At 49.6% G+C, this 56883-nt stretch carries 57 protein-coding genes, 3 pseudogenes and 2 riboswitches (2 of these 62 cut by a window edge); of the genes and pseudogenes, 47 read left to right on the top strand and 13 right to left on the bottom strand.

Annotated features, from left to right (window positions below; translation table 11 throughout):
• The 15 genes and pseudogenes from KXU80_RS15920 to KXU80_RS15855 all read left to right on the top strand — a co-directional run.
• A protein-coding gene (locus tag KXU80_RS15920) for a TnsB C-terminal domain-containing protein (protein ID WP_219834242.1) crosses the window boundary here: on the top strand, window positions 1–497 show its final stretch. 1705 nt of this gene lie to the left of the window's left edge; only the last 497 of its 2202 coding nucleotides appear in the window; its start codon lies off the left edge, out of view; it ends in the stop codon at window positions 495–497.
• Entirely contained in the window at window positions 484–2154 is a 1671-nt protein-coding gene (locus KXU80_RS15915) for an ATP-binding protein (protein WP_219834241.1), read from the top strand. The genes KXU80_RS15920 and KXU80_RS15915 overlap by 14 nt, the downstream gene beginning before the upstream one ends.
• A gap of 460 nt (window positions 2155–2614) precedes the next feature.
• Window positions 2615–3019 (top strand): AAA family ATPase, encoded by a 405-nt coding sequence (locus KXU80_RS15910; protein ID WP_258171031.1) that lies wholly within the window; start codon window positions 2615–2617, stop codon window positions 3017–3019.
• A gap of 417 nt (window positions 3020–3436) precedes the next feature.
• On the top strand, window positions 3437–3571 hold the full coding sequence (locus KXU80_RS15905; protein ID WP_219834240.1) for a helix-turn-helix domain-containing protein: 135 nt from the start codon (window positions 3437–3439) through the stop codon (window positions 3569–3571).
• 466 nt (window positions 3572–4037) lie between these two features.
• Complete coding sequence (locus KXU80_RS15900; protein ID WP_219834239.1) at window positions 4038–4976, top strand: phosphotransferase family protein; 939 nt, start codon at window positions 4038–4040, stop codon at window positions 4974–4976.
• A gap of 938 nt (window positions 4977–5914) precedes the next feature.
• Window positions 5915–6094: a hypothetical protein gene (locus KXU80_RS15895; RefSeq protein WP_219834238.1), complete on the top strand. Its 180-nt coding sequence runs from the start codon at window positions 5915–5917 to the stop codon at window positions 6092–6094.
• 208 nt (window positions 6095–6302) lie between these two features.
• Window positions 6303–6797: an epoxide hydrolase N-terminal domain-containing protein gene (locus KXU80_RS15890; RefSeq protein WP_219834237.1), complete on the top strand. Its 495-nt coding sequence runs from the start codon at window positions 6303–6305 to the stop codon at window positions 6795–6797.
• Complete coding sequence (locus KXU80_RS15885; RefSeq protein ID WP_219834235.1) at window positions 6716–7453, top strand: alpha/beta hydrolase family protein; 738 nt, start codon at window positions 6716–6718, stop codon at window positions 7451–7453. Before KXU80_RS15890 ends, KXU80_RS15885 begins: the two co-directional genes overlap by 82 nt.
• Before the next feature lie 117 nt (window positions 7454–7570).
• Window positions 7571–8170, top strand: a pseudogene (gene msrA, locus KXU80_RS28110) (peptide-methionine (S)-S-oxide reductase MsrA); the annotation flags it as partial.
• A 204-nt stretch (window positions 8171–8374) separates the two neighbouring features.
• Complete coding sequence (locus tag KXU80_RS28310; protein ID WP_374987791.1) at window positions 8375–8503, top strand: peptide-methionine (R)-S-oxide reductase; 129 nt, start codon at window positions 8375–8377, stop codon at window positions 8501–8503.
• A gap of 68 nt (window positions 8504–8571) precedes the next feature.
• Entirely contained in the window at window positions 8572–8787 is a 216-nt protein-coding gene (locus KXU80_RS28305) for a peptide-methionine (S)-S-oxide reductase (protein WP_308858093.1), read from the top strand.
• Window positions 8690–8902 (top strand): peptide-methionine (S)-S-oxide reductase, encoded by a 213-nt coding sequence (locus KXU80_RS28485; RefSeq protein WP_374987707.1) that lies wholly within the window; start codon window positions 8690–8692, stop codon window positions 8900–8902. The genes KXU80_RS28305 and KXU80_RS28485 overlap by 98 nt, the downstream gene beginning before the upstream one ends.
• A gap of 3 nt (window positions 8903–8905) precedes the next feature.
• Complete coding sequence (msrB, locus tag KXU80_RS28300; RefSeq protein WP_219834233.1) at window positions 8906–9361, top strand: peptide-methionine (R)-S-oxide reductase MsrB; 456 nt, start codon at window positions 8906–8908, stop codon at window positions 9359–9361.
• A gap of 291 nt (window positions 9362–9652) precedes the next feature.
• On the top strand, window positions 9653–9904 hold the full coding sequence (locus KXU80_RS15860; RefSeq protein ID WP_258171030.1) for a hypothetical protein: 252 nt from the start codon (window positions 9653–9655) through the stop codon (window positions 9902–9904).
• Window positions 9905–10054: 150 nt separating this feature from the next.
• On the top strand, window positions 10055–10603 hold the full coding sequence (locus tag KXU80_RS15855; protein WP_219834231.1) for a pyridoxamine 5'-phosphate oxidase family protein: 549 nt from the start codon (window positions 10055–10057) through the stop codon (window positions 10601–10603).
• 104 nt (window positions 10604–10707) lie between these two features.
• On the opposite strand, the gene KXU80_RS15850 is transcribed toward KXU80_RS15855, so the two are convergent.
• Genes KXU80_RS15850 through KXU80_RS15840 form a run of 3 tightly spaced genes read right to left on the bottom strand, consistent with a single transcriptional unit; the run spans window position 10708 to window position 14449 of the window.
• Window positions 10708–11817, bottom strand: a complete 1110-nt coding sequence (locus KXU80_RS15850) for a GerAB/ArcD/ProY family transporter (protein ID WP_219834230.1) — start codon at window positions 11815–11817, stop codon at window positions 10708–10710.
• Window positions 11814–12992 carry a Ger(x)C family spore germination protein gene (locus KXU80_RS15845; protein ID WP_219834229.1) on the bottom strand — a complete coding sequence of 393 codons (1179 nt, stop codon included), beginning with the start codon at window positions 12990–12992 and terminating at the stop codon, window positions 11814–11816. The genes KXU80_RS15850 and KXU80_RS15845 overlap by 4 nt, the downstream gene beginning before the upstream one ends.
• On the bottom strand, window positions 12992–14449 hold the full coding sequence (locus KXU80_RS15840; protein ID WP_219834228.1) for a spore germination protein: 1458 nt from the start codon (window positions 14447–14449) through the stop codon (window positions 12992–12994). Before KXU80_RS15840 ends, KXU80_RS15845 begins: the two co-directional genes overlap by 1 nt.
• Window positions 14450–14750: 301 nt before the next feature.
• Between KXU80_RS15840 and KXU80_RS15835 the strand changes: the two genes are divergently transcribed.
• Entirely contained in the window at window positions 14751–15194 is a 444-nt protein-coding gene (locus tag KXU80_RS15835) for a DUF2663 family protein (RefSeq protein WP_219834227.1), read from the top strand.
• Window positions 15195–15308: 114 nt separating this feature from the next.
• Here KXU80_RS15835 and KXU80_RS15830 read toward each other — a convergent pair whose 3' ends face one another.
• Entirely contained in the window at window positions 15309–16019 is a 711-nt protein-coding gene (locus KXU80_RS15830) for an SDR family NAD(P)-dependent oxidoreductase (RefSeq protein WP_219834226.1), read from the bottom strand.
• Between the two features lie 103 nt (window positions 16020–16122).
• Between KXU80_RS15830 and KXU80_RS15825 the strand changes: the two genes are divergently transcribed.
• The 5 genes from KXU80_RS15825 to KXU80_RS15805 all read left to right on the top strand — a co-directional run bounded on the left by KXU80_RS15825 (window position 16123) and on the right by KXU80_RS15805 (window position 18579).
• Window positions 16123–16482: a MerR family transcriptional regulator gene (locus KXU80_RS15825; protein WP_219834225.1), complete on the top strand. Its 360-nt coding sequence runs from the start codon at window positions 16123–16125 to the stop codon at window positions 16480–16482.
• A gap of 184 nt (window positions 16483–16666) precedes the next feature.
• Entirely contained in the window at window positions 16667–17110 is a 444-nt protein-coding gene (locus tag KXU80_RS15820) for a MarR family winged helix-turn-helix transcriptional regulator (protein ID WP_219834224.1), read from the top strand.
• An 83-nt stretch (window positions 17111–17193) separates the two neighbouring features.
• Complete coding sequence (locus KXU80_RS15815) at window positions 17194–17493, top strand: winged helix-turn-helix transcriptional regulator (protein ID WP_219834223.1); 300 nt, start codon at window positions 17194–17196, stop codon at window positions 17491–17493.
• A 44-nt stretch (window positions 17494–17537) separates the two neighbouring features.
• The gene (locus KXU80_RS15810) at window positions 17538–17840 is read left to right on the top strand and encodes a VOC family protein (protein WP_258171029.1); all 303 of its coding nucleotides are present in this window, start codon (window positions 17538–17540) and stop codon (window positions 17838–17840) included.
• Between the two features lie 142 nt (window positions 17841–17982).
• Window positions 17983–18579: a nitroreductase family protein gene (locus KXU80_RS15805; protein WP_219834221.1), complete on the top strand. Its 597-nt coding sequence runs from the start codon at window positions 17983–17985 to the stop codon at window positions 18577–18579.
• A 136-nt stretch (window positions 18580–18715) separates the two neighbouring features.
• Here the strand turns inward: KXU80_RS15805 and KXU80_RS15800 are convergent, their stop codons facing one another.
• Both KXU80_RS15800 and KXU80_RS15795 read right to left on the bottom strand, forming a co-directional pair.
• Window positions 18716–19303: a DJ-1/PfpI family protein gene (locus KXU80_RS15800; protein ID WP_219834220.1), complete on the bottom strand. Its 588-nt coding sequence runs from the start codon at window positions 19301–19303 to the stop codon at window positions 18716–18718.
• A 736-nt stretch (window positions 19304–20039) separates the two neighbouring features.
• Window positions 20040–20909, bottom strand: coding sequence for a LysR family transcriptional regulator (locus KXU80_RS15795; protein ID WP_219834219.1), 870 nt, complete (start codon window positions 20907–20909; stop codon window positions 20040–20042).
• Between the two features lie 202 nt (window positions 20910–21111).
• Here KXU80_RS15795 and KXU80_RS15790 point away from each other — a divergent pair, with 202 nt between their 5' ends.
• The 13 genes from KXU80_RS15790 (at window position 21112) to KXU80_RS28100 (ending at window position 37961) form a co-directional block, all read left to right on the top strand.
• Window positions 21112–22125, top strand: coding sequence for an alcohol dehydrogenase (locus tag KXU80_RS15790; protein ID WP_219834218.1), 1014 nt, complete (start codon window positions 21112–21114; stop codon window positions 22123–22125).
• Window positions 22126–22332: 207 nt separating this feature from the next.
• Complete coding sequence (locus KXU80_RS15785; RefSeq protein ID WP_219834216.1) at window positions 22333–23781, top strand: ABC transporter substrate-binding protein; 1449 nt, start codon at window positions 22333–22335, stop codon at window positions 23779–23781.
• Between the two features lie 62 nt (window positions 23782–23843).
• The gene (locus tag KXU80_RS15780; protein WP_219834215.1) at window positions 23844–24821 is read left to right on the top strand and encodes a carbohydrate ABC transporter permease; all 978 of its coding nucleotides are present in this window, start codon (window positions 23844–23846) and stop codon (window positions 24819–24821) included.
• Between the two features lie 3 nt (window positions 24822–24824).
• Window positions 24825–25679, top strand: a complete 855-nt coding sequence (locus KXU80_RS15775; protein WP_219834214.1) for a carbohydrate ABC transporter permease — start codon at window positions 24825–24827, stop codon at window positions 25677–25679.
• Window positions 25680–26098: 419 nt separating this feature from the next.
• The gene (locus tag KXU80_RS15770) at window positions 26099–26671 is read left to right on the top strand and encodes a TetR/AcrR family transcriptional regulator (protein WP_219834213.1); all 573 of its coding nucleotides are present in this window, start codon (window positions 26099–26101) and stop codon (window positions 26669–26671) included.
• Between the two features lie 65 nt (window positions 26672–26736).
• Complete coding sequence (locus KXU80_RS15765; protein WP_219834212.1) at window positions 26737–27480, top strand: SDR family NAD(P)-dependent oxidoreductase; 744 nt, start codon at window positions 26737–26739, stop codon at window positions 27478–27480.
• Window positions 27481–27552: 72 nt separating this feature from the next.
• Window positions 27553–27873, top strand: a complete 321-nt coding sequence (locus KXU80_RS15760) for an NIPSNAP family protein (RefSeq protein ID WP_219834211.1) — start codon at window positions 27553–27555, stop codon at window positions 27871–27873.
• Window positions 27874–27899: 26 nt separating this feature from the next.
• Window positions 27900–28226 (top strand): NIPSNAP family protein, encoded by a 327-nt coding sequence (locus tag KXU80_RS15755; protein WP_219834210.1) that lies wholly within the window; start codon window positions 27900–27902, stop codon window positions 28224–28226.
• 25 nt (window positions 28227–28251) lie between these two features.
• On the top strand, window positions 28252–28788 hold the full coding sequence (locus tag KXU80_RS15750) for an NAD(P)H-dependent oxidoreductase (protein ID WP_219834209.1): 537 nt from the start codon (window positions 28252–28254) through the stop codon (window positions 28786–28788).
• Between the two features lie 83 nt (window positions 28789–28871).
• A complete protein-coding gene (locus KXU80_RS15745; RefSeq protein ID WP_219834208.1) occupies window positions 28872–29408 on the top strand; it encodes an NAD(P)H-dependent oxidoreductase in 537 nt (178 codons plus the stop codon).
• Entirely contained in the window at window positions 29405–30037 is a 633-nt protein-coding gene (locus tag KXU80_RS15740; RefSeq protein ID WP_219834207.1) for a DsbA family oxidoreductase, read from the top strand. Before KXU80_RS15745 ends, KXU80_RS15740 begins: the two co-directional genes overlap by 4 nt.
• Window positions 30038–30281: 244 nt before the next feature.
• Entirely contained in the window at window positions 30282–31448 is a 1167-nt protein-coding gene (locus tag KXU80_RS15735) for a YbfB/YjiJ family MFS transporter (protein ID WP_219834205.1), read from the top strand.
• Window positions 31449–31994: 546 nt separating this feature from the next.
• Entirely contained in the window at window positions 31995–37961 is a 5967-nt protein-coding gene (locus KXU80_RS28100) for a galactose-binding domain-containing protein (RefSeq protein ID WP_258171028.1), read from the top strand.
• A 109-nt stretch (window positions 37962–38070) separates the two neighbouring features.
• On the opposite strand, the gene gcvPB is transcribed toward KXU80_RS28100, so the two are convergent.
• Genes gcvPB through gcvT form a run of 3 tightly spaced genes read right to left on the bottom strand, consistent with a single transcriptional unit; the run spans window position 38071 to window position 42046 of the window.
• Window positions 38071–39552, bottom strand: a complete 1482-nt coding sequence (gcvPB, locus tag KXU80_RS15705) for an aminomethyl-transferring glycine dehydrogenase subunit GcvPB (protein WP_374987790.1) — start codon at window positions 39550–39552, stop codon at window positions 38071–38073.
• 17 nt (window positions 39553–39569) lie between these two features.
• Window positions 39570–40901, bottom strand: a complete 1332-nt coding sequence (gene gcvPA, locus KXU80_RS15700) for an aminomethyl-transferring glycine dehydrogenase subunit GcvPA (RefSeq protein ID WP_219839067.1) — start codon at window positions 40899–40901, stop codon at window positions 39570–39572.
• 32 nt (window positions 40902–40933) lie between these two features.
• Window positions 40934–42046, bottom strand: a complete 1113-nt coding sequence (gene gcvT, locus KXU80_RS15695) for a glycine cleavage system aminomethyltransferase GcvT (protein WP_258171027.1) — start codon at window positions 42044–42046, stop codon at window positions 40934–40936.
• A 214-nt stretch (window positions 42047–42260) separates the two neighbouring features.
• A riboswitch (glycine riboswitch) is annotated at window positions 42261–42363 on the bottom strand.
• A 149-nt stretch (window positions 42364–42512) separates the two neighbouring features.
• A riboswitch (glycine riboswitch) is annotated at window positions 42513–42631 on the top strand.
• A gap of 257 nt (window positions 42632–42888) precedes the next feature.
• Here gcvT and gcvH point away from each other — a divergent pair.
• From gcvH to sigJ (KXU80_RS15650), 10 genes and pseudogenes are all read left to right on the top strand, one after another.
• Window positions 42889–43284 carry a glycine cleavage system protein GcvH gene (gcvH, locus tag KXU80_RS15690; RefSeq protein ID WP_219834200.1) on the top strand — a complete coding sequence of 132 codons (396 nt, stop codon included), beginning with the start codon at window positions 42889–42891 and terminating at the stop codon, window positions 43282–43284.
• Window positions 43285–43289: 5 nt separating this feature from the next.
• Window positions 43290–43430 (top strand): annotated as a pseudogene (locus tag KXU80_RS28480) (lipoyl synthase); the annotation flags it as partial.
• Window positions 43418–43564, top strand: a complete 147-nt coding sequence (locus KXU80_RS15685; protein WP_374987811.1) for a hypothetical protein — start codon at window positions 43418–43420, stop codon at window positions 43562–43564. The pseudogene KXU80_RS28480 and the gene KXU80_RS15685, both read left to right, overlap by 13 nt.
• A 10-nt stretch (window positions 43565–43574) precedes the next feature.
• On the top strand, window positions 43575–44240 hold the full coding sequence (sdaAB, locus tag KXU80_RS15680; protein ID WP_219834199.1) for an L-serine ammonia-lyase, iron-sulfur-dependent subunit beta: 666 nt from the start codon (window positions 43575–43577) through the stop codon (window positions 44238–44240).
• 13 nt (window positions 44241–44253) lie between these two features.
• The gene (gene sdaAA / locus KXU80_RS15675) at window positions 44254–45144 is read left to right on the top strand and encodes an L-serine ammonia-lyase, iron-sulfur-dependent, subunit alpha (RefSeq protein WP_219834198.1); all 891 of its coding nucleotides are present in this window, start codon (window positions 44254–44256) and stop codon (window positions 45142–45144) included.
• 26 nt (window positions 45145–45170) lie between these two features.
• Window positions 45171–45341: pseudogene (locus KXU80_RS15670) on the top strand (FAD-dependent oxidoreductase); the annotation flags it as partial.
• Window positions 45342–45367: 26 nt separating this feature from the next.
• Window positions 45368–46216, top strand: a complete 849-nt coding sequence (locus tag KXU80_RS15665; RefSeq protein WP_219834197.1) for a lipoate--protein ligase family protein — start codon at window positions 45368–45370, stop codon at window positions 46214–46216.
• A 189-nt stretch (window positions 46217–46405) separates the two neighbouring features.
• Entirely contained in the window at window positions 46406–47269 is an 864-nt protein-coding gene (gene sigJ, locus KXU80_RS15660; protein WP_219834196.1) for an RNA polymerase sigma factor SigJ, read from the top strand.
• A 189-nt stretch (window positions 47270–47458) separates the two neighbouring features.
• Entirely contained in the window at window positions 47459–47899 is a 441-nt protein-coding gene (locus KXU80_RS15655; protein ID WP_219834195.1) for a MarR family winged helix-turn-helix transcriptional regulator, read from the top strand.
• A gap of 362 nt (window positions 47900–48261) precedes the next feature.
• The gene (gene sigJ, locus KXU80_RS15650; protein WP_219834194.1) at window positions 48262–49125 is read left to right on the top strand and encodes an RNA polymerase sigma factor SigJ; all 864 of its coding nucleotides are present in this window, start codon (window positions 48262–48264) and stop codon (window positions 49123–49125) included.
• A gap of 75 nt (window positions 49126–49200) precedes the next feature.
• On the opposite strand, the gene KXU80_RS15645 is transcribed toward sigJ (KXU80_RS15650), so the two are convergent.
• From KXU80_RS15645 to KXU80_RS15630, 4 genes are all read right to left on the bottom strand, one after another.
• Window positions 49201–49815: a sigma-70 family RNA polymerase sigma factor family protein gene (locus tag KXU80_RS15645; RefSeq protein WP_219834193.1), complete on the bottom strand. Its 615-nt coding sequence runs from the start codon at window positions 49813–49815 to the stop codon at window positions 49201–49203.
• A gap of 188 nt (window positions 49816–50003) precedes the next feature.
• Window positions 50004–51443 carry a spore germination protein gene (locus KXU80_RS15640; protein ID WP_258171465.1) on the bottom strand — a complete coding sequence of 480 codons (1440 nt, stop codon included), beginning with the start codon at window positions 51441–51443 and terminating at the stop codon, window positions 50004–50006.
• A 61-nt stretch (window positions 51444–51504) separates the two neighbouring features.
• On the bottom strand, window positions 51505–52587 hold the full coding sequence (locus KXU80_RS15635) for a GerAB/ArcD/ProY family transporter (RefSeq protein WP_219834191.1): 1083 nt from the start codon (window positions 52585–52587) through the stop codon (window positions 51505–51507).
• A gap of 107 nt (window positions 52588–52694) precedes the next feature.
• Complete coding sequence (locus KXU80_RS15630) at window positions 52695–53759, bottom strand: Ger(x)C family spore germination protein (protein ID WP_219834190.1); 1065 nt, start codon at window positions 53757–53759, stop codon at window positions 52695–52697.
• 503 nt (window positions 53760–54262) lie between these two features.
• On the opposite strand from KXU80_RS15630, the gene KXU80_RS15625 reads away from it, so the two are divergent.
• The 3 genes from KXU80_RS15625 to KXU80_RS15615 all read left to right on the top strand — a co-directional run.
• Complete coding sequence (locus KXU80_RS15625; protein WP_219834189.1) at window positions 54263–55540, top strand: ABC transporter substrate-binding protein; 1278 nt, start codon at window positions 54263–54265, stop codon at window positions 55538–55540.
• A gap of 87 nt (window positions 55541–55627) precedes the next feature.
• Window positions 55628–56512 (top strand): carbohydrate ABC transporter permease, encoded by an 885-nt coding sequence (locus KXU80_RS15620; protein ID WP_219834188.1) that lies wholly within the window; start codon window positions 55628–55630, stop codon window positions 56510–56512.
• A 14-nt stretch (window positions 56513–56526) separates the two neighbouring features.
• Window positions 56527–56883 carry the start of a carbohydrate ABC transporter permease gene (locus KXU80_RS15615; protein ID WP_219834187.1) on the top strand. It continues 459 nt past the right edge of the window, so only the first 357 of its 816 coding nucleotides appear in the window; it begins with the start codon at window positions 56527–56529; the stop codon falls past the right edge of the window.

The following is a 56883-nucleotide window of genomic DNA, read 5'->3' as shown; positions in this document are numbered from 1 at the left end:
GGCTTAAAATAACTTACGATCCGAGAAACGATAATCACATTTATATACCGGATAAAGACGGATTAGGGTTCATTAAATGTAATCTATTGCCACAATATGCTAAGCACTTCGGCGGACTGAGTGAAAGAGAAGTTGAGATCCTTCATATCGCAGAACGAGCAAATATTCAGGAAAGCATGACTGTGCAGAAGGACCTGAAAGCAAACACAATTGCAGAGGTTAGCAAAATTATCGAAAATGAAACAAAAATAACAGATGCATTACGTGATCCTGATCTATCCAAAGCAGAGCTCATACGTCAAACGGATGAAAACAGACTAGATCAAAAGGCTAGATCCCAAGTTGTGTGGGAGCTTGGTGAAGTTGGAGCAGAACCAAAAGGAGTAGTAATCCCGTTTAGAGGTATGAATCAGGTCGAGAGAAAAGACGACGATGATGAAATCTATAATATCCTTATGTCGGAAATCAACCGGAGGAATACGAATGAAACAAGTTGATGGAAGATCTATTTTAAAGGGAACTCAGGTTGAAGCAAAATATGCAGAGCAACAGGTTCCAGCATATAGAGGAAATCCTCTTATAGAGTCACAACCACATATTAAATCAATCTTGGAAGTAGCAAATTCTTTTGCTCAATATCCAGATTTCGATCATTCGCAGCGCGAATGGCCGGCTAATATCCGGATGCACTGCGTATACCAACTCCAGAACTTTTTGCAACCACTCCCCCTTCATTTCGATATGGAAACCAGGTTCTCAGTAATGATTAGACAAGGTTACGTATCGAGAAATCCGACATTACCCATTTTTCAAAGACAGTTCTCAACAGGAATTCAAAATCTTCTTGAGCAAGGCATAGATGAAAATGGTTACAACACTATTGGTAATAGAGCATCAGCTAACGGTTTTTGCATTCTGGGACCTAGTGGAATAGGAAAATCAACTTCAGTCGAGAAAATTTTACTTACATATCCTCAGGTTATTCTTCACAAGAGCATCAAGGGAATGGGAATGCTCAAGCAACTCAACTGGCTGAAGCTTGAATGCCCTTCTGATGGCTCACTTAAAAGTTTATGTGTGGATTTTTTTCACATAGTTGATGAAATATTGAAGGAGAATTACTCAAATATTCACGTTAAGGAACGCTCGACAGCTGAAACGCTGACAGTGCCAATGGCTCAGATCGCCTCATTGCACTGTTTAGGTGTTCTTGTAATTGATGAAATTCAAAATTTGAACTTATCTAAGACTGGTGGTGAAGAGAGGACTCTAAATTTCTTCACTAAGTTGGTTAACGTCTTAGGCATTCCTATTGTGCTTGTTGGGACAGGAAGAGCCACCTATTTATTTGAGAGTGTCTTTGCACAGGCAAGAAGGGCATCAGGAATGGGGGATATGGTTCTAGATCGTCTAACGAAAGGTAAAGACTGGGAGGTCTTGCTGAATTCAATCTGGAGTTATCAATGGACAAAAAACTACACAGAAAGAACCGAGGAATTGAGCGAGGTTTTGTATTCTGAATCACAAGGAATTGTAGATATTGCAGTTAAACTGTTTATGCATTCACAGTGGAAGGCCATCTCAACAAAGAAAGAAACAATTAGTGTTGAGATGGTAAAAAAGGCCGCAAGTGAAAACTTAAAACTTATTCAACCAATGATTAGGGCCCTGAGGAGCGGTGACAGGGAGAAGTTAGCTAAAATAAAGGATTTGAAGCCGGAATGGCTTTCTATCAATCAATATGTACTTGAGTCAGAAGTACCTGTTGAGTTATACGGGAAGGCTGCCATAGATCATAGGCGTGCTCAAGAACAACGTGGGGATATGGACTTGTTGGTTGAACTAATGAAATTGGGGGAGATTCTTGGCTTAGGGGCTACTGCTGCAGAGGAACTGGGGAAAAGATTACTAAAAACTGATATGACTGATATCACGGCAATAAAGAAGTCATATGCAGAAGAGGCAGTTAAGCTCATTAGTGTTCAACCTAAAAGGGCGGGGAGAAGGATTAGAAGGGGGGCCTCAGTCAAAAATAATAAATTGAGAGTAACAGATGCACTTTCAATTGTTAAAAAAGGGCTGGAAAAAGGAAGTGCAGCAGTACAGTCCTTGAAGGATGCAGGATTAACGGCAGGATTTGATGAGTTTGTATAAGCCTTAAGCCGATTTGGCCTAAGGCTTTTTTTGTTGTTAAGTAGTAGTTTAGAACCATTATACTATGGTACCATTTTGTTAATACATAATTATCCAACATTTGGGGGAGTAATTTAGGTGATGGTTGATACAAAGATACATTTTTAATCAAGTCAGCAAAATTGGTTATATTGATTTTTTAACGCTTTTATTCAATGACCAACACAGTTTGCTTGAAAGGACAGAGAGTTTGAAGGGATACTCTAATAATATTGATAGTATTCTGCACATCGAAAGAGATGTAAAGAAAATAGAAAGACAGAGTGATATAATAACTATTTTAAAATGAGTTAAGAATAAGCTCTTAGAGAATAGAACAAATCTAGAAATTAGCCTTGCTAAATATTTTGAAGTAATCGACGATTTCTCGATTTAATTTAATACGAACTCAAGAGAGACAGTAACTACAATTGGAGTGAATATGAGGGATATTAGCCAATTGTCATTAGGGCAAAAAGTTGTTGCAATTTTAACGTTTCTATTTGAGTACGGTAGGTTTACTAATGACACTACTCCTCTAATAATCGACCAACCAGAGGATAATTTAGATAATCAGTATATATATAAAAATCTAGTTCAAAGTCTTCGTCAAATAAAGAATAACCGTCAGGTAGTTGTTGTCACTCATAGTTCAACGATAGTAACCAATGCAGATGCAGAACAGGTAATTGTCTTAGAGTCAGATAGCTCGCGTGGATGGATTGAAAAAACCGGCTATCCAAGTAATAAAACGATTATGAAGCATATCATTAATTACCTTGAAGGAGGGGAACCGTCTTTTATTCATAAAGTAAAGATGTATGATACCATTCTCCAAAGTAAGTAGAAGCAACTTTGCTGTTGCGTAGGAGCATATGTAAGGGGAATTGTCTAAAAATTTAATTATAGATGGTTGGAATGCAAATGGTGAGTCTTAGTTACATGCTTTATTTTCTTGAAAGAAAAAAGCAGTTACAAACATTAAGTTATTCGTATGAGCAAATATTCAAGCCTTTGTATGATAGGTCAGTTACACAGAATATTTAACACATTCAGTTACTGTAATGTTTCTAACTTGACGTTAATGTAGTTGGTTTTACACAATTGTTAGTACCTTTAAATAATGATGGTTCTTGTGAAGTTGGAACCAGTTTTGCAGGCAACCAGATTTCATACTGGTTGCCTTCTTTTAAGGAGATAAGTGTATAACGGACACTATTGGTCAGAAGATAAAAAATCAGAAAAGCTAGAGAGATGAGCCAAGTTGAATTCTTCAGGTTTAGGTATTTCTCAAGGTAGACTAAGTGAGATTGAAAAAGACATTACTAAACCATCCGCGGAAACGATCATTGCTTTAAGAAAGAGATATAACATAAATTGGTTGTTTGATGATGAATAATTTATTATATAAATTCTCATTACTTTGGCCTCTCACAAGTTCTAACCTGTGCAGAGGTCATTTTTGTTGTCTGACTTGAAGGTAGCGGTTTATAGCCGATTTGGAATTAAGATCGTACATAACAGCTCAAACTCACAAACCAAAGTTCAGAATCCAAACAAAGTCCAAAATGACTTTCAGCCCAGATAAATATAATAATAAGGATTTAAGGGGAAGCCGATGGTGCTAACGCCGCTTTTCTATTTGGGGCTGCGGATGAACGAAGCCGGAGCGGGTTTGCTTGGAAGCGCTAGAGCATGCCTGCGTCCATATTGAATTCGATTGTTTGGATGATTCTACAACAACTGCCGGCTGGAATATAACTAGTTGCTAATTTCGTTAGGGAGTTAGTAGTAAACGTATTTCCCCAAAAAAGTGTGTGGTAAACTATTCGAAGCACGGTACTTGGGGAAGGATGAAAGTAACAATGAAAGACTCTATAGTTAAACAAGCAGCTCGAATTGCAGGCGATTTTCTTCAGGAACAAGTGAAAACTTCCGATCAGATCATAGGTAAAGGCATCACAAATCAGGTTTGCGTAGTCGAAACAGAGATTCATAAAGTTGTTGTCCGTATGAACGATAAAGGTACATTTCCAAGCTTTGTCAAAGAGAAATGGAGTATCGAGCAAGCAGCCGCAGTTGGCGTTCCGGGACCTGAAGTGTTGTCCATTGGTGTCGTTGATGAAACCGCATATATGATTCAAGCCTTTGTTGAGGGAGACAACGGGTTAGACAGTACTGTACCCAAGTCTGATGTTTGGAGGAAACTGGGCGAATATGCCAAGCTTATTCATTCTATTCAAGTGAAAGGATATGGGGAAAATCTGATTGATCCCGTCCATGGCGAGTTTCAGTCACCACCGCATGCTGGATCAGACGGTAGTTGGCAAGGGTATGTGCAGCATAATATAAATAGTCTGACGGAGCATGATCGCTTGATTGAGCTTGGCGTAATCACTCAGATGGAATCGCAGAGAATAAAAAAACGGTTTGAAGATTTAAAGCGTAAACCGTTCCGTTTCGGCTTAAACCACGGAGATATTTCTTTAAAGAATACGATTGTCAATCAGGCAAACCAAGTTATATTGCTGGATTGGAATGCGAAAGTAAGCGTGGTACCACATGCAACAATTGCTCAACTGATGCATTATCAAATCCTGGGGTTAGAGGAAGGGCCAAATGATGAAGAATTCAAAGCGTTTATAGACGGGTACGGAATAAGTGGAAAAGACCTTTCTGACATAAGGCTTTATCTGCTATTAAGGGCTTTCGATAACCTCAGATGGGCGATTAACCGAAGTCCTGACCATATTGAACCCTTTGCTGCATTCGCGAAACAAGTAGTAGACATTATTTTGGATTAGCAGGCTGCGCGTTTTCCACGGTCTATAAAAGCCTATCCATGGCTCTCTTCTAAAAAACCCGTCCAATTGTCTATGAAGGGCGGGTTTTCGATGTTGGGATAACCCCCACCCCCTTGGACAAGTTAGAATATGCTATCACAAAATAATGGGGTGATTAAAAGAGGGAAATCATATGGCTAATTGAACCGGGGTGATCCAGAATAATGGACCAAATCCAGCAACTATGGTAACAGTTATATTGAGCAATGATGATGTTAGTACGACAGGAATTGTTGAACTGCAGTTATTTGTCAGTCTTGGAGGTGTGCTCACACCAATTGTACATGAACTGTTTTCGATACCTCCGCTTATTACTGAGATTAAGACATATAGTGTTGCAGGGTTCGCTTCTTTTGAAGTTCAATATAATGTCTCGAGCACGCCTAACGTAATTGCTGCTCAACGAGTTCTCGGTTCAGAAACAGTGAAAATCACAACACTAACGCCTGTTCCTTAAAGCTAACAGACAACGATAGCACAACAATCAACAGGCTGCCGGCTAACGGCAGCCTATTTAGCTAATTAGCAGAGTTTCCACGCCAACCGTTGCACTTCTGAATCCAGCGGCCAAATGTTTTCAGATCGTTAATTTTGCTTTTCTTATGATTCATAGTAGAGCGACCTCCTGATGGGTTTTTGAGGCGATGACCCCGTGTGTACCCCATCTTACCGAGGCGCTCGTTTTTGTTCAGACGCCAACTTTTGATCTATAGAATGGAACCGCCGTGCTGATCGTGCTCATAGCTGTGCTTCTTCAAATCTGAAGATGGGGCGCTCATCATACAGAAGAATTTTTTTCATGCATTGGTATCTCCGGCTAAACTATATCAACGACTGGTATGAATGTACACGTCCAAATGAGTCTCGCTAGAACAATCCATTTCTGAGCAGGCATTTACATGACCGATTTTGCCCCGCTTGTCATCCGCAATTGTCACCGCTTAGTTCCCCTCTTTCGAGAAATTTTACTAAGAGCCTACGCCAAAAATCAAGGCGTTGGCTGCCGCAAATATCCGGTTCAATCACATTTACGCTTGGCGGGATCTGCCAAATTCAGCGTAGCTGTAGAGGTGCTGTGAGTAGATACTTCAAGCAGTTAACCGCCTACTCACTCAGTCTACATACCAATATTTACCCTTTGACAATTTTAGTTTGGGCCCTGTAACATTCGTCCTCGTGGTTACCGCCGATGCGTATAACTGCAGAATCACGCCATGGTATACAGATGGCTGCACTGGTCGACTAGTCCGCAAATATCCAAAAATAGCACAAAGAGGAGATCGACAGATGACACAACAACAGATTCGTCCGTTTCACGTGAATGTACCAGAAGAGGAACTAACCGAGTTACGCAACCGCATCAATGCAACAAGATGGCCGGAGAAAGAAACGGTCTCAGATCAATCGCAAGGCGTACCACTCGCGACGATTCAGCAACTCGCTCGTTATTGGGCAAATGATTACGACTGGCGCAAAATCGAAGCGAGAATGAACTCCTTCCCGCATTTCCTTACCGAAATCGATGGTCTGGACATTCACTTCATTCACGTTCGTTCGAAGCATGAAGATGCGATGCCGATTCTCATTGCGCATGGCTGGCCAGGCTCGATCATTGAGCAGATGAAGCTTATCGAACCCCTTACGAATCCTACGGCACATGGCGGAAATGCCTCAGATGCATTCCATTTGGTTATTCCATCATGCCTGGCTACGGGTTCTCGGGCAAGCCGACCACGACCGGCTGGGATCCTGTCCATATTGCAAGTGCGTATGGCGAACTGATGAATCGCCTTGGATACACGAAGTACGCGGCGCAGGGCGGCGACTGGGGAGCAATTATCGTTGATCAAATGGGTGTTCAAGAACCTAAGGGACTGATTGGCCTTCACACCACGCTGCCTGGCGCGGTTCCAATCGAGATTGATGCGGCGCTCTGGTCCGGTAACCCGCTGCCACCTGGTCTCTCAGACGAAGAGCAGATTGCTTGCGAGCAAATTAATCTAGTCATGGGAACGCGCCCGCAGACACTGGCCGGACTGGTGGATTCGCCGGTTGGTTTGGCAGCTTATATGCTTGACCATGATGCGAAAAGCCTAGACATGATCGGCAGGACTTTTGACGGACAAAAAGAAGGCCTGACGCGCGACGACGTTCTCGACAACATCACGCTCATCTGGCTGACGAGCACGGCGATTGCCGCTGCACGTATCTACTGGGAGAACAAGACGCCATTCTTTGCCGCCAAGGGCGTCAATATCCCTGTTGCTGTGAGCGTCTTCCCTGACGAGGTTTATCTGGCACCGAAGAGCTGGAGCGAGCAAGCCTACCCGAACTTGATCCACTACAACCGACTACCTAAGGGTGGGCACTTCGCAGCTTGGGAACAGCCAGAATTAATGACTGCTGAACTTCGCACGGCATTCAAGTCGCTGCGCTAATCAGTATCAGGTGAACTTCACTCGTACGGATGCTCGTCGGCTCACGTTACACGCGATATCGATTTGAATCCGATCAGTGAGGCTAAAGCCACACTCGTCGGCCCGTTCTGGGCCGCCATGTACTGTGGCCGCAGCATCTCCAACAAATACAACAGAGGTGAAGCGGGTTTGAAAGCCAAGAAACGTAGATTATATGTGTTACCCGTTGCTCTGTTCGTTCTTGCAGGTTACTTCATTTACAGCTCGATTCATAAAAATGCAATCGTGAAGGCTCAAGTACTTTTAGCTACAGCCAATGAAGTTTCGGGTACGCCTTACGAAATCGCTATTTTTGCGGATGGTTGCTTTTGGCATATGGAAGAGGCATTCGAGAAGATGAATGGCGTCTTAAGCGTTGAAACCGGTTATACGGGAGGACACAAGGAAAATCCTACTTATGAAGAAGTCGGTTCCGAGACAACAGGTCATCTCGAATCCGTGGAAGTGCGTTATAACCCTTAGCAGATTACGTATGACAAATTGCTTCAAGTTTTTTGGCGAAACGTTGATCCTACGGATGCAGGAGGTCAATTCGGTGATCGTGGGAATGAATACCAATCTGCTATTTTTTACACAAGCAAGGAACAGCAAGAGCAGGCCGAAGCATCCTGGGATGAATTGGAAGCCTCGAAAAGATTCGATGAACCGATTGTAACGAAACTTGCGGCTGCGTCCACGTTCTACAAAGCCGAAGAAGAACATCAGGATTACTACAAAACGAAACCCATTCGTTACAAATACAGCGAGCTCGCCTCTGGCCGCAACGGCTTTTTAGAAAAACACTGGGGCAACGATCGGGAAGTCATAGTTCCTGCAAAAGCAGACAATAATGGATTTAATAAGGAGGAAAAACTGAGGAAGCTGACTAAGCTGCAATATAACGTGACTCAGAACGGTAGGGATGAGCCGCCATTTCATAACGAATATTGGGATAACAAAGAAGAAGGCATTTACGTGGATATTGTTTCAGGCGGCAGCCGATCTCGAAAAAAGGGGATACGGGGCTTATAACTTGCAATTTAACGAACAATAGCCATGAAAATAAATGGATTAAATTAATAAATACTGGAGATGTTTAAATGAAAGGTTCTAGGGCAGGAAAGGAAAACGCAACAATGCCTTCCGAAACAGCTGTTTTTGCTGGCGGTTGCTTCTGGCATATGCAAGATACTTTTCAAAAGCTGGACGGCGTCTTGAATGTATACGCAGGTTATACGGGCGGACACACAAAAAATCCGGCTTATAACGAAGTCGTTTCTAACACTACGGGTCATCTCGAATCAACGGTTCGATAAACCGATTGCAACGAAGATTGCTGCTGTAACAACGTTCTACAAAGCCGAGGACGAACATCAGAATTATTACAAAAAAGTCCGTTTTTCTTCATTTCTGAATAAACTTGGGAGGTAAAAAATGACGACTAACTTAACGGCAGGCTTTAATGGAGATTTCAACAAGGAAGAAAAGTTGAAGACGTTGACTGTACATCAGTACAACGTAACGCAACGCGGCATGGACGAACAACCGTTTAATAATGAATATTGGGATAACGAAGAAGAGGGAATCTACGTAGATATTGTTTCTGGTGAGCCGTTGTTTAGCTCGAAGGACAAATACGATGCACAGACAGGCTGGCCTAGTTTTTCAAAGCCATTGGATTCAAACAATGTTGTCCTTAAACGCAAATTCTTTTTTGGGTCTCAAGTAAGAAGTCTGCATGCGGATTCCTTCCTGGGTGACGTATTCAAAGACGGGCCTCAGCCAACGGGGCTGCGGTTCTGCGTTAACTCTGCAGCCATGGAATTTATTCCGAAAGCTGATCTTGAAAAAAGGGGTTACGGTTCTTACGTCGAGCATTTTAACGATTAAGCTAGCATCACGGTCGTTAACATCATGAATAACGTCCTGAACTGACAAAAGCAGTGAAAAACAGCAGTTCTAATCTAGGCTGCTGTTTTTTAACGTGATAAAAAAATTAGTAAATGGAAGACATTATTAATATGGATAACGAAAAGGCGACAAGCATGAAACCTCTATTTAGGCAAATCAAACCATTGTCGCTTATCGTAGTCGTGGTAGGTTTATTATGGTTTAATCACAAGGTTCTGCATCTCAGTCCTGAGCGCATAAGGGATTGGATATTAGCATTCGGATGGGAAGGTGATTACAAGTCGGAAAGGCAGGATCTTGGGTGCACATGCTGTCGGGAACGGAGCGGGGGATTGGATGCAGCAAGCCGTATTTATGAAGCGCTTTGGTCACAAGCTTCCCGATATTTCGCATGTAGTCCACCCGTACCCTGCCCACACCGAAGCGTTAATGAAAACAGTGGATCAATATTGGCGTGAGAAGTTATTTCAAGGTGGCATCGCAGGTCAAATTATGAAAGCTTATGTGAAATGGTTTCGATAGCCCAGGAGGGTTCTAATGACAGCCAAGCGTTATATTCAAGCCATACTCATTTTACTCATTATTAGTCTACTCTCATCTGCCTGCGCCAGTGAAGTTCCCTGGATAAACGGCAGTTAAGAAAGATCCTAAACGTGAAAGGTGTCAAATACGATGTTTGCTATGCGCAATGAGAAACGCAATTGTACCGATGCTGTAAAAATACAACATTTTCTCGAACAAGCCCGGGTTGGATTTTTCGGGTTATCTTCAGAGGATGTCCCTTATGTCATTCCGCTCAATTTCGTTTGGCTGAAAGACAATATATATTTTCACGGGGCGGAAAAAGGAAGAAAAGTCACTTATATCGAGCATAACCCCCGAGCCTGCTTTACCGTTAGCGAGAATTATGGGACCATCACGAGTCCGATACCCGCCAAGACAGATACCGCCTATAGGAGTGTCATCATTGAAGGAACCCTACTTCGCGTCAACGATTTAGATGAAGCAACGGAAGCCATGGAGATCATGCTGAACAAGTATGTGCCAGGCTACTATGATCGACCGCTGGGGCGGACTCATTTGGAACGATATGTTTCCCCCTTGGGGAGCCCAACCGCTATTTACAAATTAATTGCAGCCTCCGTGGCGGCCAAAGAGAAAGAAGAAATTCCGGGGCGTATGTTCTACGATGGCAAAACTGTTCATACCGACCGGGCGTAACACAGAGCGTGGCATATTTCCAGGAAATCAAACAACTTCTGAGCGGCTTCGGTCCTGATCTCTTCGGATTGAGGCCGTTTAGTCTAGTATGGATTCGTTCGTAATTATTGAGAAGTCGGCGTGAGCTCGCTATTTTGCATGTGTTTTTTACGAATGGTACCCACAATCCACAATAATAAAGGAATGCCTATGATATTTATGGGATAAATCACTGCAAGCCAAAACTTCGTGTAGCTCATTTCAATGTTAAAGTTTCGCGGCAGCAATGAAATGATAAAAGCCATAGGTGCGATCAAGTAAATTGCGTTTTTCCACTTTTTTATATGAAAAAATTGTGCGGTACCATAGCTGGTAATGAATAAATAAAGGGATAGTTTAATGAAGATGCTGATGATCCAAAGTAAGACAGCCAGCACATCGACATTCTGAATAAATTCCATTACAGAAATATACGTAACAGCTGAATAAAGGGGATAAATCAATCTAGCCGGTATATTCGGACCAAAGATCAAAATGACAACTAATGTCATTGCCAAGGCAGCGACTGAAGCGAATAAAACCCCTAATAAGGATGAGATCTGGGCTCGATTGGACTTTAACATAAAGGGTATAAACATGACCACCATAAATGATTCACCTAAGAAAGAAGCAGGAAGTGTACTTCCTTTCATTATAGGAACGAACCCCGTGTTAGCGTAAACAGGAAGTAATCTAAGCCAGTCCCAATCATTTACACTAAATACAATGATGAGAATACTTCCTATAACGCAAATAGGGCCGATGATTTCGCTGCAACGACCGATACTTCTTACACCCCCAGAATAGGTGACATATACGCTTGCACCTAACATAATGAGAATAATAGTCCATAAAGGTGTCGTACTAAATAAAGCAAGGAAAACAAAGTCAGCATATTCCCTTAAAATGATTCCTGTCATGGAAAGCCACATCAGAAAGTAAGAAACGAGTATGGTTTTTCCCAGCCACTTTCCGAGAATTAACTGACTGTATTGAACAAAGCTTTGCCCAGGATAAAGGAGACTTAGTTTAACGGCTACGAAAGTAGTAAATAAGCTGATCAAGGACGCTGCGATCATTGATATCCAAGCATCTTGTTTGGCAAGAGCGACGGGCCAAGGGATGGTGAAAAGTGCCGTCATTCCAAATGCCATCGTAAAAACCATCCAAAAGAGTTGATATCCAGAAATTTTCATTTTCTAACCTCACTTTCCTTAAATTGAAGCGGCGGCCCTACGAGACCAATATATTTTAAATTTACATTTACTTTAACGGTAACTTCAATATTTGGAAATATTTGATCCCAACGCCCTTTTAATTTACTCCATTCCCTTGGATGCTGGCGGTTCAGGGCCTGAATGAAACCAAATACATCCGTGCCATATTGTTTTTGGACTTTAGTGATCATTTTAAGAACATGTTCGCTCATTTTCTCGTTGATGCTGTTCTGCACAAGATTTAAATTTTTCAGCTCTATTAGATCCAGGTTCGTATTATTCTCTACAATATGTCCCAGACCGCTGAGCTCAATTTCCATCTTCAACTTATTTTCTTGTGTTACGCTGCTCTTTAGTTTACTTCCGAATTTTGTAACCACTACACCAACACTCCCACCTGCTTTGGGGACATATTCCACTAAATCAAGGTAAGATATTCGTTTGAGAATCCACTGTCGATAAGCGCCTTCAACAAAATTCAAATAACCAACTAATTTATAATCATGGTTAAAAATAGCACGACCATAAAATCGGATCGTTTTTGTTTGGGTATTACCCGTTACAATGTCAACTACAGGCAGAGTGGGACATTCTCCTTCCGTACTTGAAGTCATGATAAAGTCGAGATAGGTTGTACCCGCAGTCCCTCCAACTGCTTTATGTATCTTGAGTGGTGCGACGGAAGGGATTTTCTCCAGGGGGTAGGGTACTTGCAAAGCGTGTAAGCCGGTATTTCCCTTGACCACCCAAATGTCCAGTCGCATTCGATTGCCCGGATCTCGCGTAAAAGCATCCAGTAAATCCTTCACGCCATGTTTAGCCAGTTTTTCTCCAAAATAATAATTGCGTCGATGACCGCGGGTTATAATTCTAGAAAGTTTTTGTCTCATTCTTTGTATAGCTTCAAGAGGCGTTTTACCACTGCCTGACTCAATAAAGTAAGGTTTGTCACCACCGGCACCTCCTTTTGAGCTTTGTTCTATTTTGGAGGGGGCAATAAATTGAGCGGCAATTAAAGTCGTTCCATTCTCGTTAAGATCAGCCGACGCAGCAAGATCAAATACTCTATCCGATATTTCTATACGATCCCAACAACCCGTAGTTATTACGATGCAGGATAGTAATAAAATAATAGCTGTCGGGCGATGTTTCATTATGCGGAGTCTCCTTGATTTTCACCTGGTTTTTGACCTTTGGAAAATCGAAAATGTCGTCGAAAGGATAACGGAATAGCACCCATTTTCCACCATGGCGCGCGGATGAGTACATCTTTTAATTCAGATCTTGATAGGGGAGCTATCGGACTTAAATAAGGCACTCCAAATGATTCCAGATTGATGAGGTGAATGAGAAGGAATATAGAGGCCATCGTAACTCCGTATAATCCGAACATCCCTGAAAAAATAAGCATCGGGAAACGGAGTACTCGAAATGCCGTTCCCATGCTGTACCGCGGGGTGATGAGGGAAGCAATGCCAGTCAGAGAAACAACAATGACGATCGGAGCGGATATGATCCCTGCCTGAACGGCCGCTTGTCCAAGAACCAGAGCCCCAACAATACTGATTGCCGAACCATTTTGCCGTGGCATTCGTATTCCAGCCTCGCGTAAGCCCTCGAATAGAAATTCGATCAATAAGGCTTCAATGACAGCTGGAAAGGGAACCCCTTCCCGAGCGGAGGTAATACTGATCAAAAAATTTGTAGGTAATAGTTGAGGATGAAACGTTGAGATTGCAACATATATAGAAGGTAAATAAAGTGAAGTGGTAATCAAAATCATTCGTAATGAACGGATAATGGTAGCGTAAATAAATCGCTCATAATAATCATCAGCCGATTGAAATGAGTTCCAGAACGTGCAGGGTACAATAAGTACAAACGGTGTGCCGTCAATAAAAACCGCTACTTTCCTTTCTGCAAGACATGAGGCAACAATATCCGGACGTTCGGTATTCTGCACTTGCGGGAATAAGGTGAACGGCTTATCTTCAATGAATTCCTCGATAAAAGCCCCATCGAGTACCGTATCGATTTCAATTTGGCTGATTCGTTTACGAACTTCTTCAAGAATCGTATTTTTAACGATCCCTTCAATGTAAGCGATGACAATTGTTGTTTTCGATAGATTGCCAATGGTCAGAGACTCCAGTTTAAGTTTTGGGCTATGAATTTTCCTTCGCAGCATGCTTGTGTTTACGGTTATACACTCCGTAAAGCCCTCTTTTGGTCCCCGAATCGTCGTCTCACTTGAGGGCTCCTCAACGGCTCGGTGTTCAAAGCCTATCAATTTCGCGATAACTGCATGGTTTACTCCTTCCGGTAGGATAACTACATTACCGGATAAAATACTTTGTATGGTTTCATCCATGATCTCGGTTGTTTTTATTTTTGCGGTGGAAACCAACTGTTCTAACATTAGATCCAGAGACTTTAGCTCACCCAATTCTGGACGGGGAGTACCTAACATCCAAGGTTTAAGTAAATTGTTTTCTAGTGCTTTGGTATCCACCAAACCATCCAAATAAACGAATAAAACATTGATTTGTCCGAATATTTGTATACGTCGATAGACGATATCATAACAATTATTTAAAATACTTTTGATCATAAGTTCATTCTTCTCTAAAGACTTGCTTAGCGGGTCACTGAGTGCTTTTTCAGGAGATGTACGGTTAGGACTTGAACTTTGTACAGTAGACAGGGCTGTCCACCTCCACTAAAAAATTTTACAGTACAAATAAACTGGTTATTATTAGCAATGCGGTTAGCATTTCTCAAACAACTTTGGATTATTCATAAGGCCTACACGCGAGCTGGCAGCTCACTTTTACATAGGTAACTACGAATCTTTAATCCAATGTCGCATATTTATTAATAAGGTTGTCTATATCGGATGGAGGTTCATATCGATGCCATGGAATGCTCTAAATTTGTCGCAAGATTCCAAAGACAAGTTAAATAAACTCAGAAGCAGGAAACAAGACGAGACTCGTCATGCCAGGCTTTTAAGCATTTATTGGGCTGTTCTTATAGGCGTCGGCATCCTATTTTTCATGGCTTTCAATAAAACCATTCTAGTCCCAGCTGGCGGGGATGCGATGGCGCTATTAGAACTATTCTTGGGCAGTAAAAGCGTTAGCTTATTATTTTTCGTTGCAATCGGGCTCATCATGTTAATCGTAGATCAGGCTAAAAGATTGAAAAAGGCAAAAGATAAGGTTAAAGCCTTGCGTATTGAGATTGTTGATAAATTAAGAACCTCCTGGGTGAAGACGAATAATTCTGACCTAAGAGATACCATTACACGAATGGTAAAAGAAGAAACTGACGTCGATATTTATTATTCATCCTAACAAGTTCATTGAATCACGCAATTTATTGAATGGGATCATAGCAAAAAGCCAGCAGCCGAAGGGCTGCTGGCTTTTGTTAAGCGACTTTTAAGGGGTTGTATAACGGACGAAGGGTTACCACGGGAGAACGCCTTGCGCGTTCAGGAATTCACCGTTGTGACGTTTACCATCCGTTGCATATTCTACGATAATTGCAGCGCCTTCCGCTTTAGACTTACCGCCTTCAGCATTGCCGTTCAGATCCGTCGTAGTAAAGCCCGGCGTCACCGCAAATACTTGGGCGCCGCTGTTTCTTACTTCATAGGCCATAGAAACGGTCATGGCATTGTTGGCTGTTTTAGACGAATTATAGTCGAATGCGTTTAACGTAAATTCCGCGTTTTGCATATGGTCAAGGGAAGCCATGTCGGTTGTTACGTTTACTACAGTGGCTTCGTTATCCTTGATTAACGGGAACAAGAGCTGGTTTAATCGGTAGGTTCCGAAGAAATTCACTTCAAAGGCGTTACGCAGATCTTCTTCTTTCGTATCCGTAAAAGAGCGAGAAAAAGCGCCCGGCATGCCGGCGTTATTGACCAGAAGCTTTAACTCCGGATATTTCGCTTTAATCATGTGCGCAGCTTGCTCAATCTTCTCCAAATCGGCCATATCGATTTGAACAAACGCCGCGTCGAGCCCTTGGGCGGCCAGTTCAGAAACGGCTGTTTCGCCCCGTTCGGTGTCGCGGGCGCCAAGGACCACACGCCAGCCTTTTTCGCCTAGCTGTTTTGCGATCTCGAATCCGATTCCTTTATTAGCTCCTGTTACAAATGCCGTCTTGTTCAATAGAATCCCTCTTTCCTTGCATGTTTTTCGTTTCATAATTGATAATGTACTATGCTACACTAAGTGTAGGTCAACGAAAAATTTTATATACGCGGGGGACAATATGTTTACGATCGGACAAGTGGCGAAGGAAGCGGGATTGAACATCGGAGCGATTCGTTTCTATGAAAGAAAAGGACTGTTAGAACCGGCTGCGCGAAGCGAAAAAAATAATCGTCTCTACACCGAGAACGAGCTGAATTGGTTGGTATTCATCAAATGTTTGCGCAAAACCGGAATGGGTGTGGAAGACATCAAGCAGTACTATGAGATGGTTAAAACCGGAACCACGACCCTCCCTCAGAGAATTAAGCTCATTCAAGACCAGAAGCAAAAGCTTCTGGGCGATATGGAGGAGAAGAAAGCGCAGCTTGCTCACTTGGAGCATAAGATTGATCGTTATTACCGCGGTGAGAATTACTGAACGAACGGGTAAGTTCAATCAACAGCGATGAAGACCACATTCCACATGCAATTGATCAACTATTCCCTTAAAAAACAACAAAAAGAACGGCCAGCAGACATGCTAACCTGCAGTGGTTGCCATTGACAGAGCCGTTCCTGACTTCTATAATAAAGTCAACTAATTGACTATTGAGGTTGATTCAATGACTGAGCACCATGACGAACGACTAGAGATTATCGACAACGTTTTCCGGGCAAATGTATTATTAGAACGTATCGGCCACAGTTTGTCCTCGCAAGCCGGTTTGACCAGCCAGCACCAATGGTTTATTCTTCGCGCTCTTTCGGAAGCCGGCGATCTATCCTTCAAAGAATTGGGGAACAACATGCTTGTGACCAAGCAAAATATGACAGGCATGGTGCAGCGGCTGAAACAAAACGGATTCGTCGCGACTTACGAGTCTCCGCAGGACAGACGCGTCACCAAAGTCAGCATCACCAACGAAGGAAAAGAGGCGCTGGCCAATGTCAATGAATATTCCGTGCCGAAGATGGAACGTACATTTAAAGGATTTTCCGCGCATGAATTGGCATCGTTCAGCAGCTTTCTTGAAAAAATGATCGGAAATATGAAAAAAGAGACGTAACGAAAAATTTTTAGGTAATTAGTCAATATATTGATTGTCATCATATTTACTAAAAAGGAGCTCCGGTTATACGGAGAAACGACATGGATAAAAACAAATTCAAAGCTGATTGCCGGCTGCTATTCGGCAGATGGAATTATGACATCGTGAAGGAATTAATGAGCGGTCCGAAACGTAATTCGGATATCAAGAGAACCCTGCCGATTTCCAGCACGATCTTGACCGATCGGCTGCGTATGTTTGAAGCCAAGAACTTGATCTTGCGTCATATGTACCCCGAGAGCCCAATGCGCGTGGAATATGCATTGACGGATAAAGGGGAAGCGATGCGGCCAACAGTCGAAGCATTCGAACGATGGATAAGCCAATATATTGACTGTTAGCGAATGGACGATGTTTGAGACGTGTTTGAAAGGAGGTGAAAAACATGAGCGGAGTTGAGGGGAATGTTCCCTTTTATTTTAACGGCGATTTTGGAACCGGGGATACGAGTAAAAGATGGATTGCCGAAGGCAATTGTAAAAACGAAATCGCGTTTTATCAAAGTATATTCAGCGGAGAGCCGGTAATCCGATTCGATTCTGAAGAAAAAATTCGCAGTGCTTATGAGGCATTGGCGGCTGGGGGCAAGATCGTCAAGCCATTAATGGAGGCTCCCATCGGCGGACTTTTTGCGGCTGTAACGGATCGCAACGGCATCGGGTGGAACCTGCAATATGATAGGGGATGATCATGGCCCTAATATCCGAACTTCGAGGCCAGAAGCATCGCGGATTATTACATGAAAATTAAACATGCGTTGACATGTATCTCAGTCTAATGTATCTTAAATTTAAGATTTAATACTTTAATATTATCGAGGAGAGATCAACATGAGCAAATTGTTTTTGGAAGCTGTCAAAGCTAGACGCACCTTCTACGGGCTGAGCAAGGAAATCGTTGTATCTGTAGACCGGGTCAAGGAAATCGTAGGCGAAGCCGTCAATCATACCCCGTCCGCATTCAATTCGCAAAGCTCGCGCGTAGTCGTTCTTTTCGGAGAACAATCGGACAAACTATGGAACATTACGAAAGAAACGCTCAGAAAAATCGTTCCCGCCGAAAATTTCGCAGCGACCGAAGAAAGAATCAACGGTTTTGCGAACGGCTACGGTACGATCTTATTTTTTGAAGACCAAACTGTCGTGAAGGGCTTGCAAGAGAAATTTGCGTCTTATGCCGACAATTTCCCGATCTGGTCGAACCAGTCCTCGGGCATGCTGCAGCACGTAATTTGGACGGCGCTTGTCGCAGAAGGTCTCGGAGCTTCTTTGCAGCACTACAATCCACTTATCGATGCTGAAGTCGCGCAAAACTGGCAACTTCCGGGGGAATGGAAGCTGATTGCGCAAATGCCATTCGGAAAACCGACTTCCGTACCGGGCGACAAGGAATTTATGCCGCAGTCGGACCGTGTGAAGTTTTTCTAAGTGTTCGTAAAAAATAATATGTTTTAGACTGATCTGATGAATGCAGCGGCTGACTAGGATGCGGAGATAATGTCCTAGACGGGCCGCTGTTTTAATTAACATTCAATTATCGTTTCCTGTTAATTAAACAAAGGCACTAATTAACAGTAATTTCATTCCAATCGTATTCCATTCCGCTTGCTGTTTCTAGTGCTCTATCCCTTCCAAAGATCTTCTCTACTACATATAATGACATGTCGATACCCGCACTTACTCCAGCAGAAATTATGATTTTTCCATTATCAATATACCGCTTATTTCTTTCAACTATTGTTGACGATGGTACAATATTCTCTAACAAGTCAAATACGTTATGATGTGTCGTTACCTTAAGTCCTTCAAGGAGATCGGCTTTAGCTAATAACAAAGCACCAGAACATACCGATAAAAGCTGTTCAACTTCATTATGCATACTCTTAATCCACGCTATTAAACGGGTATTGTCCATTTCTCTCCGTGTTCCAACACCACCGGGAATTATTAAGATATCAGGCTTTGGACAATTGGAAAAACAGTAATTGGGGTTGATGCTTAAGTTTCCGTTGGAATATATAGGGTTTAATTCTTCTGCCACAGTAAATATATTGATATCATTATTTCTTTTGGCTTGACTAAAAACTTCAAAAGGACCAGTAAAGTCAAGTACAGTAATGTCGTCAAATATTAAAATTGCTATGTTTTTCATAAGTTGTCACCTCAACGTTTTTTCTTTGAAGTCTATCAGTTGAAGAAGATTCTATCCATGGACTTCTAGTGTGTTCTAATGTACTTTAACGCTATTCCACGCAATTCTGTCTGTTAATGAAAATGGAGCAGCTGCCGCCGGGCAAACTGCTCCATGAAGACTTGAACTAACGTTTCCCGTTTAGCTTTAAGCAACACATATTATATTTCGCCATATTTTCCTTGGTCATCCGTTCCTATATAGCTATTCTCAAACTGTATTGCAATCGATTTATTCGTATCTACTCCTGTAACTTCAAAATACTTCGTTCCAACAGGGTACTTATTTGAAAAATTTCCAGAGTAGGTGCCCTCAGTAATTGAATAATTTGTAACAGTTCCAATCTATTTTCCAACATCTGTTACATTTTCAGAGGTGATTCTATAGATATCACCATTGTAAATAATGAACTCATACGCCCATGATGCAAAGAAGAGGTTCTTGTCTCATTTTTCTGTTTTGAGCTACATCCAAATAAAAACGATAAACATACGCATATCATTATATTTGTTGCACGGAATCGTTAACCTGCTAGCTAGCTTAACGCCCGCCGCAATCTACAACTTTATTTTCACAGTCTAATACTTTATTTTTCAGCTAATACTTTATCTTCTCAAGACACTAATACCTCGTTCGGTATACAACCAGAAAAAGTCCCGATGAAACATCCTCGGGACTTTTTCTGTGCTTAAATCCATCATGCGGTCGGAATAGGCTTGTCACTCAGCATTCTGTATAGTTTCGAGCCTATATCGGCAGTTCGTGCGGCGAGAACGACTGTACGGCGCAATTCAGGTACTGCTAGGGGTACGGCGTGCAAGCCTAGCAGTTCCGCCTCAGCCCGAAACAGTTCGGGCAGCACAGTTATGCCGGTGCCAACGGCAACGTTGAGCAGAAATTCATTATTCTCGTCAACTTCCAGCTTAATGTCGGGGCGGTAGCCGTAATTTTCCGCGACCGTTCTGAACTGTGTGTGGGTTTCGCATTTTTGCGTCGCAAACACGAAAAGCTCGTCTTTCAGCTCCTCCAGGCTCAGCGTGTTTCGTCCTCGAAGCGTATGGCCTTCTGGAAGAATGGCTATAGAGCCTTCGGTAAACAGCTCCTTGCTCCACAGCCGTCCCCCGACGAAAGCCGCATCCATGAGGGCGGCGTCGAGAACGCCTTCCTGCATTTCTTCTCGCAGCTCGATTGATGTCTGCCGGACCTTGACTGTAATCGGATAACCGGAGGCGTGGTAATCGCGCAGCCGTCCGGGGAGTAAGTGCGTCACGATGCCTGGAAGACTGCCGAGCGTATAGCCCGGCCCAGCCGCATATTGCCGCATTTCTGCTTCAATGGTCTCAAGCGACTGTAAGACAGGAATAATTTTCTCCATAAATCGACTGCCGGCTTCCGTCAAAGCTACACCTGCGGCGGTTCGACGGAACAGCTCGACGTCGTAGGCAGCTTCCAGCTGCCGAATGTGCTTGCTGAGCGCCGGCTGGGACAAGTTAAGTTTGTCGGCAGCTTTGGACAAGCTCTTCCATTTTGCCGATTCCATGAAACTCCGGAACCATTCCACCTGCATCTTGCAACCCTCCTATAACGAAATGTAATACCCATCCAACATAAAGGAAGTTCCGTAACGCTCCAGGTCACGTTATTATCAAATGAATCGATCTTAATACGGGCATTCGCTGAAAACCGAACGGCAGAATATTTGTCTCTCTTTTTGCACATTATAGAACGATTATTCCCAAATTGACAATCATATAGGAGGAGGAATCTCCATGAGAACGATGAAAGCTGCAGTAGTAAATAAACCCGGTGATGATTTTGAAATAATCACAAAAGAAATACCGGAGCCGCATCGAGGTTATGTAAGGATTCGGGTTGAAGCGTGCGGAATTTGTCACAGTGACCAGATTGTAAAGGAAGGCGTACTTCCTGGAATACCCTATCCTAGGATTCCCGGGCATGAAGTCGCTGGCGTCATTGACAAAATTGGCGAAGGCGTCACGTCGTGGCAAGTCGGTCAACGAGTTGGTGTTGGCTGGCATGGGGGGCAGTGTTTCCACTGTGATTCGTGTCGTGCAGGCGACTTTATTAACTGCGACAATCGGTTGATCTGCGGCATTTCTTATGATGGCGGCTATGCCGAGTATATGGTGGCCCCCCAAGAAGCAGTTGCACTAATTCCGGATGAATTATCAACCGTTGACGCAGCGCCATTATTATGTGCAGGACTTACGACATTTAATGCTTTGCGAAACAGTGGGGCACGCCCTGGCGATGTCGTCGCTATACAAGGTGTTGGCGGCTTAGGCCACATGGCGCTGCAATACGCGAATAAATTCGGCTACAAGACAGTCGCTCTCTCGCGCGGAGAAGACAAGAGAGAATTGGCGCATCAACTGGGTGCGCATGTTTACATCGATACGGCTACTACTGACGCTGGTGCTGAATTGAAGAAATTAGGCGGAGCGCGCGTTATTTTGGCTACTGCCCCAAATGGTAAAGCGATGTCCTCCCTTGTGAATGGATTGGCGCGAAACGGAAAAATGTTTATTATCGCAGCGACGCAGGATCCCATTGTGTTATCGAGTGGACAAATGCTCATGGATCAAATAGCGGTACAAGGATGGCTCACTGGGCATGCGAAAGATGCTGAAGACACGCTAAACTTCAGCGCTCTCTTTAACACAATGCCGATGACTGAAGTTTATCCCCTCGAGGAAGTTAATCAAGCCTACAATAGAATGATCGAAGGGGACGCCAGATTCCGTGTCGTTCTTAAGATGTAAAGGATCGTAATTCGTGTTTTCAAACCATCACCCGGCAGGGGTGATGGTTTTTTGTCATGTGCCAGGAAGAAGGAGTCCGAGGATGGCTAAACCCAAAAAAAGTGGAAGTTTCCCCAATGAGCGGTTCCTTATGCCCGAAGTCCCTTGGGTCTATAATTATGTATGCGGTTACAAAAATAAGAAACGAAGAAAAAGGGGAGGCAATGTATGAAACGTATGAAACGCGGTTTAGTCGGGATCTCCACACTCCTTGTCATGTCGTCTGCTCTTGCTGCATGCGGCAGCAATTCCAATTCTGGCTCCAATTCAACCAACGCAAACACAAATGCAAACGCTGCCAGCACGAACGCAAACACAACCACAAATACAACGCAAGCAGCCAACACGAACACAGAACCAGCCGCTAGCGGCGAGAAAGTCACCATCAACCTCTGGAGCTTCACGGATGAAATTCCGAACATGACCAAGAAGTATATCGAAACGCATCCTGACGCCAATGTGGAATTCAAAACGACGGTGATTGCTACGACCGATGGCGCCTACCAGCCTGCGCTTGACCAGGCTCTGGCTGCCGGCGGCAAAGATGCGCCGGACATTTATGCAGCCGAATCGGCGTTCGTGCTCAAATATACGCAAGGCGACGCATCCAGCTATGCCGCCAACTATGCGGACCTCGGCCTGGACGACCAGTTGGTGAAGGACGCAGGCATCGCCCCATACTCGGTAGATATCGGCAGCAAAGACGGCCAATTGAAAGGCCTTGGCTATCAAGCGACAGGCGGTGCGTTTATCTATCGCCGCTCCATTGCTAAGGATGTTTTCGGTACGGACGACCCGGCAACCATCAAAACGGCGGTAGGGCCTGGCTGGGATAAATTCTTCGATGCAGCCGCGAAGCTGAAAGCCAAAGGCTACGGCATCGTTTCCGGCGACGGCGATATTTGGCACCCGATCGAGAACAGCTCCGATAAGGGTTGGATTGTCGATGGCAAGCTCCATATCGATCCGAAGCGCGAGCAGTTCCTGGATCTCTCCAAGAAGCTGAAAGACAATGGCTATCACAACGATACGCAGGATTGGACGGAAGCTTGGTATGCGGATATGTCCGGCACCGGCGCCAAACCGGTCTTTGGTTTCTTCGGCCCCGCTTGGCTCATCAACTATGTCATGAACGGCCAAGTGAAAGGCACGAACGGCGACTGGGCAGTTACCGAGCCGCCGACAGGCTTCTTCTGGGGCGGTACCTGGCTCCTTGCCAACAAGGACGTAACGAAGAACGATGCCAAGACAAAAGCCGTTTCGGACTTTGTTAAATGGGTAACGCTCGATACCTCCGATACGGGCCTCCAATCGTACTGGGCGAACGGCACGATGAAGGCGGGCGAGCAGGGCACGAAGGACAGCGTCGCATCGTCCGTCGTCATGGCGAAGTCGCACGGCGAAGTACCGCTGCTCGGCGGCCAGAACATGTTCGACGTGTTCGTTCCGGCGAACGCCAACGCTTCAGGCAAGAACCTGACCCAGTTCGACGAAACGATCAACAAGCTCTGGCGCGATCAAGTACGCGAATTCACCGCGGGCAAGAAGGACCGGGCCAAAGCGATCGAAACCTTCAAACAGCAGGTCAAGGATCAGCTTGGCATCGAAAGCGAATAAGAAGGAGCAGAAGGGGCGGGTGCGTTATCCCGCTCCTTCCTATCCATAAACGAGGTGAGCGCATGCGCCGCAAAGGTGTCAATTATTCGAAATACGGTTACATTTTTACCTTCCCGTTCGTCCTAGCGTTTCTGATTTTCTCGCTGTATCCCATTCTATACACGGCAGTTATCGGGTTCACCGACATGAAGGGATTAATACCGAAACCGATTCATATCATGGATAACCCGTTCCAAAACTTTAAAGACCTTCTCTTCGACAACGCCTCGTTCAGGAAGTCCCTCGTTAACACGGGGCTGCTCTGGATGGTTAACTTCGTTCCTCAAATCGTTCTCGCGCTCTTGCTCACGGCCTGGTTCACGAATAGGCGCCTCAACTTGAAGGGTCAAGGCGTGTTCAAGGTTCTTCTCTATATGCCGAATATTATCACTGCGAGTACGATTGCCGTGCTGTTCAGCACGTTGTTTGCCTACCCGATGGGCCCTATTAACAGTTTGTTTCAAATGCTGGGATGGTCGGACGCTCCGATTTTCTTCCTTCAGGACAAGTCGACGGCGCGAGGCATTGTAGCGTTCATCCAGTTCTGGATGTGGTACGGCAACACCATGATCGTCCTAGTGGCAGGCGTTATGGGCATCAATCCCGCGCTCTTCGAGTCCGCGGCGATCGACGGCGCGAACGGGGTTCAAATCTTCTTCCGCATCACGCTGCCGAGCCTCCGTACGATCTTACTGTTCACGCTGATTACATCGATGATCGGCGGTCTGACCATGTTCGATATTCCGCAGCTATTCCTTGCTGGCGGTCCGGATGACTCTACGCTTACCACGTCCATGTTTATCTACGGGCAAGCGTTCAAGGGCAGCTATATGTATAATCGCGCTGCAGCGGCGAGCATGATCATGTTCGTAATCGCGGCGCTATTGTCGGGCTTGCTGTTCTACCTAATGCGCGACCGCGACGAGGCAAGATTGAAGAAAGCAGAGAAGTTGAAGCAAAGAAACGGAAAGGCTGCCCAAGCGGCCGCGAGTGAGGTGTAACCCATGGCAAACGTTCAGAGAAGCGGAACCGTCAATCGAAAGATAAACAAAACGATCATTTATATCGTCTGCATTGCGTTGTCCTTACTCAGCATTCTTCCGTTTTGGATCATGTTCGTGAACGCAACGCGCTCCACGCCGGAAATTCAAAGCGGTCTCTCGCTGCTTCCATCCATGCACCTTATGAGCAACCTGCATGTGCTCCTCGACAAGAGCTTCGATCCCATTCGAGGGTTCATGAATTCGCTCCTTATTTCTACGTTTGCAACGCTCTGCACGGTCTATTTCTCCTCCTTGGCGGCCTATGGGCTTGTGACGTACAACTGGAAGCTGCGTAAGCCGTTCTTTACCTTCATTATGTGCGTGATGATGGTTCCATCCCAGGCAAGCGCAATCGGCTTCTATCAGTTCATGTACAAATTGCATTGGACCAACAGCTTCCTGCCGCTCATTCTGCCCGCGATCGCTGCGCCTGCGGTGGTGTTCTTCATGCGCCAATACCTGCTCGCAACGCTGTCGATGGAGATCGTGGAAGCATCGCGCGTGGACGGCTCCGGCGAATTCTACACATTCAACCGGATCATTCTGCCCTTGATGATGCCGGCAGTGGCAACGCAGGCGATTTTTGCCTTCGTGGCGAATTGGAACAACCTGTTCATGCCGCTGATCCTGCTGACGCAGAAGGATAAATATACGATGCCGATCATGGTCAGCCTGCTTCGCGGCGATATTTACAAGACGGAGTTCGGCTCCATCTATATGGGTCTGGCCTTGACGGCGCTGCCGCTGTTCGTGGTGTACTTCCTGTTATCCCGTTATATTATCGCTGGCGTAGCGCTGGGAGGCGTCAAAGAATAAGCCCGTCACGCAGGCTTCGAAGACGGGACTGCAGCGTCGCCCGGATGCATCGTGCTCCTAACGAGGGGGCACCATGTATCCGATTTTTTTGTCATACATGACCTGATTTTGCATAGGAAATTAGCGCATAACTCGCATCGAGCAGGCTTGACGATTGTCAGCCATAAAGCGAAATGGGCTATAGTTGACACAGGAGCGTCCTCGGACAAGCTGGCAATTATATCTTAGCCTTAGCCTTGCATCCGGCCTTGCGCTAATGTTATGTTTAGTTGGCGTTAATTTAAGCGTAACGAAGTGTGATATGGATTGCTATTCGAATAGCGGGCAGCAGCGGAGGTTATAATGGGTACAACGGGCAACGCAAACGCATCCGATTTGTGGAAGTTGACAAGCTATCTATTAGAAGGTAGAATGACAACATGAACAATAACAAGAACACAGCCGAGTTGATTTTGGATACTGCTCAGGCTATTGTGCAGGATGTTGGATTCAATGGATTCAGCTACGCGCACATCGCGGAGAAGGTCGGCATACGTACGGCCAGCATTCATTACCATTTCCCTAATAAGGAGGATTTGGGTGAAGCGCTGATCATTCGGTATCGCAGACAATTCGAGGCAATGGCCGAACAGTTTGATGCCGAGACGGAGAACAATTTGGAGAGGCTGCGCAAATTCATATTGCTGTACCGCGGCCCGGTCCAAGATTATTGTACTTGCTTAGGGGTCATGCTATCCACGGATCTGTCTACCTTATCGGGTAAAGCTGGGGAAGGGGTGGCCGAGTTATTCAAAGCTAACCTGGATTGGTTGGAACGTGTGCTGGACGAAGGACGGCGTGAAGGGCAATTGCAGTTTAGAGGCACTGCCGATGTGCAGGCCCATCTGTTTCTTGCAGCACTTCAAGGCGGGCAATTGCTTGCGAAGAGCTTCCGGGATGCCAGCAGGTATGATCGTATTGCCGAAGGTTTACTATCCGCTTTAGCTGTATAAGAGGAAGCGGATCTTTTTTAAGATAACATCTACCTTTTAGAAGGTAGCTAAATAGGAGGATAACAATGAACTTACAAGGCAAAGCAGTCGTTATTACAGGCGGAAGCAGCGGAATCGGTAAGGCAGCAGCAATTGAATTGGTTAAACGAGGCGCTAACGTCGTCATTAACGGCCGCGGTGAGCAAGCACTGGCAGAGGCAGCACGAGAAATCGATCCGACAGGTGCTCATGTTGCGTATGTTGCCGGCGATATTTCGGATTTGAAGGTTGCCGAACGTTTGATCGGCGAGTCGATTAAACGTTTTGGGCGAATCGATACGCTGCTGAACAACGCAGGTATTTTCATTTCGAAGCCGTTCACAGAATTCACTGCAGACGATTATGAATCGATTATGGCTGTCAATGTGACAGGTTTCTTCCTGGTTACTCAACTGGCGCTTATTGAAATGCAGAAGGCGGGTTCGGGGCATGTCATTAATATTACGGCCAGCGGCGGTGCCGAACAGTCCATTAAAGGGATGCCGGCCGCATTGACGGCACTGACCAAGGGCGGCTTGAACTCCGCAACGAAATCGCTTGCCCTTGAATATTCGGGTACAGGTATTCGCGTGAACGCTGTCGCACCTGGCGTTACCAAAACGCCGATGCATGCGGTGGAGAACCATTCGTTCTTGGCTGGATTCCAGCCGATCGGCCAGCTGGGAGAGACAGAGGATATCATCGATGCAATCCTTTATCTAGAATCCGCGAAGTTCGTAACTGGAGAAATTCTTCATGTGGATGGCGGGCAAAGCGCAGGTAAATGGTAAGGCACGCGTAAGAACCAAGACCTTATTAAGCAGCCGCACTGCGTATAACGATAGCTGGAGGAGGTTGACAGCATGCTGTATGAACTACGGATTTATCAAGTGGCGCCTGGGCGTTTGCAAGCCATTTTGGATCGTTTTAACGAGGATACGATTGATCTCTTTGCAAAGCATAACATGAAGGTAACGAATTTCTGGGTGGATGCAGATGAATCGAAGGATCGTTTGTACTATGTGCTTGAGCACCCCGATATGGCAGCTCGGGAGCGGAATTTCGAGGCGTTCATGGCCGATCCCGAATGGCATAAGGTTATTGAAAGAACCGAGCAGGACGGCCAGCTGCATGAGAGTATCGAGGTCGTGTATATGAACAAAGCAGCGTTTTTCCAAGGCTAATTCACACCAATTGGAGGAGAGAAGACATGCTGTACGAACTGCGTATTTACGATGTTCATCCAGGCAAGATGCAGACAATCCGGGATAGGTTTCGGGATCATGTCATTGCATTATTCGCAAAACACGATATGAGAATAACGCTGTTTTGGGAAGATGCAGAGGAAGTGAACAACCGTCTGTATTACGTCGTCGAGCACGACGATATGGATGCGCGCAATTTGAACTATGAGCGTTTCCGCGCTGATCCGGAATGGATTGAAGTGAAACGGGTCTCTGAGCAAGGCGGACCGATCGTTAAGAAGCAAGAGAGTATTTTTATGAAGAACGCCGCATTTTTCCAAGCAAGCAACTAAACCAAACCGAATGGAGATTATATCAATGAAAACACTCGTCATCGTTACACACCCGAACATCGAAACATCGACATGGAACAAAGCATGGGTTGAAGAATTGAAGAAGCATGGCGATATCACGGTTCACGAACTGTACAAAGCATATCCGGATCAAAACATCGATGTTGCGAAAGAGCAGCAATTGGTTGAAGCGCATGACCGCATTATCTTCCAATTCCCGCTGTTCTGGTACAACACGCCGGCTTTCTTGAAGAAATGGTTCGATGAGGTCCTGCAATACGGCTGGGCGTTCGGTCCGGAAGGCACGAAAACAGCAGGCAAGCAATTCGGCGCTGCCATCTCCACGTACGGTACGGCTGAATCGTATACAGCAGCAGGCTTCAACCGCTTCACGCTGGAAGAAATTTTGCGTCCGATCGAAGCAAGCGTGAAATACATCAGCGCTTCCTACCTGCCGCACTTCTCGGTGAGCGATTCCTCCAATGCATCGGAAGATCGCGTGAAACAAAGCGCGGTTGATTACGTGCGTCATATCACGACTGTAAAACCGGTGCAAGCATAAGAATGACACTTAAAAAGCTTATTATGAAGAATATTCCGTTTTTCAAACCAAAAACTAAACCAAACCGAATGGAGATTAAAACAATGAAAACACTCGTAATCGTAACGCATCCGAACATCGAAACATCGACATGGAACAAAGCATGGGTTGAAGAATTGAAGAAGCATGGCGATATCACGGTTCACGAACTGTACAAAGCATATCCGGATCAAAACATCGATGTTGCGAAAGAGCAGCAATTGGTTGAAGCGCATGACCGCATTATCTTCCAATTCCCGCTGTTCTGGTACAACACGCCGGCTTTCTTGAAGAAATGGTTCGATGAGGTCCTGCAATACGGCTGGGCGTTCGGTCCGGAAGGCACGAAAACAGCAGGCAAGCAATTCGGCGCTGCCATCTCCACGTACGGTACGGCTGAATCGTATACAGCAGCAGGCTTCAACCGCTTCACGCTGGAAGAAATTCTGCGTCCGATTGAAGCAAGCGTGAAATACATCAGCGCTTCCTACCTGCCGCACTTCTCGGTGAGCGATTCCTCCAATGCAGCGGAAGATCGCGTGAAACAAAGCGCGGTTGACTACGTGCGCCATATCACGACCGTACAACCGGTGCAACAATGAAGAACGTCACTGTAGATGTATATATGGATACCAGCTGCCCTTGGTGCCGCATGGGCATGACCAGCCTGCAGTCGGCTCTCGAGCAGCTGCCTGAAGGCATGGAGGTAACGGTTCGCAACCATGCGTATCAAATTAACCCCGACATTCGCCTCGAAGGAGAAGATTATCGGAAGGTGATGACAGGCAGATTAGGCGGACCCGCTCAATTCGAAGCAAGAATGAAGCAGTATAACGATACAGGCGCTCATTTCGGCTTGACGTATAATACGGATCTCATCAAATATACGCCCAATACGGTCTTATCCCATCAATTAATCGCGATTGCGCCTGCCGAGCTGCAGGATCAACTGATTGCGAGCATTTATGAGGCGTATTTCGAACAAGGAATCAATATCGGCAGCGTGGACGAGCTTGTGAAAATAGGCGTCGCGGTCGGTGTGAGTGAAGATGCCGCAGAACTCAAAGCACGTTTGCTTAACGGCGAAGGCGTGGAACAAGTCGAAGCGGGACAGCGCAGCGCGCAGAAGCTGGGCGTGAGAGGCGTGCCGTTCTTCGTCATCAACGAGAAACAAAGCCTGTCCGGCTTGCAGTCGCCGCAGGATTTTTTGAAAGCTTTTGGAACTCACTAACCGCTAAGGCTTCCGCAGGATGGCATTGCGAAATCAGAAGCACGGCTTAGTGTAACCCAGCAAACGAATCGCTAGTCGAAGCCAAGAAGCTCAGAAATGGATGCTTCTTGGCTTCTTGTTGTCTGCAGCAGTGTAGCTATCTCATATCGAGATACCAACTATCCGGTTTCCGTATGATAGGTAAATGGCTGAATCGTTGTATGATGATGAAACATACTAAGCATACAGACTGGAGGAACAACGGATGAATACACGGACGCTGCTCGTTTTGCTGGGTGGAATAACGGCATTAATGGTTGTAATGGGAATCGGAAGGTTCGCCTTTACGCCTATTCTGCCGCTCATGATCGACCACCTGTTATTCTCTGCGGCGGGTGCGGGCTATTTGGCCGCAAGCAATAATTTAGGGTATTTAATCGGTGCGCTAGTCCTGACGCTGATCCAGGTTAGAAGCCGTTCCATGCTGCTGCTCGCGGGGTTAGTCGTCAGCATTGCAACCACATGGGGCATGGGGGAGCTGCACAGCCTTCCTGCCTGGCTCGTGATCCGGTTCTTGTCGGGCGTCGCCAGCGCGGTCGTATTTGTTATCGTGTCCAGCATCGTGCTGGACCGTATATCGGCGCGCCAAGCCGGCATATTCTATGGGGGCGTGGGAGCGGGCATTCTGCTGACCGGGATTGCCGTTCCGCTGCTTGCGCGAAACGGCGACTGGAGCGATGTGTGGAAGGGACTAGGTGTGGTCAGTCTGCTCTTAGGGCTGACTGCCTGGTTTTCGTTACGAGAACGGCGAACAACGCTCAAGAAGGCAGTAAGCACGCCCCAAGGATATAACCCTGCGGCAGTTCGCAGGGTCCTGCTGTGGCTCATGATTGCCTATGGATTGGAAGGCTTGGGCTACATTGTGACCGGGACTTATCTGGTCGCTTTCGCCAAGACGGTATCGAGCATTCCTAATATAGCATCACTTAGCTGGGTGCTGGTTGGTCTAGCCGCGGCGCCTTCATGCTTCGGATGGTCGATGCTGGCTTCCCGTTGGGGGAAGAAATGGACATTGACCTTCTCCATGCTGCTGCAGTCCGCAGGCATTGCAATTCCGGTGCTTCTTCCATCTACAACAGGCGTAGTCGCAGGCGCGCTGCTGTTCGGCGTCACGTTCATGGGCATAACGACGCTGTCTGTTTCGTATGCCAAGGAATTATATCCGCAGAATAATCGCAAGATCATTGGCCTATTGACCAGCCTCTTCGGCTTAGGACAGATGATTGGACCGGTTATTGCTGGCCTCCTGATTGCGGGTAACGGCAGCTACCTGACCGCGCTAATCGGAGCGGCGTGTATCGTCTTCATAGGGGCGGTCAGCCTGCCGCTGGGCATTGGACGATCAGATCATCGGAATGAGGCATTACGGTGAAAAGCGATGTAATCACACAAATCACGGACGAGTATTCATAATTAATGGTTGATTTCAGATGAATTCAGATAACTATTTTGAATATTTAGGAAAATTTAATGTTTTCAATTCTTCTTATCTGCCTAGTCCATCCTGCCTATATGGACAGAGGACGATTCAGCGCTTTGGAGGCACCTGTTCTTGTTAAAAACCGGCCATGCTGCATGGCCGGTTTTTTTGCGTGCGGCTGCCCGGGAAAGCCCGTGACGCTGGCACTTCGTACCAAGCGATCCGATTGCCTAAACCTTCAGTCCGGCATTATTTTCCATAAAAAGAAGAGTCGATAACACGGATGGCACCAATGGGCATCGGGGTGGATGGCATGCCAGATTGTACATATTACCCTACCGTAATCGCAGCTCATTAGGCAGGAGTGCCTATTGTTTTTATTTTCCACGGACATATAATCATTTTGCGATTAGTCGACAGAAATCGAGTTTTTGTAAGATTTCGACGAGACGTGTTACAGCAGTCCCATAGGGGCAACATTCGAGGAGGTACGTTGGTATGGGTTTACGTTTGTTACGCAAGCGCAAGACAGTTTTGCAGATTACGTCTTTATCCATCGCTTTATCCTTGGGGTTAGGGGGATTTAACACGGCGATGCTGACGCCTCGGGCGGCCGCGGCTGCCGCCGGCACTTCTCATCTGCTTTCCTACGAGGGAGCGGCTTACGCTTCGTCGATGGAAGGCGGCTTGACGCCGGACAAGGCAGTGGACAACAGCCTGGATTCCCGCTGGGGCAGCGCCTTCAGCGCCGATCCGCAATGGATTTACGTCGACCTTGGTTCGACGGCAAAGATCGACCAAATCATCCTCCGCTGGGAGAATGCGTACTCCAAATCTTACAAAATTCAAGTATCCGACGATGAAGCGCAGTGGGAAGACGTTTATGTGAACACTGCCGGCGACGGAGGCGAAGATAAAATCACGCTGTCTGGTTCCGGACGTTATGTCCGCATGCTGTCTCTTCAGCGTTCCGGCAATTACGGCGTCTCGCTCTATGAATTCGAGGTGTACGGTACGGGCGGAAGCAATCCGCAGCCGATCGTGCTCGGCCCGGACGTTGCGCTCAAAAAACCGGTTGTTGTATCTTCCTACCAAGTAGCAGGTAAGGATAAACCGCTCCTGCTTCCGGAATATGCCGTAGACGGCGATAAAGATACGCGCTGGTCGTCCAAAGAGACGAGCGACGAGTGGATTTACGTCGATCTGGGCAGCGTCCGCACCATCGGCCGCATCCGGCTGCAATGGGAAAACGCCGCGGGCCGCATCTACGATCTGCAAGTATCCGACGATGCCGTCAACTGGACCACGACATACCGAGAAATGAACGGTAAAGAAGGATTAATGGACACGCCTGTATATGCGAGCGGCCGATATGTAAGAGTGAAGGGAATCAGCAGAACGACGAGCTACGGCTACTCGCTGTTTAATTTCTCCGTTTACGATTACGTGCAGGGAGATCCGAAGCCGACCTACACCATTCCTACGCTGCCAACGGCCTCTACGGTTCCTGTTGGACAAGGCAGCTACTTGACCAGCGATATCAGCATGCCGCAGCCAAGACCGCCGGTTAATAAAACGGACAATGTCACGGCGCCGATCGCTTCCAACGACTGGTGGCAATCCGTCTTGATCAAAGACTTGAGCGACAGCCTCATTACGCTGCCCCTCAAATCCAAATATACGAACCAAGGCCTGAGCATCCTGACTCCCGGCGCGGGCTGGGTGAACGATACGGGCAATTCGCAAGCCGCTGACGGCGCCCCGGACTTCTACCTGAATGCCGGCAACATCAGCGCTTCCCGGATCAAAAACAAAATCGCCGGGTACAGCGACTGGTCCGCGACCGTTGTGTTAAGCGACAACGAGATCGAGAAGATGAAGACGACGTTCGTGAAAGGCTCGCCTTATCTGTACTCGGAATTCAGCGATCCAACAACGCCTGAGCTGTATCTTCCTGTTGCGGCGAAGTTCTTCGACGACAGCAGCAGTCCAATCCTTGCTGCCGAAGGCGCTTCACTGACGGCGGACCACATCGGATTCACCGTCACGAACGCGGACGGCTCTCCGCAAGCGAAGACGGTCACTCGCAGCTACGGCGTATTCGCGCCTGAAGGCACTACCTTTACGAAAGTCGGCGGCAAAATCAAGATCCGTCTGGGCAGCGGACAGAAGTATTTGTCCGTCGCTGCACTTCCGGCTACAGGCGACTTGAACTACTTCTACAAGCATGCGTATGCGTTCGTCGCGAAAACAACGGTAACGCCAAGCTTTAACGAGGAAACGTCCGAAGTGACGACAAAATTCGATGTCACCATCGATCAGAAGCGTTCGGATATGGAGCCGACAACCTTGATGGCGCTGCTGCCGCATCAATGGAAGCAGACGCCTTCGCCGCTGACGGCACTGACGTACCCGTCCATTCGGGGAATGCTGAAGCTGCATGAGGGCAACTCATTTGAGACGGTAGACCGCTTCTACGGGATCGTTCCCCAGTTTACTGAACCGGGAGATCCGACGTATTCCCGTGCGGCCTTGTTAGATCAATTGGCTTTCCTGGACGAATCGACATCGAAGAACATCATGTCCGGAGATGCGTATTGGCAGGGGAAAGTGCTTCATCCGCTCGCTATGGGCGTATTGATCGCAGATCAAATCGGCGATACGAACTATAAGAATCTGTTCCTCGGCAGATTGAGAACGATTCTGACCGACTGGTACACCTACACGAAGGGCGAACCGGAATACTTCATGTATTACGATCCGACCTGGGGCACGATGTACTACAAATCCAGTGAATTCGGCGCCAATACGGGCCTGACGGATCACCACTTCACGTACGGTTACTATGTGTTTGCTTCCGCGGTCCTGGCGACCTACGATCAAGACTTCAAAGACAACTACGGCGGCATGGTTGAGCATCTTATTCGCGATTATGCCAACCCGTCGAAGAATGACCCGCTCTATCCGTTCCTGCGCAACTTCGATCCGTATGAAGGCCATTCATGGGCCGGCGGATACGGAGACAATAACAACGGGAATAACCAAGAAGCAGCCGGCGAATCCTTGTTCGGCTGGGTTGGGGAATACATGTGGAGCCTCCTCTCCGGCGACAAAGCCGTGCGCGATATCTCCATTTACGGCTTCACGACGGAGTTGAAAGCCGTTGAACAGTACTGGTTCAACTACGATAACGACAACTGGCTGCCCGCGTTTAATCACAAATCGGTCGGTCAAGTCTACGGAAGCGCGTATAACTTCGGCACGTTCTTCAGCGGCGACCCGGTTAACATTTACGGGATCCACTGGCTGCCGACCGGCGAATACTTGACGAGCTACGGCTTCGATCCGCAGAAGGCAGCCGATCTGTACAACGGCATGGTCAAGGACAATAAAGGTCCTGAGACCGGCTGGCAGCATATCGTCTGGCCGATTGAATCGCTGAGCGACCCGCAGGCCGTGCTGAACAAATTCACGGTCGAAGGTACGCAGAAGAACGAGATTTTCGATACCTACTGGTTCGTGCACAACATGGCAACGCTTGGTCAGCGCACGCAGGATATTTGGGCAAGCGGCTGGTCCGGCGCGACGGTCTACAAGAAAGATGGCGCCTATTCGTCGATGATCTGGAACCCGACGAACGAGCCGATTACGGTTACGTTCCACAACGAAGCAGGCATTACGGGCTCCGCCAAAGTCGGCGCCAAGTCACTTGTGAAGGTCGATCCGACGAAAGTCACCGATCTGGATCAAAACAAGCCGCCGCAAATCACGGCTGATACGACGCAAAATACGGTAGGAAGCGCGATCGAGCTTACGTTCGCGGACATCAAGAAGTGGAGAGACGGCGTTAGCGCGGTCAGCGTAAACGGAACGATCATTGACGCTGCGAAATATCGCATGCAACCCGGCAAAATCACGCTCGACGCCTCTTTGTTTCCTGAGGAAAACAGCTACAGCATCGTCGTTCAGTCAGCAGATTACCCGGATGCCGAAGTACAGCAAATCGTCATCACCAACTCGACCGTGAACCTGGCGCTGAATAAGCCGACGGTTACATCCGAGCTGGCAAAAAACCCAGGTTCCTACGCGGTAGACGGCAAAACGGATACGCGCTGGGAATCGGATTTCAGCGATCCGCAGTTTATTACGGTCAATCTGAAATCGGAATACAAGATCAGTCATGTCCGCCTGAACTGGGAGAATGCAGCAGGCAAGAGCTATACGGTTCAAGTATCTACGGACGGTAAGGATTGGAAAACGGTTTACACAACAACACGCGGTCATGAAGGGATCGACGATATTACCTTCCCTGCCGTGAACGCAAGATATGTGAAACTAGCAGGTACGGCGCGCACGACGAACTACGGCTATTCCCTGTGGGAGCTTGAAGTTTACGGCACCCCTGCCGGAAGTCTGGATGCACCGGAATTGACCGCGGATACGACGGCGAACCGTGCAGGCCAGCCGATCGAGATCGGTTTCGACGACTTCGCAGATTGGAGAACATCCATCACGGCTGTGAAGGTGAACGGTACGGCGGTAGCCGAGGGCAAATACAGCGTGGCGCCGGGCAGCATTACGATCGACGGCTCGTCGTTCCCTGAGGCCGGCAGCTACGAAATCTCCGTCGAAGCGAAAGGATTCGCGAATGCGGCCGTTCGTCAATCGATCATCACGAGTTCGACAGTCAATCTGGCCCTTCGCAAGCCGACATTGACGTCGGACGGCGCGAAGCAGCCAGCCAAGAACGCGGTCGACGGCAGCAAGACGACCCGCTGGGAATCCGACTTCAGCGACCCGCAATTCATTACGGTCGATCTGGGTGCGGAGAACGTCATCAGCCGCGTGCTGCTGAACTGGGAGAATGCAGCAGGCAAGAGCTATACGGTGGAAGTCTCCACGGACAACAAGGACTGGAAAACCGTCTATGCGACGACAAGCGGCAAGCCTGGCGTTAACGACATCGGCTTCCTGCCGGTCAACGCAAGATACGTGAAAGTAAACGGCACGGCGCGTACGACGAACTACGGCTTCTCGCTTTGGGAATTCGAGGTATATGGCAGCGCAGACGGCCTGCCGAGCGCCCCTGAATTGAGCGCGGATACGACGGATACAACTGTCGGCCAGCCGATCGTCGTCACGTTCGACGACGACGCGGCATGGAGAAGCGCGATCGAAGCTGTCAAAATCGACGGCGTAACGATTAGCGCCGATAAGTACGCGGCATCCGCGGGCAAAATCGCCCTCGACGCATCCGTGTTCAGCAAAGCCAAGACGTACACGATTTCGGTTCAAGCCAATGATTACGCGGAAACGTTCGTTCAACAAGCGGTTACGGACAAGAACCAGCAGCCGGATCAGAACCCGCAGGATCCGAACCAACCGAGCCAACCGAATCAGCCGAACCAGCCTGACCAGAACCCGAACCCGCTTAATCTCGCATACGGGAAATCCACAGCTTCTTCGCCGGATTATCACCGCTCGAGCGCGGATGCGGTCGACGGAAGACTGGATCGCCGCTGGGAGTCGGCATTCGCAGACAACCAATGGATGAGCGTCGACCTGGGCGCTGCCCAAACGATCAACCGCGTCGTCCTGAATTGGGAGAACGCGTACGGCAAAGCATACACGATTGACGTCTCTTTGGACGGACAAACGTGGACGACGGTGTATGCCACCGATAACGGCAACGGCGGTATCGATGATCTCTCGTTCGTGCCTGTCAGCGCTAGATACGTGAAAATGAACGGCATTAAACGCGGATCGCCGTACGGCTTCTCCCTCTGGGAGCTCGAAGTGTACGCGGGTACCGCTTCGCCGCTCTCCGGACCGGTACTGCAGGCGGACACCACGGATAACATGCTGGGCAAACCGATTGAAATCACATTTGAGGACAACCAAGCATGGCGCGGCGCGATCCAAGCGGCCGAATTGAATGGCACGGCTCTGCTTGCCGGCCAGTACACGGTATCCGCGGGCAAAATCACGCTAAATGCCGAGTTGTTCACCGAGGCCAAGCCATATCAAGTGACGGTTCAAGCCACTGGATACAGCAGCGACGTCGTCGTGCAGACGATTACGCCGGCAGTTAATCTGGCAAGCAACAAAACAACGGCTACATCCGAAGGTGCCCTTCAAGGCGGTCAATATGCGGTAGATGGCAGCAAGAGCACACGCTGGGAATCGGCGTTCAGCGATCCGCAGTGGATCAGCGTCGATCTTGGCAGTACCGTTTCGATCAGCCGCGTGCTCCTGAACTGGGAGAACGCTTCTGCGAAGGAATACAGCATCGAGGTTTCCACGGATGGCGAGAACTGGACGACGGTCTATGCCACGACGAACGGAGACGGCGGCATTGATAATGTGTTCTTCCAAGCAGCCGAAGCCAGATATGTAAAAGTTAATGGCATGAAGCGCAATACGCAGTATGGATACTCCCTGTGGGAATTGGAAGTTTACCAATAAGCGAGCTCCTTAGGGGCTTCACTGATTGGCAGTCTCTAGCTTAAATACGTACAACAAAGGGCAGCTCCGATTACGGGAGCGGCCCTTTGTTTCGTTATGGAAGATGCAATCAACAGCTGCAGTTCAGCACAGGCTTACGTGCCGCTGTCGTCTCGTCAAGACGGCGGACGACGGTGCCGTAAGGCGCGTGAATGACAAGCTCCGGCGTCGTTCTTGCTTCCTCGGCAATCTGAATCATCGTATCGATGAAGCCGTCGAGCGTTTCTTTGCTCTCGGTTTCGGTCGGCTCGATCATGATGCACTCCTCGACGTTAAGCGGGAAATAGATGGTCGGCGGATGATAGCCGAAGTCGAGCAGCCGCTTGGCGACATCGAGTGTTCGAACGCCGTACTGCTTCAGGCCGCGGCCCGACATGACGAATTCATGCTTGCAGACGCCTGGGTAAGGAATCTCGTAATGGGAGGAAAGGCGGTGCATCATATAGTTCGCGTTCAGCACGGCGCATTCCGATACATGACGCAGCCCTTCGGGGCCATATGTGCGAATGTAGGTGTAGGCGCGGACAAGGATGCCGAAATTGCCGTAGTAGGCCTTGACCCGTCCGATGGACTCCGGACGATCGTAATCGAAGAAGTACGTGCCGTCCTCGCGGCGTCCGACAATCGGCTTGGGCAGGTACGGAATGAGCTTGCTCTTAACGCCGACGGGTCCGGCTCCCGGGCCGCCGCCGCCATGCGGCGTGCTCATCGTCTTGTGCAAATTCAAGTGAACGACGTCGAAGCCCATATCGCCGGGACGGGTAATGCCCATAATGGCGTTGGAGTTGGCTCCGTCATAATAGAGCAGGCCGCCCGCGTCATGAATGATTTGCGCGATCTGCGTGATTTGCTCCTCGAACAGGCCGAGCGTGCTTGGGTTGGTCAGCATAAGGGCGGCCGTGTCGCTGCCGACGGCTGCACGCAGCGCATCCAGATCGACCATGCCGCGCTCATTGGATTTGATCGTAACCGTCTCGAAGCCTGCGACGGTGGCGCTGGCTGGATTGGTGCCATGCGAGGAGTCCGGCACGATAACCTTGGTCCGCTTCTCGCCGCGGCTTTCGTGGTAGGCGCGAATCATCATCAGTCCCGTCCACTCGCCGTGCGCGCCGGCAGCCGGCTGCAGCGTCACTTGGTCCATGCCTGTCAGCACGGCCAAATCGTTCTGCAGCGTATACATGAGCTCAAGAGCACCCTGCAGGCTTTCTTCCGGCTGATACGGATGGATTTTGGCGAAGCCGCTGAAGCGCGCCGTATCCTCGTTGATTTTGGGATTGTATTTCATCGTGCAGGAGCCGAGCGGGTAGAAGCCGTTGTCGACGCCGAAGTTGCGGCGGGACAGCTCCGTATAGTGACGAATCACATCGACCTCGTAGACCTCGGGCAGCTGAGCTGGAATCTTGCGCAGCATCTCTGCTGGAATGTAAGCATCAGGCGACAGTTCCGGAACGTCGCAGGCTGAAAGCGAGTAGGCGACGCGGCCAGGCTTGCTTAATTCGAAAATAAGCGGCTTCTCCGGCTTGGCGGCTCCATGCTGAGCGGAATCATTCATCGTATCTACCGTCTTATTCATGCCAGTACCCCCAGTCTGCTTGCAAAGCTTTCAATTTCCGCACGGGTCCGCTTCTCGGTAACGGCAATGAGCATATGGCCTTTCAGCTCGGGATAAGCGAGCCCAAGGTCATAGCCGCCAAGCACGCCGGCTTGAAGCAGCTGCAGGTTCAATTCTTTCACGGATGTTCCTTCAGGAAGCTGGATAACGAATTCATTAAAGAATGGCGCCGAGAAAGGCAGTTGAATGCCGTTCTGGCTTGCGAGCTGGCCGGACGCGTAGTGCGCCTTCTGCAGGTTCAGGTTCGCGACATCGCGCAGCCCTTGCTTGCCCATCGTGGACAAATAGATCGACGCGCACAGCGCGAGCAGCGCTTGGTTTGAGCAAATGTTGGAGGTCGCCTTCTCGCGGCGGATATGCTGTTCGCGCGCTTGCAGCGTCAGCACGAAGCCGCGCTTGCCGTCGATATCGGTCGTCTGTCCGACGATTCGTCCGGGCATCCGCCGCATCAGCGGCTCGGCAACCGCGAAGAAGCCGCAGGTCGGTCCGCCGAGCGATTGCGAGATGCCAAGCGGCTGCGCATCGCCGACGACGATGTCGGCGCCAAGCTTTCCTGGCGCTTCGATCAATCCGAGCGAGATCGGATTGGTGCTGACGACGAACAAGCCTTTAACGTCGTGAATGATCGGTGCAATCGCGGCGAGATCCTCGACGCAGCCAAAGAAGTTCGGCGATTGCACGAGCACGGCTGCCGTCTCCGAAGTTAAGGCTTCCTTCAGAGCGGCCAGGTCGGTCACGCCATTCGCATAGCCGACTTCGGCGATATCGAGGTTGAGGCCGTGAGCCATGGTGCGGACCATCTCGCGGGCTTCCGGATGAACCGTGCGGGAGATGATGAGCTGCTTGCGCTTTGTTGCGCCAGCGGCGAGAGCACCAGCTTCCGACAATGCCGTTACGCCGTCATACATGCTTGCATTCGCGACGGCCATCCCTGTCAATTCGCAGATATAGGATTGAAATTCGAAGATCGCCTGCAGCTCTCCTTGGCTGATTTCCGGCTGATATGGCGTATACGCGGTATAGAATTCGGAGCGTGAAATCATATGGTTAATGACGACGGGAAGATGATGGTCATAGATGCCTGCACCGAGGAAGCTGGTATAGCTGTCGGTATCCGCGTTGCGGCCGGCCAATTCCTTCATGTGTCCCAGCAGCGAGAATTCGTCGAGCGAGGAAGACATCGGCAGTACGCCTCTATAGCGGATCTCCTCCGGGATATCCCGGAATAGCTCTTCGGTGGATGGAACGCCGATCGTCGCGAGCATATCGGCTTGGTCCTGCTCGGTCATGGGGATGTAGCGGTGTAGATTCGTCAATCGGCTCACTCCTTCGGGGATCTTCTGTAGAATGGGGCTTTCACGACTTCGGCTTTCAGGCGCTTGCCGCGGATTTCGACTTCAAGCTCGGTCCCGAGCTCCGCGAACTGGGCTTCGATCAAAGCGAGTCCAAGATTCCGCTTCAGCGTAGGGGACTGGGTTCCGGTCGTAACCTCGCCGATATGTTGACCCTGCGCGTAGACGGCATAGTGGCAGCGCGGGATGCCGCGGTCAATCATTTCAATCCCGACGAGCTTGCGCGGAACGCCATCCGCCTTCTGCTTCAGCAGCGCTTCGCGGCCGATGAAGCTGCCTTTGTCCAGCTTGACGAAGAAGCCTAAGCCGGCTTCAAGCGGCGATATCGTATGCGACAGCTCTTGGCCGTACAGCGGCAGCCGGGCTTCGAACCGAAGCGTATCGCGTGCGCCAAGTCCGGCCGGTACGAGTCCATGCGCTTCGCCAACCTCGAACAGGGCATTCCATACCTGCTGCGCCGCTTCGGCAGGCACGTATATTTCGAAGCCGTCTTCGCCGGTGTAACCGGTCCGCGATACGAGCGCCGCAGCGCCGCCGACGGAAACGTCCGCGGCAAAATGAAACGGAGCCAGCGTGCCGCAATCGAATGATTCCGCAGCCAAGGCCATGATTGCCGCTGCATGAGGGCCTTGAAGCGCGAGCAGGGCGAGCTCATCGGATTTATTTTCAAGAGTTACGTCGCCGATCAGATGCTCGCGCATCCATTCGAAATCTTTGTCGATATTGGCCGCATTCACGACGACCATGTATTGGTCGGCCGTAATCCGGTATACGAGCAGGTCGTCAACGACGCCGCCGCTTGGGTCGCACATGAGCGTATACTGCGCCTGTCCGTCGCGGAGCTTAGCGACATCGTTCGTGGTCAGCTGCTGCAGGAACGCTTCGGAGAAATGGCCTGTGACCATGAATTCTCCCATGTGAGAGACATCGAACAGGCCGGCCTGCGTGCGAACGGCGTCGTGCTCCTTCTGAATACCAGAGAATTGGACGGGAAGCTCCCATCCGCCGAAGTCGATGCATCGCGCGCCGGGGTAATTGGCATAAAGCGGGTAGAGCGGTGTTCGCTTAAGTTCGCTCGTCAATGGATGGACCTCCCTTGAGTTCGTCATAATCGATAACACAAAAAAGGACAGCAGCAAAAAGGCCAACGTTCGCAGCATGGCAGCTGCTTTGCGTGTTCTCTTTGCTCTGTCCTTTGTACCTGAGAGTTGCCCCGAACGTCATGCTGCGTCCAGGTTTCCCCTTGGGTGACGACGCGGAGGCGATCAGCATCCCGTTACGTTCTCTCCAGAGGTGCGTCCGATAAAGGTCCTTTTGCCTGAGAGATTCACCTTTGATCAGGTTTACTCCTTCGGCGCCGCCGGCTGTTCCATATGGCGATCTCTCCCGTTACCATCATCCGCATATTCGGTTGTCATAAATAACTTATACATGACATAAGTTAATGATGTCAACAAATTCCACGTCTTAATCAAAATTTTATGTTATGTATATTGACACCATATTCTCATATCCGGTAAGCTAAGCGTGTTATACGGAATAAGCGGATGATGATGGTAGGGAGAGACTCGGCGCTGCAAGCAGCACCTGCCGGGCGCCGAAGGAGCAAGTCAGCGGCCAGCCAGCCGGCTGATTAATCTCTCAGGTATAAGGAACCGCCATCTGACGCGACTCTGGAGAGAGCAAACAGCCACCAAAGGGGTAATGGCGGTCATTCTGACCGCTTAAACTCTCAGGTACCAAGGACAGGGAATTCGGCAGTACGCCGATTCTCTGTCTTTTTTTGTCCATTTATCCGCCTAGGTCGTTGGCGAGCGCTATATGCCATCCAACGCACGGGCGAAATAAGCAATTGGACGGCTGACGAACCGAGCTATCTTTGCAGCAATTACCCAAAATCGAACCAAACGAGAGGATGCTGAACATGAGCGAAGTAAAAGCGGGATTAGGCTATTCGGAGGAGCATGAGTGGGCGGCGGCTGGCGGCGGCAGCCTGGTTAGAATCGGCATTACCGATTTTGCGCAAAACCTGCTTGGCGATATCGTGTTCGTGGAGTTTCCTGAAGCCGGCGCTGCGCTTGAAGCCAATCAGCCGATGGGCACCATCGAATCGGTCAAAACGGTATCCGACCTGTTCAGTCCCCTTACGGGCAAAGTAACCCAAGTGAACGAGGCGCTGCTGGACGCGCCGGAGCTCGTGAACTCGGATCCGTACGGAGAAGGCTGGATTGTCGAAGTCGAAGTGGACGGAGATGCCGCGGAAGCCGTGAAGGAGCTGCTCAGCGCCGAGCAGTACGAGGCTTTCATTTCAGCGAAGTAAGGCAGAACTTTCAAGAAATTAAGGCGATGATGTGCGCGGCCGCAGGCTAAATACCGTTTGCGAGGAAGCGAAATGCCCAAACATCTTCGAGTGCAGGAGCCAGCACGGCTACCTTCATGATTCTGGGCAATATATGCACGAGAGCTTTGAATTCGCTGGGCTGAAAGAAGCGGGACTTGCGCTTCGTTTCTCGCATGTCGAAGCGGGACCGCTTGTACGCAGCTCGTATGAGCAGGCTGAGCATGCGAAGGCTGCGGCAGGAACGGGAAGACTCGTATAGGAGGCTTATCATGCGCTTTAAAGACGTGTTCTCCATCATTGGACCTGTTATGGTCGGTCCCTCCAGCTCGCATACCGCCGGCGCGGTGCGCATCGGCCGTGCTGCCCGGCAGCTGCTTGGCACAGCGCCGGAGCAGGCCGTCATTACACTCTACGGTTCCTTCGCGGAGACGTATGCCGGCCATGGAACGGACCTGGCGCTTATCGCAGGCTTGCTTGATTTCGATACAGATGACGAACGGATTCCAGAAGCGTTCGCGGAAGCGGAGCGAGCGGGGCTGCAGATTCAGCTTCGGCGAGGCTCGGGCTTAAAGCCGCATCCCAACTATGTCGAAATTGCGGTAAGCGGCAGGGGAGCAGCCATCGAAGTGGGCGGCGCTTCAATCGGCGGCGGCAACATCGAGATCCATGCCATCAACGGCTTTGATGCAGGCTTTACGGGCTATTATCCGACGCTTGTCATTTCGCATGACGATGAGATTGGCGTGCTTGCATCCATAACGGGAACGGTAAGCAGCGCCGGAATGAATATCAGCGCGATGCATGTCGACCGCAAAGCGAGAAGCGGGGCGGCGATATCTGTCTTGGAATGCGACCGGAAACCGGACCCGCAATTGCTCGCCGCGATTGCCGGCCTGCCTCATGTCGGCTTGGTGTCCATAATCGATTTGAACTAGAGGGGCTGTTGCTATGCGTTTTCGTACGCTGAAGGAATTATCGGCAGTTTGCGAGAAGGAATCGCTGACGCTCGGCGAGCTTATGCTGGCCGAGCAGGCGAAAGAGACGGGCGGTTCGCCAGAGCTTATCTTTCGGCAGATGGCGAGCTATTACAAGGTCATGAAGGATGCCGTCCGCAAAGGACTCGAGGAAGGCGTCTCGTCGCGAAGCGGGCTCGTTGGCGGGGACGGCCGCAAGATGAACGCGTATACTGCGCTTGGTGAATCATCCGTTGGGGATTGGTCAGGCAAGGCGATGGCGTATGCGCTCGCGGTATCGGAGATCAATGCCTCGATGGGACGCATCGTAGCTACGCCGACTGCCGGCTCCTGCGGTATTATACCGGGGGTATTCGTCAGCTCGCAGGAACGGTTCGGCTGGGAGGACGAGCGGCTTGTGCACGGGTTGTTCGCCGCTGGCGCCATTGGTTACGTCATCGCGAACAATTCGTTCATCTCCGGCGCGGAGGGCGGCTGCCAGGCGGAGGTCGGCTCTGCGATCGGCATGGCGGCAGGGGCGCTGGTCGAGCTTCGCGGCGGCAGTCCCGAGCAGGCGGTCCATGCGGTAGGTCTTGCGCTCAAGAACACGCTGGGCCTGATTTGCGATCCCGTCGCAGGTCTTGTCGAGGTTCCCTGCATCGTCCGCAACGGCTTAGGCGCTGTTAACGCGCTGGCTGCGGCGGATATGGCGCTTGCCGGCGTCCGCAGCGTCATTCCGGCGGACGAAGTGATCGGCGTGATGCTGGAGGTTGGCTCCCGAATGCCGGGCGAGCATCGCGAGACCGCGCTCGGCGGCTTGGCACAGACGCCGACCGGACGCAAGCTGACGGAGCAGATGAAGGCGGCGAGGCCGCCGTCCCTATAGCGGACAAGGAGGGAGTTAAAGGGCGCATGAACAACTACGATATCGTCATTCTAGGCGGTGGTCCTGGAGGCTATGTGGCCGCGATTCGGGCAGCCCAGCTCGGCAAGCGGGCCGCGCTTGTGGAGAAGGACAAGCTTGACGGCACCTGCCTGCATAAGGGCTGCATGCCGAGCAAGACGCTGCTGCGAAGCGCGGATTCACTGGCGCTGGGGATGTGACGCTCATGTGGAGGTTCATCCATACGGGAAGCCGCTCTCCAGCAGAGAATATGGCTATCGACGAAGCGATCCTTACCGCCCATCAAGAGGGACTTGTTCCGCCGACGGTCCGATTCTACGGCTGGAACCCGGGGACGTTATCGATTGGGTATTTCCAGCAGGCGGACAAGGAAATCGATTTCGAAGCCTTGCGCGGATACGGACTTGGCTTCGTGCGGCGGGCTACCGGCGGACGCGCCGTCCTGCACGATCAGGAGTTGACGTACAGCATCGTCGTCTCCGAGCACTACCCGGGCATCCCGGCAAGCGTTGCGGAAGCCTACCGCGTACTGAGCATGGGGCTGCTGTTCGGCTTCCGCAAGCTGGGACTCGCTGCGAAGATGACGGGCTTGGATGAGGAAGCACCACCCCAAGCGGAGAGCTCTTTGCAGCGAGCGGCGCTGTCCGCGGCCTGCTTTGACGCGCCGTCCAAATACGAGCTTGTCGTCGAAGGCCGCAAAATCGCCGGAAGCGCGCAAATGCGCGCTAAAGGCGTGATTCTGCAGCATGGCTCTATTCTATTGGAGCTCGATACGGATAAGCTGTTCGCGGTTCTTCGGTTCGCCGATCCGGAGGCAAAGGCGCGTATGCAGCGAGTCTTCGGCCGCAAGGCGGCGGCGATCAACGCCTGCCTCCGGCAGAAGGGCGGGCAGCCCGCAACGATGGAGATGCTTGAGAACGCGTTCCGCGCGGGCTTCGAGGAAGGGCTCGGCGCCGAGCTTGCCGCAAGCGAGCTCACCGCGTACGAGCTCGCGCTGGCAGAACGTCTCGCGAGGGAGAAATATGCCGCCGACAGCTGGAATTTGCGCAGATAGGCAATATCGCTTCAAAACAGAAAGCAAGGCGTACCGATTCGGCGCACCGTGCTTTCTGTTTTTATCACAGGTTAATAATTTATTCCTATGGTGCATGTCACAAAATCGCGGCCATTCTCGTTTCATAAACAGAGCGATAGCTATAGAGCTGTCCATAAAGCGTATTAGGATGAGAATGGAAGTGGAAGTATGCAGGAGTTGTACACGCAATATAAGCCGCTGCTGTTTAAGCTCGCGTACCAGCTGACCGGATCGGTGACCGATGCGGAGGATGCCGTGCAGGATGTTTTTCTCAAAGTATTCGACGTCCCGCCGGAGAAGCTGACGCAGCCAAAAGCTTATCTATGCAAAATGGTCACGAATCGCTGCCGCGATTTGCACAAAGCGGCACGTAAGAAGCGGGAGCATTATTTCGGTGAATGGCTGCCGGAGCCCTTCCTGACCGAGGAAGGAGACGAGATGGAAGAGGTCGTTCGCGACGATCTGTTGTCGTATGCGATGCTGGTGCTGCTTGAACGGCTGACGCCGACAGAGCGAACTGTCTTCGTCCTCCGCGAGGCACTGGGCTTCGAATTTCAAGAAATCGCCGAGCTGAGCGGGAAGAGCGACGCGAACTGCCGTAAGCTGCTCAGCCGAGCGCGCGCCAAGATGGGGATCGAACCCGAGGAACCTATTCGTCCGGAAGCGGGTAATCAGGAGTGGGTGAATGGCTTCATGACCGCGCTCAAACAGGGCGACATGAATCGCATCTTAGCGCTGCTGGATCAGAATGTGGTGCTGATCTCCGACGGGGGAGGCAAGGTGTCCGCGACGGTTAATCCGATCTACACCCGGGAACGCGTGATGCGTTTCTTGTCCGGTCTGATCCGTAAAGCTGGCATAAACGGCGGGAGCATGGGAATCGACGTCGTTGACATCAACGGACAGCGGGCGATCGTCCTGCGTTCGGCCGAAGGCATTCATACGGTGGTGATGCTGCGTGTCGAGGCGGATGTCGCTACGCGGCTCTACTTCGTCCGCAACCCCGACAAGCTGATGCACGTGGGAGCATAAGCTGCGATCAACAGGGCTTAACAGGGCCTACTAAAGGAAGTAGAGGTACGTCCTGTTTACGCTCGCTGCGGCTCGGCCACCGAGCAGACATTCCCAGATGGATTCGCAGCTTGACAGCCGGATCGTGATGAACGTAAACTTCTAGCATGAATAGTTAAAGGATTAACTATTCGGTGGAGGTTATCAAGCTTGGAGAAATGGGATCTAATCGATCAATCGATTTTGCCGGTCAATGTATTTCTGACCCTTTATAAAACGAACCATCATCTCGTCCAGCAGCTGGAGGAGCAGCTTGGAAAGTTCGGGCTGACGTTAGGGCGATGGTGCGTGCTTGTGGCGCTCCATGCAAGCGGACGGGCAATGGTTCCTTCCGAGCTGAGCGACGATCTTGCGGTGACGAGGGCGAACATCAGCAATTTATTGAACGTCCTGGAGCAAGCGGGCCGCATCCGCAGAGATTTCGATCCTGCCAACAGGCGAAGAATTCTGGTCCGTTTAACGCCGGAGGGTCAGGAGCTCATCCATCAGGTATGGCCTGTCTACGAGCAGACGGTTGCCGACAACCTGGGGAACAAGCTGACGCCGGAGGAGCAGGAGCAGCTCAAGCTGCTGCTGAACAAATTGTTCTAGCAGCTGCATCGCATGAAACAACAGAGCACAGAACCCGATCGCTGCATTCGCAGTTGATCGGGTTCTGTGGTTTAGGATGCACAAGCGACGCAGCCGTTCAGTTTCGATGTCCGGATATGAACAGATGCTGAATGCTTTCTTCGATGGCGCGTTCTTCTCGGCGCCGCTCAGCTCCATCATCTCTTGAAGAATTCCAAGGACACATTCCGTGACAGGAGCATGTACATAATAAGTATGGAGCTGGAAATGATACCTATCAATGTGATGCCGTGCCTATCAGCAGACGCCGGAGGCGCTTCAATTCTTAATGCCCCTAATGCTAAGCGGCCTGTGCCAAATGCATGGAGAAAGGAGGCGGGACGATGCAGGAGTTGTACGAGCAGTATAAGGGATTGCTGTTTAATCTCGCGTATCAGCTAACCGGGTCGGTAACCGATGCGGAGGATGCCGTACAGGACGTGTTTATCAAAATATACGACGTGCCGCCGGAGAAGCTCGCGCAGCCGAAGGCTTACCTGTGCAAGATGGTCACGAACCGCTGCCGGGATCTGCACAAGACGGCCCGCAGGAAGCGGGAGCAATATTTCGGGGAATGGCTGCCGGAGCCCTTCCTGAGTTCAGGGCAGGATGCGATGGAAGAGGTCGTGCAGGACGATCTGCTGTCGTATGCAATGCTCGTACTGCTGGAGAGGCTGTCTCCTGCGGAACGGACCGTATTCGTGCTTCGAGAAGCGCTTGGGTTCGAGTTTCAAGAAATCGCCGAGCAGATCGAGAAAAGCGAAGTGAACTGCCGCAAGCTGCTCAGCCGGGCAAGAGGGAAAATGGGCATCGACGCGGAGGAGCTTATCCGCCCGGAAGCGGCCGGCGAGGCATGGATTCATGAATTCATGAACGCGCTCAAGCAAGGTAATCTGAACCAGATTCTGACGATGCTGGATCAGGATGTGGTCCTTGTATCCGACGGAGGCGGCAAGGTAACGGCGGCAGCCCAGCCGATCGCGACGCGCGAGCTTGTTGCGCAGTTTTTGCTTGGCCCGCTGCGCGCAGCTGCCTCGCTTGAAGGGGCATCGATTGAAGTCGTGCATATGAATGAACAACCGGCTATCGTTATACGCACGCGTGAAGGGATTAACACGGTGGCGATGGTCCATGTCGAAGGCGAAGTCATCCGAAATCTGTATGTGGTTCGGAATCCAGATAAGCTGCAGCATGTCAGCGGCAGATAGCCGCCGGCTGAATACGGTCGGCGGCAGGGCGGGCGCACTGACAAGCGGTGCGTCTTTTTGTTGTTATGCGCGCGTTCAGGTTAATCGAATGTGCCTTAATTTGTCTGGGTTTGCGACAATATAAATTTGCTGTATGAGCAGGGTGAGGGGGTCCCATTCCAGGCAGACGACGCCCATCGGCGCGCCTTCCTGTGTAATCAATATGCCTTGGCGTCCATTGACCGTAACCTGTTTAGCCCTGGATGCAGGGAATTGAGCCGTCGTTATGCCATGCAGCACACAGCTTACGTTTGTTTTGCCCGTTATCGGCTGGGCGACCACGGAAACTTTGCCGCCGCCGTCCGCGATCAATACGACATCGTCGGCCATAAGCTCCTCGATGGATCCCATGTCTGCGTTCGACAGAGCTGTAATGAGTCGATTGACCGCTTCCACGAAGATGAAGCCCTTCTTCGGCACCGATCTTAATTCGTTCAGACAGTGATTGATCGTTTTCTTCGTGAGCTCCGCAGTCATGGCATGAATGTGAGCATGAAGCAGCTCGTGATGACTTTGGAGCACATGTCGAACCGTCAGCTCGGCATCTGCGCTAGAGCCGAGCATACGGTGGGCGATGGATAATAAATGCGGCTTGTAGATTTGCGTTAATGCATTGAATTTGTCGGACGGGTCGCTTACGTTCATAGACATTCAAGCTTCCCCCTTTCTTCGGGCTGTCCAGATCGTCCTCCTCTCGGGAGTAAACGGTTAGCAATATTGGGTTGACATCCATAAAACGAGATCGGCGTCCTACGTGTGACAAGGAAGGATTGCCGCGCTTTCATGTCCCGAATATGAAGAAGAACCCTGTTCAGGGTTCTTCCGTCAGCATACCGCCCTTATTTGGTATTCTTCTTCGTTCGCATTTCCTTTGGCATGAGCGTCATCATTTTGCGGGGCACGCGCACAATGGTATCCTTCCAGTCGGCCAAGACGATAGGCGCGAGCGGGGACATATAATGAACGGTGAATGAACGAATCGATACCAGGTGGACAAGCAGCACGAATACGCCGCACATCAGGCCGTATAAGCCCATCACGCCGGCCAGCAGCATGAATACGAATTGGACGATCCGCTGCGCGATTCCGAAGCCGTACGATGGGGAGATATAGTTGGAAATCGCGGTTAAGGAGACGACGATGACCATGGCGGCCGAAACAAGCCCGGCTTCTACCGACGCTTGGCCGATGACGAGTGCACCGACTATGGAGATGGCCTGGCCTGCGATGCGGGGCATCCGCAGTCCGGCCTCCCGCAGTATTTCGAAGGTGACGGTCATTATGATGGCTTCGATGACGGCAGGGAACGGTACTTCCTCCCGCTGGGCAGCCAAGCTGATCAGCAAAGGCGTCGGAAGCAGCTCTTGATGGTAGCTGACAACGGCAATATAAAGCGACGGCACGAAGATCGACAAGACAAACGATAACATGCGCAGCCATCTCAGCAGAGTCGCGATGTCCGCGCGCTGGTAATAGTCCTCGGGCGACGAGAACAACTGAAAGAAAGTGATGGGACCGGTAAGCGCCATAGGCGTGCCGTCAATGAGTACGGCTGTGCTGCCCTCCAGCATCTTGGCAACGATGACATCGGGACGTTCCGTGCTGATGAGCTGCGGGAACGGGGAACGGGTCTGGTCTTGAATCCATTCCTCGATGTAAGAGCTCTCTAGAATGCTGTCGGTTTGAATGGCAGTCAGCCGCTCTCGGAACTCGGCCACAATGCTGTCGTTCGCGATGTTCCTGAGGTAAGCCAGCTGCACGACCGTGCTTGTTTGCGAGCCGATGGTAAAGGTCTCGAACATCAAGTCGGGGCTTTTCAAGCGCTTGCGGATGAGCGCCATATTCAGCTGAACGTTCTCGACAAAGCCGTCCCGCGGCCCGCGGATCGCGGATTCCGACTTGGGCTCCGTAATGCTGCGATAATCCTGCTTGGCGACATCAAAGCTAAGGAACGCGGCTTGTTTTGGCGTGATGAGCAGACAATTTCCGGAGAGAAGCTCTTTGATGCCCTCCGCGGCATCGGATACCAGCGTCCTGTTTACTAACGGAATTATGCCGGTCAGCCAGTCGGCATTGATTTCGCCCGTATGCTGCCTGCTGCTGCTCTCTATCAGCGGCTTCAAAATCATCTCGTCTATAGTGGTCGATGTGGTAATGGAGCTGATAAATAAGCAGTAGATCGTATTGTCCGCATGCAGGGGAAGCGAACGGCATATGAAATCGCAGGAATGTCCGAAGCGCTTGGCAATGTCTGCGACGATTTGCGTACCTGGGTCCATCACGCCTAGGCGCTCCTTTCTGCAAGCAGCAAGCGCTTGTTTACTTTAGGGAGGGCTGATTTCACTGCCCTTCTCCTATTTTTAATGACGTATGCGGCTGTACGGTGTTCTTCTTCTGAATCCAGGCGCAGACGATCAGCAGGAGGGGGAAGACGATGCCGAACAGACAGTAGTAAGCCAACAAGTAGCTTTTCACCCATTCAATGTTCTGGACGATGTTCTGGAAGGAGAGCGAGTAGGCGACAATGACCCAAACAAGCGGAATCGCCACGGTCGTTCGCTTCTTAATCTGAAACAACTGGCAGATCGCCAGCACCGCGCAATAGAAGACGATGCTTAGCTTGAGGCATACGATTAAGAGAATGTTTACGGCCAGTATCGATTCCAGATGCTCCAGAAATCCTGTGAATTGAAGCTCCCGGAACATGATAAAAACAGGGTAAATGAGATGCGAGCTGCGGTTCACCCCGAGCACGCCGATGATGATCAGCATGGTTCCGATCAATACGAGTCCGGGCGCCAGAATGCCGAGTAAATATGCCGTCTTCAGCCGGCTTTTTACGAAGGGGAACAACATCATGAAGGACACGGTTTCCATGAACGGAAACCCTAGTACGTACCTGGTTTCAACGAGCGTGCGCCACATGTGCAGCTCATCCGGACTTCTGAAATTATGCCAGTCCCACCCCGTTGCAAGGCCGGAGACGACGGGAATCCAATACACGATTTGGATATAGGGCATGAGCAGCTCCGTTACCATGGCGATGGAGGAGATGCCTTTGACGACGGCATAACAGCAGGAGGTGAGCAGCAAGAGATTGAAGATCGCCACAGGCGTCTTCGGCATCATGTTGATTTGCATGAAATCGGCTAGGTTGCGCGTGACCCATGAAGCGATTTGGATGAAGAACACGATGTAACAGAGGGATACGACGCCTCCGGCCCATTTGCCAAGGACCTGCTTCGCGATTTCGACGAGGCTCTTCCCGGGGTAGAGGCTGGATAAATAAAGCCACAGCAGCGCCAGCGCGAGCCCGTAAACCAATGCCCATATGAAGACGAGCCAGGAATATTCCTTCGCGTCCTTCACTAATTGTCCAGGCAGCAGAATCCACGTCGTTCCTGCCGTGAAATAGAACGTCATGACGAACAATTACCACGCGCTCAGGCGTGATGTCTCCAACCAGATTACCTTCTCTCCGTGGAATAGGTATGGCTTGCGTTGCCAATGATCATCATCTTAGATTCTACTCAGAAGGTCACCTTTGTACGCGTCCAGTTCGGATCGGGCTTCCCGGCCTCATCCTGAATGCCGAGCAGATCCCATTTCTTCGTTCTCGCTAATTGAACGAGCGCCTCTGCGCGCTTGGCGAACACGCGATTAAAGGCGGTTTCGAATTCATGCAGCGTGACGGATGAGAGCGGCTGCGCCTGCTGATTATTCGTCACTCGTAATTGTACCGACACACTGACGTGAAGTCCGGTCCGAGGATTCAATGTCCGTTTTACCTTCACATGCCTGATCTCCAGGGCAACGTCTTGCCCGTTCACGGTCAAGGTTTCGATGTAGTTTCCAAGCTGCTGATTCAAGAGAAAATAAAGCTCCTTGGTCCCAATGTCGATTTTGCCGACCATCACGTCATGGAGAAAGACGGCACCCCCGATGAATGCAATGGCTTGTTTATTAACGTTGGCTTCTTCGAGCCGATCGGTGTTGTCCGCGGATGTCCTGGACGTATAGTGAATCAAGGGGATGACGATCGGGGTCTCGTGGTCGACTCGTTTCGCCATGTCTTTCATGCGAATGGGCTCAAATCCGGATACGAATCCGCGGCCGCTCTGATCCGTCAGGGAACGAATGAACCTGCCCGGCATCCGCTCAAGCGGAGTGAAGCTGTTCATCACGACGGAGAGCGGGGAATCGGACACCAACAAGATGACATTCGTTCTTCGCTCCGGGCTGAATTCATAGAAATTAATCAGGTCCATGATGCCCTGCCGCGCATAGCGTTCGGACACGATTAAGGACTGCATATGCGGCATGAACAGGAGCCGAGGCATCAGCATACGCGCGTTGTCCGAGAGCTTGCCGATGTTATTGCTCTGGAAGCGAAACGTATATATGGCAGCCTTGGCGCCGCTTTGTTTATTCGACAACGCGCTTGGGTTAATCACTTGATAATAGGCGGTAATGATCTTGGTCTTCGGATCCTTATCCGTTGCGCCTAAGTTGACGATGGCCAGCTGATTGATTTCCTTCATATCCCAACATCCCGTGCACAGCAAGAGGAGCGCTATAATGATGCCGAGCTTCATGTTGCCTTCATCCTTTATTCGCCTTGGTGTTCGTTCTGTTCGCAGAGAGGGCCGTGGTTTTTATTCTGTATGCCCATCTTGCAGAGGCTTCATACTCCGCGGAAGCTAGGGGGAGATAGCCCCTGGCACCGTATAGTTAACGCCGTGAACGAAAGGGCCAAGGCTAAATCCAGCTAGAAGAAATTACATGTAAGCGTTTTATTCGAAGTTGGTTGCTTGCTATTGTCAAACCGGATGCGAGGGTTTATACTGAACACAAGTTCATATGGTATCGATTTCAGAAAACGATATCATCGAACAAATCGTATTTTGAAAACGTGCATCATCCAAATCTGGTATCGATACCAGATTTTTGATTGAACGTCATCAGGAGGTGCAGAGTTTTCGGCCGGATTCTATTAATCGGGTTTGTTCAGGGAATACTCAGGTAAAGACGGCAACGAATGTGAAGAACGGAATGCTTTATTCAACTTAATTCGAATCCAGTATTGGGGGAACACTGCATGAAACTCAAAGCCTTATCCGGAACGCTGCTAGCCCTATCCTTTATGCTTGTCGTGACTGCTTGCGGTCAAAGCAAAACAAACAATTCCGGTGGAAATGAAAGCGCTGCAGGACAAAAGGTGACGTTGAAAATGTGGTATTGGAACGGTGCAATATCGGATTCGACGATTGAAGCTGCCAAGAAGCAGTTTCCGAACATCGATCTGAAGGCAGAGAAGCTTCCTTCCGGAGGCGACTACTTGACCAAGCTGAAAACGACGATTACCGGGGGCGGAGACGGCCCCGATATTGTAGCCATGGACAGCTGGATCTCGTCCATGCTTGCTTATAAAGACAAATTCGCAAACCTTTACGATCAAGGCGCTCGCGATGTTCAGCCCAAGTACCTGGACTGGAAATGGAAGATGGCAGCGACTAGCGACGATAAATACGTGATCGGGCTGCCGATCGACGTTGCTCCGGTCGTGCTCTACTACCGCAGCGACTTGTTCGCAAAAGCCGGCGTGCCGAGCACACCCGATGCGATCAAAGCACAGGTGAAGACATGGGATGATTATTTCAACCTGCTGAAGAAAGTCAAAGATGCGACAGGAACGCAGTCGGGAACGATCGTGGATATTTTCAGAAGCTTGATCGGCCAGAACAGCACCGGGTTATTTGATCAAGACGGTAAGTTCATTGGCGACCAAGCCCCAATTAAATCCGCTTGGGATGCTTCGGTGAAGGCGTACCAAGCAGGCCTGACATTCCCGTTCTCCAATGATTCCGAGAAGAACGCGGCGATGAACAACAATAAGGTTTCTTCGTTTACCGGCGCATCCTGGGCTGTCGGCGACTTGATCGGCGCCGCTCCGGATACGAAAGGCAAATGGAACATTGCTTATCCGCCGGGCGGCGTAGGCAACCAAGGCGGCTCCTTCATGGGCGTGCTGAAATCCTCGGAGCATCAGAAGGAAGCCTATGAAGTGATCAAGTTCCTCGTAAGCCCAGAGAATTTGATGGTCGGCTACAAGGAATTCGGCAACTATCCGTCCACGCCTGAGATCTACACGAAGCCTGATATGGTGAACAAGAATGAATTCTTCGGCGGCCAAGATCTGAGCCCTGTATTCGCCGATGCGGCCAAAGACGTCAAAGTCGCTCATACGGATGCAAGAGATGACATGGTGCTGAACGTACTCGTCGAGTCGCTTGGCTTCGTCGATACGAAGAAAGCAGATCCGGAGAAAGCCTGGACGGACGCGCAGGAGAAAATCAAGCGTCAGCTTTCGCACTAAGCGCAGGCCGGAAGCCGGGAAACAAATCAAAGATGAGGCAGGCAAGGATAATGGAAGCCTGCCTCATCGAATTCGTGGAGGAGCAGCATGGGAGGCTTATTAAAAGACATTTACAAGAGCAGAACGCTATATCTGTTTATTTCTCCTTTCTATATCTTGTTCCTGATCTTCTCTGTATTTCCAATCTTCTTCTCGATCTATCTATCCGTTCATAAGTGGGACGGAATCGGGGAGATGCAGTCGGTAGGGTTCAGCAACTTTGTGTACATGTTCAACGATCCAACGTTCTGGCAGGCCTTAATCAACAATATTGCCCTGTGGCTGTTGTCTAACGGCCCGATGCTCGTCTGCTCGCTCATTGTCGCTTTCGTTATCAATCTGTCGATCGTGAAATTCAAAGGTTTTTTTAGAATCGCGTACTTTCTTCCGAATATTACGGCGATGGTCGCCGTTGTTATTATTTTCCAATCGATGTTTGGCAATGAATACGGACTGATCAATTACGTGCTCGAGAATCTTGGCCTGAGCAAAATCGCATGGTTCAACTCCAGCGCAGGGGTTCGGGTGGTGATCGCGGCCATGATCAGTTGGAGATATATGGGCTATAACGCCATTATTTATTTGTCCGGCTTGCAGCGCATTCCCAAAGACTTATATGAAGCTGCCCATCTGGACGGCGCAACGACGCTCCAAACGTTTACGAAAATAACGATTCCGATGCTGAGACCGATTATCTTATTCTCCGTGATGATGTCTACCATCGGCGGATTTCAAATTTTCACGGAGCCGCAAGTATTGGCAGGCAATCAATCGCCCTATCCGGGCTCGGATACCATTGTCCTCTATATGTTCCGGGAAGGCTTTAACTATCAGAACTACGGCTATGCAGCGGCTGTATCGTGGGTACTGTTTATCATTATTGGCATCATATCCGTATTAAACTGGAAGCTCTTCAACAGATCGGACGATTAAGGAGCATAGATAAGATGACTTCAAAAAAAATAGTCGTGCATGCGTTTTTGCTGGCGGGTGTTCTATTGTCCATATTCCCGTTTTACTGGCTCGTTGTCATGTCGACGAATGAGACGAGCGCCATCTTTGCGTTTCCGCCCAAGCTGACCTTCGGTACGTATTTTATTACGAACTATCAGCATGTCATGGAGAATATCAACTTTACGCGCTCCTTCTTCAATACCCTGTTTATCGCGGTGACGAGCAGCGTGCTTCAGTTGTTTTTCAATTCATTAACGGGGTTTACGTTTGCGAAGTTTAAATTCCCAGGCTCCAAGGTGCTCTTCTACTTAATGATCGCTACGATGATGATTCCAGCGCAGATGCTGCTC

The sequence above is a fragment of the Paenibacillus sp. R14(2021) genome (assembly GCF_019431355.1).
Lineage (GTDB): Bacteria > Bacillota > Bacilli > Paenibacillales > Paenibacillaceae > Paenibacillus_Z.
Note: the sequence above shows the minus strand (reverse complement) of the source record. Positions and strands in the feature narration are given on the sequence as shown.

What these genes read in the sequence shown, in the direction of transcription:
- gcvPA (WP_219839067.1), bottom strand. Translation starts at nt 40,901, where the DNA reads ATGACCGAGCAGGACCAAGCCGATATGCTCGCGACGATCGGCGTTCCA.
- KXU80_RS15845 (WP_219834229.1), bottom strand. Translation starts at nt 12,992, where the DNA reads ATGAAACATCGCCCGACAGCTATTATTTTATTACTATCCTGCATCGTA.
- KXU80_RS15780 (WP_219834215.1), top strand. Translation starts at nt 23,844, where the DNA reads ATGCGCCGCAAAGGTGTCAATTATTCGAAATACGGTTACATTTTTACC.
- KXU80_RS28305 (WP_308858093.1), top strand. Translation starts at nt 8,572, where the DNA reads ATGAAAGGTTCTAGGGCAGGAAAGGAAAACGCAACAATGCCTTCCGAA.
- KXU80_RS15640 (WP_258171465.1), bottom strand. Translation starts at nt 51,443, where the DNA reads ATGGACCCAGGTACGCAAATCGTCGCAGACATTGCCAAGCGCTTCGGA.
- KXU80_RS15820 (WP_219834224.1), top strand. Translation starts at nt 16,667, where the DNA reads ATGACTGAGCACCATGACGAACGACTAGAGATTATCGACAACGTTTTC.
- KXU80_RS15895 (WP_219834238.1), top strand. Translation starts at nt 5,915, where the DNA reads ATGACCGATTTTGCCCCGCTTGTCATCCGCAATTGTCACCGCTTAGTT.
- KXU80_RS15635 (WP_219834191.1), bottom strand. Translation starts at nt 52,587, where the DNA reads ATGACGTTCTATTTCACGGCAGGAACGACGTGGATTCTGCTGCCTGGA.
- KXU80_RS15835 (WP_219834227.1), top strand. Translation starts at nt 14,751, where the DNA reads ATGCCATGGAATGCTCTAAATTTGTCGCAAGATTCCAAAGACAAGTTA.
- KXU80_RS15795 (WP_219834219.1), bottom strand. Translation starts at nt 20,909, where the DNA reads ATGCAGGTGGAATGGTTCCGGAGTTTCATGGAATCGGCAAAATGGAAG.
- KXU80_RS28485 (WP_374987707.1), top strand. Translation starts at nt 8,690, where the DNA reads ATGTATACGCAGGTTATACGGGCGGACACACAAAAAATCCGGCTTATA.
- msrB (WP_219834233.1), top strand. Translation starts at nt 8,906, where the DNA reads ATGACGACTAACTTAACGGCAGGCTTTAATGGAGATTTCAACAAGGAA.
- KXU80_RS15810 (WP_258171029.1), top strand. Translation starts at nt 17,538, where the DNA reads ATGAGCGGAGTTGAGGGGAATGTTCCCTTTTATTTTAACGGCGATTTT.
- KXU80_RS15760 (WP_219834211.1), top strand. Translation starts at nt 27,553, where the DNA reads ATGCTGTATGAACTACGGATTTATCAAGTGGCGCCTGGGCGTTTGCAA.
- KXU80_RS15630 (WP_219834190.1), bottom strand. Translation starts at nt 53,759, where the DNA reads ATGAAGCTCGGCATCATTATAGCGCTCCTCTTGCTGTGCACGGGATGT.
- KXU80_RS15855 (WP_219834231.1), top strand. Translation starts at nt 10,055, where the DNA reads ATGTTTGCTATGCGCAATGAGAAACGCAATTGTACCGATGCTGTAAAA.
- KXU80_RS15735 (WP_219834205.1), top strand. Translation starts at nt 30,282, where the DNA reads ATGAATACACGGACGCTGCTCGTTTTGCTGGGTGGAATAACGGCATTA.
- KXU80_RS15785 (WP_219834216.1), top strand. Translation starts at nt 22,333, where the DNA reads ATGAAACGTATGAAACGCGGTTTAGTCGGGATCTCCACACTCCTTGTC.
- KXU80_RS15770 (WP_219834213.1), top strand. Translation starts at nt 26,099, where the DNA reads ATGAACAATAACAAGAACACAGCCGAGTTGATTTTGGATACTGCTCAG.
- KXU80_RS15665 (WP_219834197.1), top strand. Translation starts at nt 45,368, where the DNA reads ATGTGGAGGTTCATCCATACGGGAAGCCGCTCTCCAGCAGAGAATATG.
- KXU80_RS15755 (WP_219834210.1), top strand. Translation starts at nt 27,900, where the DNA reads ATGCTGTACGAACTGCGTATTTACGATGTTCATCCAGGCAAGATGCAG.
- KXU80_RS15765 (WP_219834212.1), top strand. Translation starts at nt 26,737, where the DNA reads ATGAACTTACAAGGCAAAGCAGTCGTTATTACAGGCGGAAGCAGCGGA.
- KXU80_RS15815 (WP_219834223.1), top strand. Translation starts at nt 17,194, where the DNA reads ATGGATAAAAACAAATTCAAAGCTGATTGCCGGCTGCTATTCGGCAGA.
- sdaAA (WP_219834198.1), top strand. Translation starts at nt 44,254, where the DNA reads ATGCGTTTTCGTACGCTGAAGGAATTATCGGCAGTTTGCGAGAAGGAA.
- KXU80_RS15740 (WP_219834207.1), top strand. Translation starts at nt 29,405, where the DNA reads ATGAAGAACGTCACTGTAGATGTATATATGGATACCAGCTGCCCTTGG.
- KXU80_RS15790 (WP_219834218.1), top strand. Translation starts at nt 21,112, where the DNA reads ATGAGAACGATGAAAGCTGCAGTAGTAAATAAACCCGGTGATGATTTT.
- KXU80_RS15850 (WP_219834230.1), bottom strand. Translation starts at nt 11,817, where the DNA reads ATGAAAATTTCTGGATATCAACTCTTTTGGATGGTTTTTACGATGGCA.
- KXU80_RS15685 (WP_374987811.1), top strand. Translation starts at nt 43,418, where the DNA reads ATGCACGAGAGCTTTGAATTCGCTGGGCTGAAAGAAGCGGGACTTGCG.
- sdaAB (WP_219834199.1), top strand. Translation starts at nt 43,575, where the DNA reads ATGCGCTTTAAAGACGTGTTCTCCATCATTGGACCTGTTATGGTCGGT.
- KXU80_RS15900 (WP_219834239.1), top strand. Translation starts at nt 4,038, where the DNA reads ATGAAAGACTCTATAGTTAAACAAGCAGCTCGAATTGCAGGCGATTTT.
- KXU80_RS15750 (WP_219834209.1), top strand. Translation starts at nt 28,252, where the DNA reads ATGAAAACACTCGTCATCGTTACACACCCGAACATCGAAACATCGACA.
- KXU80_RS15910 (WP_258171031.1), top strand. Translation starts at nt 2,615, where the DNA reads ATGAGGGATATTAGCCAATTGTCATTAGGGCAAAAAGTTGTTGCAATT.
- KXU80_RS15840 (WP_219834228.1), bottom strand. Translation starts at nt 14,449, where the DNA reads ATGATCAAAAGTATTTTAAATAATTGTTATGATATCGTCTATCGACGT.
- KXU80_RS15890 (WP_219834237.1), top strand. Translation starts at nt 6,303, where the DNA reads ATGACACAACAACAGATTCGTCCGTTTCACGTGAATGTACCAGAAGAG.
- KXU80_RS15775 (WP_219834214.1), top strand. Translation starts at nt 24,825, where the DNA reads ATGGCAAACGTTCAGAGAAGCGGAACCGTCAATCGAAAGATAAACAAA.
- gcvPB (WP_374987790.1), bottom strand. Translation starts at nt 39,552, where the DNA reads ATGAATGATTCCGCTCAGCATGGAGCCGCCAAGCCGGAGAAGCCGCTT.
- KXU80_RS15745 (WP_219834208.1), top strand. Translation starts at nt 28,872, where the DNA reads ATGAAAACACTCGTAATCGTAACGCATCCGAACATCGAAACATCGACA.
- gcvH (WP_219834200.1), top strand. Translation starts at nt 42,889, where the DNA reads ATGAGCGAAGTAAAAGCGGGATTAGGCTATTCGGAGGAGCATGAGTGG.
- KXU80_RS15800 (WP_219834220.1), bottom strand. Translation starts at nt 19,303, where the DNA reads ATGAAAAACATAGCAATTTTAATATTTGACGACATTACTGTACTTGAC.
- KXU80_RS28100 (WP_258171028.1), top strand. Translation starts at nt 31,995, where the DNA reads ATGGGTTTACGTTTGTTACGCAAGCGCAAGACAGTTTTGCAGATTACG.
- KXU80_RS15620 (WP_219834188.1), top strand. Translation starts at nt 55,628, where the DNA reads ATGGGAGGCTTATTAAAAGACATTTACAAGAGCAGAACGCTATATCTG.
- sigJ (WP_219834196.1), top strand. Translation starts at nt 46,406, where the DNA reads ATGCAGGAGTTGTACACGCAATATAAGCCGCTGCTGTTTAAGCTCGCG.
- KXU80_RS15645 (WP_219834193.1), bottom strand. Translation starts at nt 49,815, where the DNA reads ATGTCTATGAACGTAAGCGACCCGTCCGACAAATTCAATGCATTAACG.
- KXU80_RS15915 (WP_219834241.1), top strand. Translation starts at nt 484, where the DNA reads ATGAAACAAGTTGATGGAAGATCTATTTTAAAGGGAACTCAGGTTGAA.
- KXU80_RS15885 (WP_219834235.1), top strand. Translation starts at nt 6,716, where the DNA reads ATGCCTGGCTACGGGTTCTCGGGCAAGCCGACCACGACCGGCTGGGAT.
- KXU80_RS15805 (WP_219834221.1), top strand. Translation starts at nt 17,983, where the DNA reads ATGAGCAAATTGTTTTTGGAAGCTGTCAAAGCTAGACGCACCTTCTAC.
- sigJ (WP_219834194.1), top strand. Translation starts at nt 48,262, where the DNA reads ATGCAGGAGTTGTACGAGCAGTATAAGGGATTGCTGTTTAATCTCGCG.
- KXU80_RS15825 (WP_219834225.1), top strand. Translation starts at nt 16,123, where the DNA reads ATGTTTACGATCGGACAAGTGGCGAAGGAAGCGGGATTGAACATCGGA.
- KXU80_RS15625 (WP_219834189.1), top strand. Translation starts at nt 54,263, where the DNA reads ATGAAACTCAAAGCCTTATCCGGAACGCTGCTAGCCCTATCCTTTATG.